This window comes from Pantoea sp. M_10, assembly GCF_008631515.1.
Taxonomy (GTDB): Bacteria; Pseudomonadota; Gammaproteobacteria; order Enterobacterales; family Enterobacteriaceae; genus Pantoea; species Pantoea anthophila.
This window is the reverse complement of sequence record NZ_VWUL01000001.1, coordinates 798431-852959: the sequence shown is the minus strand read 5'-3', so window position 1 is coordinate 852959 and position 54529 is coordinate 798431. Positions and strand designations below refer to the sequence as shown.

The window sequence follows — 54529 nt, the reverse complement described above, 5'->3', positions numbered from 1 at the left end:
CATCATATTAATAGCGGCGGGCATTGGCTTCGCGCGCAGCCTGCGCCTCTTCCACTGACACCACCCGGCGTCCAACCGGCCAGAGTGCTATCGCGGCGATCTTGAAGTTAGCCAGCCCGACCGGAATGCCGATGATGCTGATGCACTGAACAATCCCGACAGAGATATGGGAAAGGCAGAGCCACCAGCCGAAGAAAATCAGCCAGAAAATATTCAGAAAGGTTCCGCCGGTGTTCATGATGTGGCTTTTGTTTTCAGGGCGAAGCACATCCACATGCACCGCCTCGTTACCAAATGGCAGCAGCGAGAGTTTGGTAATTTCCCAGCAGGAGCGGGTCAGCGGCAGGGTAAAAATCAGTACGATGCTGATCAGGGTGGCAAACAGCCAGCTCAGGGTGGTGAAAAAACCGCCCAGGACAAAATTAAGAACGTTTAAGACGGTGCGCATGATCTTCTTTTCCTTTTGCATTCCGCAAGATGTGACGCCAAGTTTAGCCTGTTTTAAGGCTGGAGCGCCAAGGGTCTGACAGGTAAACTTCCCCGAATCCTATTCTCTGACGTGAGTGTCGGCGTGGAACTGAAAGCAACTTCGATGGGCAAACGACTTGCCCGGCATCCCTATAATCGTGTCCGTCTGATGGCAGCGGGCGTCGAAGTCAGTGGCGATAAGCATGAGTACCTGATCCCTTTTAATCAGTTGCTGGATATCGCCTGCAAGCGCGGCGTGGTGTGGGGCGAACTGGAATTTTTGCTGGCTGATGAAAAAGTGGTGCGGCTGCATGGCACGGAATGGCAGGAAACGCAGCGTTTTTATCACTACCTGCTGCAGGCCTGGCAGAGCTGGAGTCTGGAGATGAGTGCAGTGTGCCGCGACGTGCTGCAGACCCTGCGTGATGACATTGAGGCATTCAGTGCGCAGGATCGCTGGCTGAACCGGCATGAACTGCAGGCGCTGAAAAACACCATCATTCAGCAGTTCGATGCGTTGCCGCTGCCGTTCTCCCGCCTGAAGGATTTTGCTGACTGTCGTGAAAACCAGGCTTTCTGTCAGCGCTGGCTGGAGCAGGGCGAGGCGGCCCTGCGGCAGCGAAACCGTGACTGGACCGCCGCAATGCTGACCCGCTACCGGGCATTCTTCGACACGGTCGAGAGTACGCCTCTCAATCAATCGCAATGCGAGGCGGTAGTCAACGGCGAAAATTCACTGCTGGTGCTGGCGGGCGCCGGGAGCGGTAAAACCTCCGTGCTGGTGGCGCGTGCGGGCTGGTTAATGCAGCGCAATCTCGCCAGCGCCGATCAAATTCTGCTGCTGGCCTTTGGCCGACAGGCTGCAGAAGAGATGAACGCCCGTATCCAGTCGCGACTGTCAGCCAGTGATATTCAGGCGCGAACCTTCCATTCTCTGGCCCTGCATATTATTCGTGAAGGCAGCAACAAGCAGCCGGTCATCAGCAAGCTGGAGAGTGATGCCGATGCACGTCGTGCACTGCTGATTCAGGAATGGCGGCAGCAGTGTCATGAAAAAAAGGCCCAGGCCAACGGCTGGCGCCAATGGCTGCGTGACGAGCTGGAGTGGGAGGTGCCGGAGGGGCCATTCTGGGAGGATGACAAACTGGCTAAGCGCCTGGCGTCACGACTCGAACGCTGGCTGGGTCTGATGCGCATGCATGGCGGCGCGCAGGCCGCGATGATCGCAGAGGTGCCTGAAGAGGTGCGCGATCTGTTCAGCAAACGTATCAGGCTGATGGCTCCCCTGCTGAAAGCGTGGAAGAGTGCGTTAAAAGAGGAGGGCGCGGTCGATTTTTCGGGGCTGATTCATCAGGCAATTGCTCTGCTGGAAAAAGGGCGCTTTATCAGCCCCTGGAAACACATTCTCGTGGATGAGTTTCAGGATATCTCACCGCAGCGCGCCGTCTTGCTCAGCGCTTTACGCCAGCAGAACAGGCGCACCGCCCTCTTTGCCGTTGGCGATGACTGGCAGGCCATCTACCGCTTCAGCGGTGCAGAGATGACGCTGACGACGGCGTTTCATCACTACTTTGGTGAGGGTGACCGTTGTGTGCTGGATACCACTTACCGCTTTAACGATCGCATCGGCGACATCGCGAACCGTTTTATCCAGCAGAATCCGCAGCAGCTGGCGAAGCCGCTTAACAGCATCACCAAAGGGAATAAAAAGTCGATTTCACTGCTGGCGGACGATCAGCTGGAGCCGTTGCTGAATAAACTCAGCGGCTATGTAAAGCCTGATGAGCGCATCCTGCTGCTGGCGCGCTATCACTACCTGCGACCGGATGTGCTGGACAAAGCCAGAACCCGCTGGCCGAAACTCAATCTGGAATTTATGACCATCCATGCCAGTAAAGGCCAGCAGGCGGACTACGTCATTCTGCTGGGGTTGCAGCAGGGCAAAGAGGGCTTTCCGGCGAACGTGCGCGAATCGATTATCGAACAGGGTCTGTTACCGCAGCCGGAAGCGTTCCCGGATGCAGAAGAGCGCCGCCTGGCCTACGTCGCCCTGACACGGGCGCGCCAGCAGGTTTTTCTGCTGTTTGATAAAAGCGCGCCGTCACCTTTTGTCGGACACTTCCGTGAGCTGGGTGTGCCGGTGTTGCGTAAAGCCTGAGTTACTTCAGCCGTCCGGCCAGATAGTGCGCATAGTCAGGGATCATGATCTCGCTGCTTTGCGCAAACAGCGGCGACTGAATAATAAAATCTGCGGTGGAGCGATTGGTGGCGACCGGGATATTCCATACGGTTGCCAGACGCAGCAGCGCTTTGACATCGGGATCGTGGGGTACCGCATTGAGCGGGTCCCAGAAAAAGATCAGCGCATCTATCTTTCCTTCTGAAATCAGCGCGCCTACCTGCTGGTCGCCGCCCATCGGGCCGCTCAGCATGGCCGTGACATTCAGGCCGGTGTCACGGTTGATCAGATTCCCGGTGGTGCCGGTCGCATAGAGGATATGGGATTCCAGTGCAGGCTGATTCTGTTTAACCCACTCAAGCAGAGCGGCTTTGCAATGGTCATGGGCGACCAGTGCGATATGTTTTTGTTTGCCAAGGGTACGGGTAGTCTGCTCCACAAACGTCTCCATTCAGGGTCATGCGGAAAAAGCGATAGCGCGAGTTTACCTCTGTGCTTTCAGCGCTATCAACTGGTGCGCAGCATTTTGACCAGCGTCAGAAACTGCTGACGCGTCGCTTCGTCAAAGCGCTGAAACCAGCGGTGAAGTGAGGGATGCTCCGCCTCAATCGTCCAGTCGAGATCGGCGGTCAGACTGACCGCAGAAGGCGTCTCAGAGGCCGAATGGGCAAAACGAGGCACAGAGGCGATCTGACCGGTGCGATTGTAGTTCACCATCGCTTTTTCCATGTCGACTGCGGGCGCGGCAGGCAGACGATCGCGCAGGCTGGTGATTTCGTTCCCTTTCTCATCCACCAGCAGAAAATTCAGGCTGCGATCGAAGTGATAGCGCTCGCGTTTTGTCTCCAGCGCAGGCAGCCGGATGGTAATGGTTTTAGCCACGGCAGTGAAGGTGACGATCATCGGCACCGATTGATAGGCGAGGGTGCTCTCTTTCTGACCTTTTCGTTGCTGCTCTACCCGAAACAGAAACTGATGCTGACCCCGGTCCAGCTCTAAACTGTCTGCGCCCTTGAGGAGCGAGCCTGAAATCTTACGGCCATCCAGCACCAGCAGATCGATTTGCGGATCGAGCTTTAACGTGATGGCAGAACAGGACGCCGAAACGAGGAGAGCGACCCACCCCATTACAGCCAGCGACAGCTTCATTTCAACTCCGGTAACTGATGACACACAGGATTATGTGTAGCAAATTCTTACATTATGGCAGTGAGTTTACATTTAAACATATTTAATCGTGCGCTGGCTCAATTAATTACGTCACTGACTTAACCGTTCGGGGGTGTGCCCATCTACACTCAACTCTGGCCTGAAAGGAGATAACGATGAACGACCAGACAATTCGCGAGGTGCTGACCCGCACCCAACGCATCGCCTTAGTCGGGGCAAGCGATCGCCCTGAGCGTCCCAGCTACGGCGTGATGAAATATTTGCTTGATCAGGGGTATGACGTGATTCCGGTCAGCCCGAAGCTGGCGGGCAAGACGCTGCTGGGGCAGCAGGCGTATGCCAGCCTGGCAGATGTTCCGGGCCATATTGATATGGTGGATGTATTTCGCAATTCTGAAGCCGCGTGGGGCGTAGCCCAGGAGGCGATTGCAGTGGGCGCAAAAACCCTGTGGCTGCAGCTGGGTGTGATTAATGAGCAGGCGGCCGTGCTGGCACAGGATGCGGGTATGACGGTGATTATGGATCGCTGTCCGAAGATTGAAATTCCGCGGCTGGGGATCACGCGCTGAGAAGAGATGTGTGGCGGCAGAGGGTGCCGCCACAGATTAATGTCGCAGATGAGGCGCCTGAAGCTGCTGACGCACTGAGGCCGCCAGTTCATCCATTGAGGGCTGCTCAGGGTGTTCAACGCTGGTTTCGCCCGAAAGCTGAATCTCAGCAACATAGGTATGCACCTGATCGCCTTCTTCATCTTCCATCACGACATGATACCAGGGTGCCGAACGCATCTTCTCTTCCGCGCCAACCTCTTCAATTTTAGGCTCATCTAACGAGTACTCAGGATCGACATCGACAATAACGCCCAGTACGCCGGACAAACGATGACGAACCTGCTGACCAATACCAAATTTACTGGCAATCATAGTGACCTCCGAAAAAAAGCTCTCTTTCCAATATGGGGGCAGGAGCCAATTTTTCAAGTCACATGACGCGGCAGGCGAAACCTTTCAGGTAGAGTCCCTCCGGGTAACTGGCGATCACCGGATGATCCGCTGCCTGACGGAACTGTTCAATAAACTGCACCTCGCGGCCGGCATCCAGTGCGGCATCGGCAATGATCTTCTGGAACAGTTCGGTGGCCATCAGACCGGAACAGGAGAAGGTCAGCAGAACGCCACCGGGATTCAGCAACTGAATGGCGAGCATGTTGATATCTTTATAGCCGCGACAGGCGCCCATCAGCTGACTTTTGTTTTCGACGAACTTCGGCGGATCCATAATGATCAGATCAAATTTCTCCCCACTGTCACGATAGCGACGCAGCAGTTTGAAGACATCATCACGCTCAAAGCGCGCGCGGGAGAGGTCGAGTTCATTCAGTTCGACGTTCTGACGTGCCACATCCAGCGCTTCCTGCGAAGTATCAACGCTGATCACCTCTTTACAGCCGCCCATCAATGCCGAGACGGCGAATCCACCGGTATAGGAGAAGCAGTTAAGTACCCGGGCATCCTGAGCGTAACGGCGGGTGGCGAGACGGCTGTCTCGCTGATCGAGGTAGTAGCCGGTTTTATGGCCGCCCTGGATATCAACCAGCAGCTTCATGCCATGCTCAGTAATCGGCAGCAGAGGCGGCGGCAGTTCGCCGGTAATCGTGCCCTGCGTCAGTTCCAGACCCTCTTTCTTCCGCACGGCGACGTCGGAGCGGTCATAGACAGCACAGCCGGGGAAACATTGCTGCAGGGCAGTAATGATCGCCGCACGCTGGTATTCGGCTCCAGCGGAGAGCAGCTGCAGAACAAAAAAATTGCCAAAGCGGTCAATGGTGACGCCCGGTAAACCATCAGATTCACCGGCGATCAGACGATAGCTGTCCAGACCGTCGCGCGCTGCCAGCCATGTGCGCCACTGCTGCGCCTGCTCAAAACGGCGCACAAAGAAGGCGATATCGATGGATTCATCGGCCTGCCAGCTCCAGACACGGGCGCGAATCTGTGACTGAGGAGAATAGGCGGCGCGCGCCAGCCATTTGCCGTTACTGTCACACACGTCAATGGTTTCACCCAGTTGCGCTTTACCTTCCAGACGCGCGACAGCGCCTGAAAAGACCCAGGGATGGCGACGGAGCAGGGACTTTTCACGTCCCTTTGCGAGAATCAATCTGACTGTCATAGTTTGCTATGCTTACCTGAAAAAATGAGGTGCCATTGTCCGGTGGATAACGGGAAATTGCAACGAACAGCAGCAGGAGGGCAGTATGTCAGCAGCCTGTTTTAAAGCATGGGTTTATGGCCGCGTGCAGGGCGTCGGATTCCGTTACAGCACCCGGGCTGAAGCCCGCGCGCTGGATGTGCTGGGCTATGCGCGTAACCTGGAGGATGGCAGTGTCGAAGTGCTGGCCTGGGGCGAGGCGGAAAAGGTCGAGGCCCTCATCGCTTGGCTTAAAGCGGGCGGGCCACGCAGCGCGCGGGTGGACAGTGTACGGGTGGAGCCGCACCAGCCGTCATCGCCCCCACGCGGCTTTACGACCGGATAGTCAGAGACATTTGGCCGGTTTGGGCAGGCCTGCGATTTTCGTCGCCTGCTTAGCCGGCCCGTCAGGGAAAAGACGAAACAGATAGCGGCTGTTGCCTTTCTCTTCTCCATACTTCTTCGCCATCGCCTTCACCAGCATTCGTACGGCGGGGGAAGTGTTAAATTCCAGATAGAAGGCGCGTACAAAATGGACGACCTCCCAGTGGGCGTCGGTCAGCGTAAGGCCTTCCTGCGCGGCAATATGTTCAGCCAGCGCTGCACTCCAGTCGCTGGGATTTTTCAGATAGCCTTCGGCATCGACGGCGATTTCGTTACCGTTAAAATTCACGTGACTTCCTCTCTGTAAATGACGGCGCAGTGTAGCAAACTGGCGTAACAGTAAAAGCAAAAACCCCGCCGGAGCGGGGTTTTCAACGCTGATGCACGTGTCTATCAGTTGCTGCGGGCAAAACCGAGCAGGCTCAGCAGGCTGACAAAGATGTTATAGAGTGAAACATAGAGGCTGACCGTGGCCCGGATATAGTTTGTTTCTCCGCCGTGGATGATATTGCTGGTTTCCCACAAAATCGCGCCGGCTGAAAACAGAATGAACAGGGCGCTGATAGCCAGATGCAGAGCAGGTAACTGCAGGAAGAGATTGGCCACTACCGCGACCAGCAGCACCACAAAGCCTGCCATCATCATTCCGCCAAGGAAGGACATATCACGGCGGGTCGTCAGCACATACGCGGAACAGCAGAAGAAGACCAGCGCCGTTCCACCCAGCGCCAGTGCGATTACATCCCCCATCCCTGCGGTCAGGAAAGAGCTCAGGATCGGACCCAGGCAGTAACCCAGGAAGCCGGTGAAGGCAAAGGCGGCTAGGATGCCCATCGGGCTGTTAGCCAGACGGTAGGTTAAAAACATCAGACCATAGAAGCCGACCAGCATCAGGATCAGACCGGGAGCGGGTAACGCCAGCAGGGTGCTGGCCGTGGCCGTCACGGCTGAGAAAGCCAGGGTTAATCCCAGCAGAAAATAGGTATTGCGCAGAACTTTGTGCGTTGAGAGCAGTGAGGACTGCGATGAGGTGACAATTCTTTCCATGTTGCGCTCCTTTAAGCAGAACACTAAATATGAGCCGAGAATACGCAGGCCATTAAAGAGGGAAAAGCCGTTTTACCCTTCTTTACGCGCTAATCTGCTAATTGTTTGAGCAGAGTGGTGATTTTGACAGCGAAAAAACAGGAAATGGCTGTTTTTCATGCGAACAGTCAGGTACAGGCTTTACATCGATAATCGGGATGTTTATAGTGCGCGTCATTGCGGAGGGGTGGCCGAGCGGCTTAAGGCAGCGGTCTTGAAAACCGCCGATGGGAAACCATCCGAGAGTTCGAATCTCTCCTCCTCCGCCACTTTATCTGCCTCGGGCAATAAAGTGGCAAAATGTCAGCTGATTATTTTGCCAATGCAGTACTGTTTCAAAACGGAGGGGTGGCCGAGTGGCTTAAGGCAGCGGTCTTGAAAACCGCCGATGGGAAACCATCCGAGAGTTCGAATCTCTCCTCCTCCGCCAGATTTTACAGGCCAGCACTCAGTGCTGGCCTGTTTCGTTTCTGCCTTCCTCTGTTCTTCTGCCATGCCGAAAAGGCGCACTGAGCCGCATCCGGCTTTGCATTCATCTCTCTTTATCCTCTCTGCTATAGTCTACTCACCGTTTTTGCAAACATCTGGCGCTTTTCTGAGGCGAGCTGAGTTACACTAGGGATTACGTCGCTCTGAGGCGAGCTAATCGGTTGATAGCCAGAGTGTTTCTTTACTGAATGAATGGAATAGGCACAATGATCAAGAAACTGAGTCTTTGCGCATTGTCAGTGCTCGCAGCATTGCCGGTCGGAACCGTCGCGCTGGCGGCTGAAGGTGATATGCAGCTGCAGCAGGTCCTGATGCTAAGCCGTCACAATCTGCGTGCGCCGCTGGCCGATAACGGCAGCGTGCTGGAGCAGTCCACTAAAAAAAGCTGGCCGCAGTGGGACGTTCCTGGCGGTCAGCTGACCACCAAAGGTGGCGTGCTGGAAATCTACATGGGTAACTATACCCGTCAGTGGCTGGCCCAGCAGGGGCTGGCGAAGAACGGCAGCTGTCCTGACAGCCATAATGTCTTTGTCTATGCCAACAGCCTGCAGCGTACCGTTGCGACCGCCCAGTTCTTTGTCAATGGCGCCTTCCCGGGCTGTGACATCGCGGTCACGCATCAGGATGCGATGGGCACCATGGATCCTATCTTTAATCCGGTCATCACGGATGGCAGCGAAGCCTTCAACAAGAAAGCGCTGGCCGCGATGGCTGCCGAAAATGAAAAACTCTCGCTGAAGCCTGCTTTCCAGCGTCTTGAGAAGATTGTTGACTATAAATCTTCGCCTGCCTGTAACAATAAAAAGCAGTGCGATCTGAGCAGCGGTCAGAACACCTTCAGCGCGGAAAATGGCAAAGAGCCGAATGTCAGTGGCCCGCTGAAAGTGGGTAACTCGCTGATGGATGCGTTCACCCTGCAATATTATGAAGGTTTCCCGCTGGAGCAGGTGGCGTGGGGACAGATCAAGACGCCTGAACAGTGGAAAGAGCTGTCGGCCATTAAAAATGGCTATCAGGACGCGCTGTTTACCAGTCCGGATATCTCGCGCGAAGTGGCGGCCCCGCTGGTGGATTACATCCGCAGTCAGCTGGTGGATCAGGATAAAGCCAGCGCACCAGCTATTACGCTGATGGTGGGGCACGATTCCAACATTGCCTCGCTGCTGAGCGCGTTGCAGGTGAAGCCGTATGAGCTGCCTGATACCTGGGAAAAAACGCCGATTGGTGGTCAGGTTGTCTTTGAACGCTGGCACGACGCGAAAAATGACAAAGACCTGCTCAAAGTCGAATATGTCTATCAGAGCGCCGATCAGCTGCGCAATGCGGACGTGCTGAGTCTGAAAAACCCGCCAAAACGTGTGACGCTGCAACTGGCGGGCTGCCCGACGGATGCTAACGGCTATTGCAGCTGGGATCAGTTCTCTCAGGCGCTGAACGCGGCGCTGCAGGGCACGCCAATGCAGCCAGCCGCTGCACCACAGCCAGCCGCCGCGACGCCATCTGATGACGACAGTGCGAAAGCTGCTGCGACGCAGGATGCCGCCGCTGACAAAGCAGAAGCCGATAAGGCGACCGCAGACAAAGCGCAGTCGGATGCGGATAAGACTGCTGCAGATAAAGCCGCCGTCGACAAAGCCGCAGCGGAGAAGGCCAGAGCGGAGAAAGCTGCCGCCGATAAAGCCGCAGCAGAGAAGGCCCGAGCGGAGAAAGCTGCCGCTGACAAAGCCGCAGCGGAGAAGGCTAAAGCGGAAAAAGCTGCCGCTGATAAAGCGGCGGCTGAGAAGGCCAAAGCGGAGAACGCGGCTGCTGCCAAAGCGGATAACGCAGCGGCGAAATCAGCCAGTGACAACGCCCCGGCTGATAAGGCTGATACTGCAACACCGTCTGCCAGCGCGCAGAACGATAAAACAAAGTCAGCGGCTGAAGCGACACCGTAATTTCCCCATCCTGCTGACAATAAAAAACCCCGTCGAGACGGGGTTTTTTTATACCTGCGGCAGCCTATCCCGCCACAACAACCAGTTTCTGGTTAGCAAACTCTTTGATACCCAGATCGGAAAGTTCACGACCATAGCCGGAACGTTTCACGCCGCCAAAAGGCAGCTCGGCGGAGGTATCGCTCTGCGAGTTAATAAACACCATGCCGGTTTCAATGGCAGAAGCGAGCCTGCGACCACGGGCAATATCCCGCGTCCAGACGGAGCCGCCAAGACCATAGTGAGAGTCGTTGGCCAGCGCCACCGCGGCCTGATCGTCAGCCACCACATAGACCTGTGCCACCGGGCCAAAGAACTCCTGATAGTAAGCCGGATTATCGGGTGTGATGCCGGTCAGAATCGTGGGCTGGTAATAGCAGCCCACGCCGTCAACGGCTTTACCGCCGGTCAGCAGTTTTGCGCCGCTGGCGACAGCTTCATCAACCTGTTTAACCAGACGGTCGCGCGCATCTGCGGAGGAAAGCGGACCGAGCGTGGTCTTCTCATCCAGCGGATCGCCCAGCGTCGCCGCGCTCAGCGCCGCACTGAACTGGCTGATAAAGCGATCGGCAATTTTCTCATGCAGAATAAACCGTTTTGCCGCCGTACAGACCTGACCGCAGTTGCTCAGGCGCGCCTGCACACCCTGACGCACGGCCTCATCAAGATCGGCATCATCCAGTACGACAAAGACGTCGTTGCCGCCCAGCTCCAGCGTCGATTTCTTCAGGTGCTTACCGGCCTGTTCGGCCACGGCGCTACCGGCGCGCTCGGAACCGGTCAGGGCAACCCCCTGAACCCGGTCGTCAGCAATCAGATCCGCGACCTGCTCCGTAGAGATAAACAGATTCGTCCAGGCGCCTTCAGGCGCACCTGCTTCGCGAACCAGTTTTTCAAAGACATCGGCACAGTGCGGCACGATATTGGCATGTTTTGCCAGCACCGGGTTACCCAGCGCGAGGTTAGGCGCCAGCACGCGCATCAGCTGATAGTAGGGGAAGTTCCACGGCTCAACGGCCACCAGAACACCAATCGGGTGATACTCAACCCAGGCTTCGCCCAGCTCACTGGGGTAGGTGTGCGGCTGCAGGATGCGCTCAGCATTCTCCGCGTAGTAGCGGGCAATCTGCGAGCAGATTTTGACTTCGCCCCGGCTCTGACCAATCAGTTTACCCATCTCTTTACTGGCGATGGTGGCGAGTTCTTCCGCACGGCTATCAATCAGGTCAGCCAGCTTTTTCAGTACCTGCAGGCGTGGCTGAATCTCCCCTTTGCTCCAGGAGGAGTGGAACAGCTGGTCAGCGACCTCCAGGGCATGGCTGACGGCGGCATCATCATGGGATGGCCAGCTCTTCAGCAACTGGTTGTTGGCGGGATTAATGCTTTGATAGGAAGACATAGCGTTCTCCTTGGTGAGCGAAAAAATTGAGGGCGGGAAGATCCCGCCCCTGAATCAGACGTTTTTACGTTCTACGGGTTTGTCATCCCAGGTCAGGAGATCTTTATCGGTTTTTTCAAAGGCGCGAATCAGTACATCGTCACTGCCCTGCTGACGCCAGATCTCTTCTGCCAGTCTCTCATCGTAATCAGCCACTTCGAAAATGGCCTCAGCAATTTCAGGGGAGGTATGACGCAGACTGGCCCATTCGCCAACGTGATGTGCTTTTGATTGTTCAGTAGACATACTTTTCTCCTTTGATTAAATCAGTCCCGCAGTTTAGTGGTCAGGCTGGCAACATGTTCGCCCTGAAAACGGGCGATGTTCAGCTCCGCTTCCGTGGGCTGACGGGAGCCATCCCCGCCTGCCAGGGTTGTCGCACCATAAGGTGTTCCGCCGCGCACCTGAGAGATATCAAACAACTCTTTGGTGCCATAGCCGATGGGCACGATCACCATGCCGTGATGCGCCAGGGTGGTCCAGACCGAGGTAATCGTCTGTTCCTGACCGCCGCCGGTGCCGGTTGAGGTGAAGACGCTGGCGACCTTGCCAAACAGGGCACCTGATGCCCACAGGCCACCGGTGCGATCCCAGAAGGTGCGCATCTGACCGGACATGTTGCCGAAGCGGGTCGGGGTACCGACGATAATGGCGTCATACTGCGGCAGCACATCCGGTGTCGCCTCTGCCGCCAGCTGATCGGTTTTGCCGCCCACCTCCGCAAAGCGACTGGCCTCCATCGTTTCTGGCACCCGCAGGATATCCACTTCCGCGCCGGGAACCCGACGAGCGCCTTCAGCGACCGCGTTCGCCATCGTTTCGATATGTCCGTACATTGAGTAATAAAGCACCAGAATCTTAGCCATTGATCTCTCCAGGTGGTTTAGACGTCCAGAAAAAGTATAGAAGAGCTTTCGTTTTACGCAGGGGAGGGAAGGAATGGGCGGGTTTAGCTGTGTAATAATTCCGCAGCTAATCGGTTGTAAGCCAGAGGAATGTTCGTTATTTACTCAAATCGGTGGTGAATAGTCTGTTGCTAAATGTGACTGTGCGCGGGGTGAAAGCAGAATCTGGCTATTCTTTAACCATGGGTTGAATCCAGGCCCCGGGCCGTCAGCTCTCGACTTTCTCATTCTTATTTATCGCACTACGCGACAGGAGCACATCATGACAACACATCGTGGCGGTTCAGGTAATTTTGCTGAAAACCGTGAACGTGCCGCAGAAGCGGGACGCAAAGGGGGCAAAAACAGCGGCGGTAATTTTAAAAACGATCCGCAGCGTGCCGCGCGTGCCGGCGAAAAGGGCGGACGCAGCAGTCCGAAGAAAACGGACGCTTAACCCCTGATAGCCGCCGGTAAGATCCGGCGGTTAACGTCGTTGCTTTTCCCCCTCGCTCTCCTCCACAATGTTGTCCGAATCTCTTATCAGGTGAATTATGTCGGACACTCTCCGCGGCTTATCCCTGCGCCTGACGCGGCAGGAGCTGGTGTTAATCTTTATAACTATGATCTGGGGCGGGACCTTTCTGGTGGTGCATCGGGCGATGCAGCACTCGGGACCGTTCTTTTTCGTCGGTCTGCGTTTTGCCACCGCCGCACTGCTGCTGGCGCTCTTTTTCCGGCGCTATCTCAAAGGAATAACCTGGCTGGAAGTGAAAGCCGGGACGCTGATTGGCCTGTCGATTGCTGGCGGTTACGGTCTGCAGACCTGGGGAATGCAGACCATCTCCAGCAGTCAGTCCGCGTTTCTCACTGCGCTCTACGTGCCGGTGGTGCCGCTGCTGCAATGGCTGTTTTTACGACGTCCGCCGGGCATCATGTCATGGCTGGGGATTCTGCTGGCCTTTACCGGTCTGCTGCTGGTGGCGGGGCCGCAGGATGGCCGTATCAGCCTGAATGCCGGGGAGATAGCCACCCTGTTCAGTACGCTGGCGATTGCCGCTGAGATTATCTTAATCAGCCGCTTTGCCAGTCGGGTCGATGTGCGTCGCGTGACGATGATCCAGCTCGCGGTGGCGTCGCTGTGCGCCTTTGCGCTGATGATCCCCAATGGGGAGACGGTGCCCGTGATTTCCATGCCGTTGCTGTTCAGTGCGCTGGGACTGGGCGCCGCCAGCGCACTGATTCAGGTCACGATGAACTGGGCGCAGCGCAGCGTGTCACCCACGCGTGCCACGGTTATTTACGCCGGTGAGCCGGTCTGGGCGGGTGTGGTCGGACGTATCGCCGGTGAGCGACTGCCTGCACTGGCGCTGCTGGGTGGGGCGCTGATTGTCAGTGGCGTGATTGTCAGTGAACTGCGGCTGAAACGAAAGAAAGCGGTGCAGCCTGCTGCCACACCGCTGGAGTAGTTAACCCTGCTGACGCGCCAGCTTATCCTGCTGCATGGCGCGGTTACGGCGCAGAATGGCATTGAGGATAATCGCCCCAAAGGTCGCCGTGCCGATGCCGCCCAGCGTGAATGAACCGATTTTAAGCGCAAAGTCACCTGCGCCAAGGACCAGCGTCGTCGCCACCATGATCAGGTTACTGTTCTGGCCTAAATCGACCTGATTCTGAACCCAGATGCGTGCGCCCGCCACCGCAATCAGCCCGAAGACCACAATCGAAGCACCGCCGATCACCGGCGCCGGAATGGTGTGGATCAGCGCACCGAACTTCGGCGAGAAACCGGCCAGGATCGCGATGACCGCCGCAGCAACAAATGCCAGCGTCGAGTAGACCTTGGTCACCGCCATCACCCCGATGTTTTCCGCATAGGTGGTCACCCCGCTGCCGCCGATTGAACCGGAGAGCATCGTGGCAAGACCATCGCCCACAAAGGCGCGTCCCATATACGGGTCGAGGTTGCGTCCGGTCATGCCCGCTACCGCTTTCAGGTGGCCGAGGTTCTCCGCCACCAGGATAATGGCGACGGGGGCGATTAATACCATCGCATGCAGATCAAAGGTCGGCGAGGTGGTATGCGGCAGACCAAACCACGCCGCCTGTGACAGCGCCGTAAAATCCACCGGCTTGCCCAGTCCCAGAACGTTAGTCAGCAGGGCATAGATCGCCCACGCCAGAATCAGCCCCACCAGAATCAGCAGGCGCTGAACCATTCCGCGGGTAAAGACGGCCACCAGGCCAATACATAATACGGTCATCACCGCGATCCAGCTGTCGAAGGCGGAGGCGGAGACGCTGTGCACCGCAATCGGCGCCAGATTCAGCCCGATAGCCATCACCACGGCTCCGGTCACCACGGGCGGCATCAGATTCTCAATCCAGCGGGTGCCGGATTTCATTACCACCACGCCTATCAGCGTATAGAGCAGGCCGCAGGCGATGACGCCACCCAGCGCCACGCTGAGGTTGGGGTTCAGCCCCTGACCGCTGAAACCGGTCACCGCAATCACAACGCCCACAAACGCGGCGCTCGACCCGAGATAGCTGGGCACGCGACCGCCGGTAATAAAGAAGAACAGCAGGGTCCCTATCCCGGAGACCAGAATCGCCAGATTGGGATCCAGTCCCATCAGCAGCGGCATCAGCACCGTTGCGCCAAACATCGCCACCGCGTGTTGTAAACCCAGCACCAGCGTCTGCCCCGCAGGCAGTGTCTCATCCGGGGCGATAATACCGTTTTCTGTTAAAGCCGACTTCTTTTGCCATTGCGGAAACCAGGATCGTGCCATCGTCTACTCCAGAGCGTTATGAATGCCGGTGGGTTTCAGGGAAGGGTTATCAGGCTTCCTGCCGCATCAGGGGATGGTATCCCCGGTCAAACCAGGCCAGGCCGTGAGAATCGTCGTTGCGCACCACGGCCAGGACTTCACAGAACAGGGTGTCATGGGTGCCGACGCTGACAATCTGAGTGATCCGGCAGTCAAAGGAGGCGACCGCGCCGCTCAGCACCGGCGAGCCGGTAACGGCCGTCGACCACTCTGCAGCCACAAACCGCTCAGCCATCGGGGTTTTACCACCAAACAGCGTGGAGAGCGCTTCATGGCCCGCCGCCAGGGTGTTGACGCAGAGCTGCATGTTTTCGCGGAACACCGGATAAACCGAGGCCGAACGGTTCAGGCAGACCAGCAGTGTAGGGGGCGCATCCGTGACACTGCACACCGCAGAGGCGGTGAAGCCTGCGCGTCCGGCAGGGCCTTCCGTGGTAATGATGTTGACCGCCGCGCCCAGTCGCGACATCGCATGACGAAAGGCCGTTTTGTCAACGGCAGGGGTAAGGGTATCCAGGCTCATAATCTTCTCCGCAAAAGCTTAGACGACGCGCTGCAGGGGCTGCACGTCATCAGTCTGATCCAGCCACTGCAGCAGCCGGGCATTAAAGGTTTCGGCGTCGGTGACGCTCATGGCGTGTCCGCCCCAGGCCATTCTCTGCTCCGTGGCGTTGGGCAGTGCGTCAGCCAGCGCGGATGAGCAGCTCCACGGCACCAGCAGGTCATCTTCACTGGCGATCACCAGCACCGGTTGCGGGATCGCGGCTGCCCGGGCACTGAAATCCGCGCTCATCAGGGCGTGCAGCCGACGCATCAGGTTTTCCATTCCCTGAAAATGGGCGACATGATGACTGTCCTCCTGATCAAGCCGCGTCTGATGCTGCGCCATCCATTCTGCCGGATAGAGAAACAGCGGCTGGGCACGGACAAAGGCCTCCACGCCGACGTTCAGCAGCAGATCCTGGCGCACCTGAAAGCAGCGGCGGGTATGGGGATGCAGCGACAGCCAGCCGTTGATCACCACGATCCGCTCGATCCGCTCCGGGTAATCCAGCGCCAGCTGCATCCCCAGCAGGCCACCCAGCGCATGACCAATCAGGCTGAAGCGCAGGATGCCGTGCTGCGCCAGCGCATCGGCCAGCTCCGCCGCCATCATCGCCATGCTGTAGCCCTCCGGCAGCGTGTCAGCGCTGCGTCCGGTGCCGCGCTGGTCATAACAGACCACCCGATAACGTGTCGTCAGCGCCGCCAGCTGTGGCTGCCAGAAACCGGCTACGCCGCCCAGCCCGGAGGAGAGCACCAGCGTCGGTGCATCGGGATTTTGCAGGCCCAGAATATCCAGTTGCATCAGACCTCCGGCTTGCCAATGTGGGCCACGCTGGCGATCTCAATCAGCGCATCCGGTTTGACCAGCCCGCACTGAATACAGAATCGGGCCGGTTTGTCGCCGGGAAAGTAGTCGGCGTAGACCTGGTTCACCGCACCATAGTTTGCCCAGTCGGTGATAAAAATAGAGTTGAAGGTGACATCCGCCATCGTGCCACCCGCGGTTTCAATCACCTTTTTAATGGTTTCCAGTACGTGGCGGGTCTGCGCGGCGGCATCCCCGACGTGCACCACGTTGTTGTCAGCATCAAACGGCAGCGTGCCCGAAACATAGACCACGCCATCGGCCAGCGTGCCAGGGACAAACGGGGCGATGGGCGTCGTGGTGCCCGGTGGAACAATGATACTTTTTGGCATAGCGTCATCCTCGGTGATCAGGGGGCTTTCAGGCTTTCGCAGAAGGTATCGACATCCGATACCCAGCCAAAAAAGGTTTCGATATTGAACAGCGCCGCCTGCTGGGCAAATGGCGGGCCTGCCTGGTAGGTTGCGTCTTCCAGCACCACGCCGAAGTACTCCAGAAAGAAGCCGTCGCGCAGCGTCGATTCCACACAGACATTGGTGGCAATGCCGGTAAAGATCAGATGACGAATGCCGCGACTGCGCAGCATGCTGTCGAGCGGCGTGTTATAGAAGCCGCTGTAGCGCGATTTGGGCAGCACAATGTCCCCGGGCTGCGGCACCAGTTCATCCACCAGTGCGTAATCCCAGCCGCCTTTGGAAAGCAGCGTGCCCTGCAGTTCAGGTCGTTTGCGCATGGTTTTCAGCGCATTTGATTTGTGGAAGTTGGGCGAGCCGGCATCACCGGCTTCAACATAGTCACTGTCCCAGCCGTTCTGGAACCAGATAATCTGCACGCCTGCGGCACGCGCCGCCGTCACCGCCTGATGAATCTTCGCTATCACCGGTTGCGTGGCGGAAACATCAAAGCCCGCCAGGTCAAGATAACCCCCTTCAGTGGCGTAGGCGTTCTGCATATCGACCACGATCAGCGCACTCTGACCGGGGGGAAAAGCAATCGGCTCCGGCCGGGCTGGCAGTTCGACCTGAGTCACATCAGGCGTGTGAGCGCAGTAAACGGTATTCATCATGCCACCTCCTTCTGGGCATCCAGCAGGGCGCTGCGACAGCGCATCAGCGGCTGGATGTGTTGTCCGAAGTTCTCGATCCCTTCCAGGAAATCATCAAAGGTCAGCAGCACACCGTGGGTGCCTTCAACCTGAGCCACTTCATCCAGCATCCGCGCCACGCTGGCCCAGGAGCCGACCAGGGTACCCATATTGATGTTGACGGCAGAGGTGGGGTCGGCCATCTGGCGCACGTTGGTGTCGCTGCCCGATTTGGTATCCTGCTGACTCTGGGTGGTCAGCCAGGAGAGCGCCTCTTCATCGGCACCGGCTTTGTAGTGTTCCCACTTCGCCCGCGCTTCCTCATCGGTTTCCGCGGCAATGATCATGAACAGGACGTAGGAGCCGACGTCGCGACCGGCTTTCTCCGCCGCCTGTTTCATGCGAATCGAGGTTGAGCTGAACGCGGCAGGGGTGTTTACCCCTTTGCCAAAGCAGAAGTTGTAATCGGCATACTGTGCGGAGAAGGCCATACCGGCGTCGCTCTGACCGGCGCAGATGACCTTCATCGGGCGCTGCGGCTGCGGACTGACGCGACAGTCGTTCATGGTGAAGAATTCACCTTTAAAGTCCGATTTTCCGGTGCCCCACAGGTCGCGCAGCACGGTAACGTATTCGGTCAGATAGGCGTAGCGGCTGCTGAAGTACTCATCGCCAGGCCACATGCCCATCTGTTCATATTCCGGTTTCTGCCAGCCGGTGACCAGGTTGACGCCGAAACGGCCGCCAGAGATGGAGTCAATGGTGGACGCCATGCGCGCCACAATGGCGGGTGGTAGCGTCAGGGTGGCGGCAGTGGCATAAATTTCAATACGTGAGGTGACGGCCGCCAGACCAGCCATCAGGGTGAATGACTCCAGGTTATGATCCCAGAATTCTGTTTTTCCGCCGAAGCCGCGCAGTTTGATCATCGAAAGCGCAAAGTCGAAATGGTAATGCTCTGCTTTCAGTACGATTGCCTTGTTGAGTTCGAAGGTTGGCATGTACTGCGGTGCATTGGAGGAGATCAGCCAGCCATTGTTACCAATCGGAATAAAGACGCCTATCTTCATGTGAAACCTCGTTGCGATGGGGGAAAGGTGTTTCACGCGCGGCACTGCATCCTGCCTCATCCCTGTGGGCTGCGCTCAGTCACAATTCTGCAAACCCTGTGCCACAATTTTTAATTGTTTATATAACAATGGGTTAAAATGAAGAGCAAAAATAAAAGTGGAGTGGATGGTCCATTTCAGACCGTTTGGTCAAAATTCGCTGCACGTTTTCCATGCAGGCTGAGCAAAAAAGGTGCAGCACGCTGGTTAGGCAGCCAGAGATCCCTTTGCTATGATGCGATGACACCTGACGGATGAGGTAAGGCAGTGAAAACCGATGAAAAAAAGCCAACGCGTCGTTCACGCGCGGTGGCGGCAAAGCGAGCGGCGATACTGGATGCGGCGCTGACCCTGTTCTCGCAGTTTGGTATTCATGGCACCAGCCTCGATAAGGTGGCCGAGCTGGCAGACGTTTCCAAAACCAATCTGCTCTACTATTTTCCCTCGAAAGAGGCGCTCTATGTGGCGGTGCTGAAACAGATTCTGGATGTCTGGCTGGCGCCGCTGCGCGCGCTGGCGCACGATCAGGATCCACTGATGGCCATCCGACGCTATATCCGGCTGAAACTGGAGGTGTCGCGGGATCATCCTCAGGCCTCCCGGTTGTTCTGCCTGGAGATGCTGCAGGGCGCACCGCTGCTGAAAGGGGAGCTGGCGGGCGACCTCAAGCAACTGGTGGATGATAAGGCGGCGATAATTGAGCGCTGGATTGATGAAGGGCGTCTGGCTGGCGTCCAGCCGCAGCATCTGATCTTTATGCTCTGGGCCACAACGCAGCACTATGCCGATTTCGCCACGCAGGTGGAGGCGGTGACCGGACAGACCCTCAGCGACGCCGCGTTCTTTGAGCAGACGGTCGAGAACGTTCAGCGCATGATCATTGAAGGCATTCGCGTACGCTGATTCCGCCCAAGTTAACGGTTCGGTAACGGAGTTAATCTATGGATTCTGTTTCGCAGTGGGTACTGGGCGCCTCCGTCAGCGTCGCGGTGATGGGGCGTCGGGTTCCGGTCTGGCAGGCGGCACTGGTTGGGGGTGTCTGCGGCACCCTGCCCGATCTGGATGTCTTTATCGATCATGGCGATGCAATACGCAACATGACGCTGCATCGCACCGAAAGTCATGCGCTGCTCTGGCTCACGCTGATCTCTCCGCTGGTTGCCTGGCTGGTGGCGGGGCTGTGTCGTCAACGGGTGGCATGGCGGGCGTGGTGGCCTGCCATCTGGCTGGCACTGATCACGCACCCGCTGCTCGATCTGATGACGGTGTATGGCACCCAGCTTGGCCTGCCGCTCACCGACTTTCCCTATGCGATTGGCAGCATCTACATTATCGATCCCCTCTATACGCTGCCGCTGCTGGTGGGGCTGGCTGTGGCGCTCTGGCGTGGCGGCGAACGGGGACTGCGCGGCAACCGGCTGGGATTAACGCTGAGCTCGCTTTATCTGGTCTGGAGCGTGGTGATTCAGGGCATGGCAGGCTGGCAGATCCGGCAGTCGCTGACCGGGCAGGGGATTCCGACCGATAAGGTACTGGTGACGCCAACGGCGTTCAATACGCTGGTCTGGCGCAGCGTGATCCTGACCGGCGACCGTTATGGCGAAGCTTACTGGTCGTTACTGTCGCCTTCGCGTCCGCTACAGGTGACGTGGTATCCGCGTCATCCCGAACTTTACAAAGGGTTTCGTGGCAGCTGGTATGCAGAACGCGTCGCCTGGTTCAGCCACGGTTTTTATGCCCTGCGTGAGCAGGATGGGCAGACGACGATAGCTGACCTGCGTATGGGCGAAGGGGAAAAGTATACCTTTACCTTTGGTCTCGGCACGCCTCAGCAGCCCGATCCCCGGCCGCAGCGCTTACCTTCTGAACGGCCTTCGTTGTCCGCCAGCTTTTCTGCGCTGGGCGAACGCCTGTAAAAAAGCCCGGTCATCTGACCGGGCTTCCTCTCTGACAGGCTGAACTAGCGACTGCGTGAGCCGCGATGACGCAGCCACCAGCCCACACCCAGCAGGGCGAACCAGAGTGGCGTCACCATCAGCGCCTGACGCGTATCATCCTGCAAGGTCAGCAGCACCAGCACAAAGGCAAAGAAGGCCATGCAGACCCAGCACATCAGCTTGCCCAGCGGCATCTTAAAGCCGGATTCCGCATGACGCTGCGGATGCTTTTTGCGATAGGCCAGATAGCTGCACAGGATAATGGTCCAGACAAACATAAACAGAATTGCCGAGACGGTGGTTACCAGGGTGAAGACCGTCATCACATCCGGGATGAGGTAGATTAACGCCACGCCCGCCAGCAGGCAGAAGCAGGAGAAAAACAGACCGGTGGTCGGGACGGCGCGGGCTGAGAGACGGCCAAAGGCGCGGCTGGCAACCCCCTGCTGTGACAGACCATAGAGCATCCGGCTGGTGGAGAAGATGCCGCTGTTCGCAGAGGAGGCAGCTGAGGTCAGCACCACAAAGTTGACGATACTCGCGGCAGCGGGCAGGCCAATCAGGACAAACATCTCAACAAACGGGCTGCGATCGGCCATCACCTGGGTCCATGGCGTCACCGCCATAATGACCATCAGCGCCAGCACATAAAACATAATGACCCGCAGCGGGATGGCATTAATCGCGCGTGGCAGGACTTTATGCGGATCGTGAGTCTCTGCCGCCGCCGTGCCAACCAGTTCAATCCCGACAAAGGCGAACACCGCAATCTGGAATCCGGCAAAGAAGCCGCTGAGCCCTTTCGGGAACAGTCCGCCATGATCCCAGATGTTGCTCAGTGCCGCCGTACCGCCGCCCGGAGAGGGGTAGTGGATGGAGACCAGCACAATGCCCGTCACGATCAGCGCGACAATGGCGACGATTTTAATAATTGCAAACCAGAACTCCATCTCGCCGAACAGCTTGACGGTCGCAATGTTAAGCGCCAGAAAGACCACCACGCAGAGCAGGGCGCTCATCCAGATCGAGAAGCCCGGAAACCAGAGCTGGAAATAGGCGCTGATGGCCACCACGTCAGCGATGCCGGTGACCACCCAACAGAACCAGTAGGTCCAGCCGGTAAAGTAGCCTGCCCAGGGGCCGAGCAGATCCGCGGCAAAGTCGCTGAACGATTTATACTCCAGATTGGAGAGCAGCAGTTCTCCCATCGCGCGCATGACAAAGAACAGCATAAAGCCGATGATCATATAGACGAAAATGATCGAGGGGCCGGCCAGGCTGATGGTTTTACCTGAGCCCATAAACAGGCCGGTTCCGATCGCGCCGCCGATGGCGATCAGCTGAATGTGTCGGTTGTGCAGGTTGCGCCGTAGCTTGTCGGGGCCTTCCTGCGTCAAGGGGGCATCTTTAGATTGATCGACCATAGAATACTCTTTCCTGTCTTGATGTTGTGTCAGCTCTGCTGGCTGATAATGAATAGCCTTACCCGAAGGGCTGGTCGGCATAAGATAGAGGAAGTCACCCCAAAGCCGGTAACAGTTTTTTACCTGATGTGACACCGGCCATGGTCAGCCAGAGCAATCGTTGCGCATTCTGGTTAATCCTGCGTCAGCCAGGGTAAGGATTCATCACGTTATGTCAGTTGCACAGCGCAGCGTGAATCTGGCTTCTACACTTTTTGTTTGCTAATCATCATGCTGCGAGAGGGGTTATGCGCACGCTTATCCTGTTTTTGCTGTTAATCGCGCTGGGCTGGATGAGTCTGCCATGGCTGAAGCAGCATCTGCCACCGCAGTTTAATCCCTTTACCCCGCTCGCCGTTACCGATCCTCCGGGCTGGATGACGCAGCTTAAGATGAAACGGCTGGCCAGCGATCCTGACGCCTGCCTCGCCGTGATGCGCCGCGCTCAGCAGGCCGGGTGGGTGACGTTCAGCGAACGACCGGCAGTGACGGGCAACTGTCCCCTCAGCAACCCGCTGCGCATTCAGCGATTTGGTCCGGTGAGCCTCAGCAGCAGCTTTCTGGCGAGCTGTCCGATGGCGGTTGCCAGTACGATGTATGCCCTGCGCAGTCGCCAACAGACCGCCAGGGATATGCAGAGTCCACTGGTACGGATTACGCATGTTGGCAGCTACGCCTGCCGTAACATTTATCATCGCGCGCAGGGGCGATTGAGTGAACATGCCACCGCCGATGCCTGGGATGTGACCGGCTTCCACCTGGCGGATGGTCAGCGGCTTGAGGTCAGTCGTCACTGGCAGCAGCCCGGGCAAAAAGCGGCCATGCTGCATACCTTGTGGCGGGGGGGATGTGAGGTGTTTGGCAATGCGCTGGGCCCGGATTACAACACGGCACACGCTTCACATTTTCATCTGGGAATGCGGGGCGCGGGCTATTGCCGGTAAATCATCAGTCAGGACTAATACCATCTTTGATTAATAATTGATCAGTTATCTGTACAAATTCAGTCCAGTTATCTGCTGGAATCTGGCACCGGCCGGAAATCATTCATTCGCTGAGAGAACAACATTAAGGCATTTGATTTTAGTACCATCTATTTAAAGAGTAAAACTGTCCGTCGAATAAATGCGCTGTTCCCTTTTTTCTCCTCTCTCATCAAATTCTCGTCACTGAGCGGCAGAATGAAAATATTTCACCATACAGACAGCCGAATTAAGTGAAATGAGAAGGGAAAATTAACAAATGCGCTGGGGCGTTATCTCTGTTTTTTTACAGGCAGGATTATTTTTCAGATAGTTTAACCCGGTGACTACCTTTAATGTCATTCTGCTGACTAAACTACGATAAAGGGTGAGCCTGCTAACGAAACAGCCGCTTCGCTTTTAACGGGATCGAAATCAGGCTGAAGAGATAAGTAAGGCTTATCAGGAAGCGATTTTTTGCCTGACCTTTTCTTTTGCAGGCTGTCAGGATGATAAACAGCAAAAAGCCGCCGGATGGCAGAAGAAAATAGAGGGTGGTCAGGAGCCGCGGGTTAACTTAAGCAACAGAACTGGCGCAGGTCTGCAGAAAAACGCAGCACAACATTTGCGCTCCTGAGCCCGCAGCGGCAGGCCAGCGAGCCTCTCCGCCTGCCTCGCCGCGTTTCCCAGCGGCTGGATGATCCGGCAGCCAGCTGCATGCCGGAGAGGTTTAAAAACGAAGATCTTATTTCCTGATGAGAAATATGTTGGCGGTTCCTGGGGAGGCAGCGTTAATCGAATTGAATTAACGTCTTGTTTACTCATTATTTACTCAATAAGCAGTAGCGCTATTTATTATTTCCGCTCCATTTGCAAATTTGCGATAAAGTGTCACCAGGTGACAGGCATTGAAATCCTATAAGAAAAATCTTATTCTTAGGATGTGATTGAAAATGGCGTGACTGACCTCACATTGCCCGGACAGGGACACGTTTTCACTCCGCCATGACGATGAAAGGTAAAAGGCGCTTCATCAGGCAACGGATTCATCTCTGACGATATATTCATTTTTTCTGAAAAATTTAAACTCTCTGATGAGTCTGATTGAATAGCATCGGAAGGGCGGGTGAAAATAATGCTGAGGCAATATGAGTAGTGAAAATTATTTCGCCTGGCGAAGCAGTGTGAAAGAACAATTTCAGGCATTAACGACCTCATCTGAATTGAAGGCGTTATTGCAACATTTTACGGAATCATTAGGCTTCGATTATTTTGCTTTTTTGATTCAGCACCCGGTGCCATTTACCCGACCGCGCATTCATTTATACAGCACCTATCCCACATTATGGGTTAAACGCTATGAGAAGCAGAATTATTACGCGGTGGACCCGGTGCTCAGCTTGTGTCAGCGACCAGGGAGGGGGATGGCATGGACGGAGGCGCAGTTTGCTGACGCAGGCAACCTGTGGCGGGAGTCGCGGGAATATGGGCTTCAGAGCGGTTTTTCTTGCTCTGCAATGGCACCAAATCGCGTCATTGGTATATTATCTATATCGTCCCAACAGCCCATTTCTGTCCAGCTCTGCCATGCTGAGCTGGAGGTGAAACTCCACCTTTTAGCGGAACTAAGCCTGGATACGCTGGAACGCTTTAGCGATGATGCGATGATGGTACTGAAAAATGCGTTAAGTCAGCGCGAGCTGGAAATTCTGAAATGGACAGCCGAAGGAAAAACGGCGGTCGAGATTTCACTTATTTTATCCATCTCTGAACATACCGTTAACTTTCATCAAAAAAATATGCAAAAGCGTTTCAATGTTTCCAATAAAACGCAGATTGCCTGTTATGCAGCCGCAATCGGACTGATTTGAACATCAACAACTGCCACCTTTGGCAGTTTCTTTGTACGGGTCAGTTGTCTACCCTGCGCCGGAACTTTGCCAGGCTGGCGCAAAAAATCATTGCAACATGGGGATGTCAGAGGCGCATGATGAAAATAGTGCAAACGCAGTTAAAGGATATGCCATCCTCTTTGCTCGCTGAACTGGGCAGCTACCGTTACAGCGTCTTTGCGCGCGGCGAAGGGTGGTCTATTCCGCCGCGCCTGAGCACGCCAGGACAGGAGTATGATCGCTACGATCGTTCAGATGTGACCTGGCTGATCGCATGGAATGCCCGTGCAGGGATCTGCGGCTGTGCCCGCCTGATGCCCTGGTTTGAGCCTGAGCAGAGTGAAGGCATCGTGCTGCCCTTCAGCCATGAGAAAGTCTGGGAAATGTCGCGCTTCTCTGCACGCTTGGATGTGGATGCTGAACTGCCGCTGAACATACTCTGGCACGCGGTACAGCTGGCGGAACTGCACGGCATGGAGTACATCATCAGTTCGGCAACGCCAATGCTGGAGAAGATGTTTGAGCAGCATCAGGTGGTCTATGAGCCGCTCACACCCGGCCTGATTCTGTCAGAAGATAATCTGTTTGCGATCCGTATTCCGGTGACTCAGCCTGCGCTGGCAGAGAAGTATCGGGGCACCCGACGCTTCAGCCCGGAAGAGGTGCTGCCGACGCTGGGTGTGTCGGTCAACTGGCAGTCGCATAATTAGGTCAATTGCCCCCGTGGCTGGGGGCAACACAACACGCTTACTGACGGTAGGCGGTTTTAATCTGCTTGATGGTATTGCTGAACACTTCCGCCTGCGGTTTGTCGCCCAGCGTCTGTACATAGCGTTCCATGTTAATAATCACTTTTCCCGCATCAGCCTGACCCATCCCTTTCAGAATCAGGGTGATCATCATCTTCAGCCCCGCGATTTCATCCGCTAATTTCCGGGCTTCCTGGGAAGTTGCAAAATCTTCATCGCTCATGAGTTTCTCCTTGGTGAATGACAATGTGTCGGCAATCTGTCCGCACAGCAGTGCGTGAGTATACCACAGGGGAGGTAAGTTGCTGATGGTGCCGGTCCGCTTTGCCGCTAAAGGCCGTTTCGTCCAGCACAACTAATCAATCGCTGAAAGTAATCACACGATTGACTGGCCCGGAGCGGACAGCAATGCGTTGTAGACATGTTTACCGAACGCGGTTGTTAATCTTCTGAAATACAGAGAATTTAATCAATATGCAACGATGCTGATGATGAGCAGAAAAGTCTGATGCGACGCGCCACGCCCGGCTGAGGGTAATGATGCAATGCGTCCACTGTTTTGCTTTGTTGATGTGCTTTTGGGGCAAAAGCGGGTATGATTACCGCTCACATTACCTGATTGCTTCCTCTTTTTAGCCTCTGGAGTTTCCCCGTTGATCAGTGTGCTTCTTGTTGATGACCATGAACTTGTCCGTGCCGGGATCCGTCGTATCCTGGAGGATGTTAAAGGGCTGGCCGTGGTCGGAGAGGTTAACTGCGGCGAGGATGCGGCCAAATGGTGCCGGTCCAATCAGGTGGATGTCATTCTGATGGACATGAATATGCCGGGTATTGGCGGGCTGGAAGCGACGCGAAAAATCGTGCGCTACAACCCTGATATCAAAATTATCATGCTGACTATCCATACCGAAAATCCGCTGCCTGCCAAAGTCATGCAGGCGGGGGCCGCGGGTTACCTCAGTAAAGGGGCCGCGCCGCAGGAAGTTATCAACGCGATTCGTTCGGTCAATGCCGGCCAGCGCTACATCGCGTCAGACATCGCCCAGCAGATGGCTCTGAGCCAGATTGAACCACAAAAAGCGGAATCTCCCTTCAGCTGTTTGTCGGAAAGGGAATTGCAGATTATGCTGATGATCACCCGAGGACAAAAGGTGACGGAAATTTCCGAGCAGTTAAATCTCAGTCCTAAAACCGTTAACAGTTACCGCTATCGGATGTTCAGCAAACTGAATATCAGTGGCGACGTCGAGTTAACGCATCTGGCCATTCGACATGGCCTCTACAATGCGGAGCCGTTAATCAGTAGTGAATGACGTTTTTGATTCCAGAGCTTTTCTGAGTACGGTAACCAGCAAGCCCGGTGTTTACCGCATGTATGACGCCTCAGGCACCGTCATCTATGTGGGCAAAGCCAAAGACCTGAAGAAGCGTTTGACCAGCTACTTCCGCACGCAGGTCGGCAGCCGCAAAACCGAAGCGCTGGTCAGCAATATCCAGCACATCGATGTCACCGTAACCCATACCGAAACCGAAGCGCTGCTGCTTGAGCATAACTACATCAAGCTCTATCAGCCGCGCTATAACGTCCTGCTGCGCGATGATAAATCGTATCCCTACATATTCCTCAGCAGCGATACTCATCCACGTCTGGCGATGCACCGTGGCGCAAAACATGCCAAAGGCGAATACTTCGGCCCGTTTCCGAATGGCTACGCGGTGCGTGAAACCCTGGGCCTGCTGCAAAAAGTGTTCCCTATCCGCCAGTGCGAAAACAGCGTCTACCGCAATCGCTCCCGGCCCTGTCTGCAATATCAGATAGGCCGCTGCCTGGGTCCCTGTGTGGCCGGGCTGGTCAGTGAAGAGGAGTATGCGCAGCAGACCGACTATGTGCGCCTGTTCCTGGCCGGTAAAGACGATCAGGTGCTTAATCAGCTGGTCAGACGCATGGAAGAGGCGAGTACCGGGTTGCGTTTTGAAGAGGCTGCACGACTGCGCGACCAGATTCAGGCCGTGCGGCGGATCACTGAAAAGCAGTTTGTCTCGAATCAGGGTGATGACCTCGATGTCATGGGCGTAGCGTACGACGCCGGTATGGCCTGTCTTCACGTGCTCTTTATTCGTCAGGGTAAAGTGTTGGGTAGCCGCAGCTACTTCCCGAAAGTCCCGGTGGATACCGATCTGGCCGAGGTGGTGCAGACCTTTGTCGGGCAGTTCTATCTGCAGGGCAGCGAGGCTCGCACCCTGCCAGGTGACATCCTGCTGGACTTTACCCTGCCAGAGCGCGAGCTGCTGGCTGAGTCTCTGAGTGAACTGGCGGGACGCCGGGTTAACATTCAGAGCAAGCCGCGCGGCGATCGCGCCCGTTACCTGAAGCTGGCGCGCACCAATGCCGCGACCGCGTTAACCACGCGTCTCTCTCAGCACTCCACCATTCATCAACGCCTGATGGCACTGGCGGAGTTCCTTGAGCTTGACCGGATCACGCGCATGGAGTGTTTCGATATCAGTCACACCATGGGTGAGCAGACCATCGCTTCCTGCGTGGTCTTTGACCAGAACGGTCCGCTTCGGGCCGATTATCGCCGCTACAACATCAGTGGCATTACGCCGGGCGATGACTACGCCGCCATGAGCCAGGTGCTGCGTCGCCGCTATGGCAAAGCCATTGAAGAAGAGAAGATCCCGGATGTCATTCTGATTGATGGCGGTAAAGGGCAGCTGGCGCAGGCGATACAGGTCTTTGCGGAACTGGACGTGCCCTGGGATAAGACGCGGCCGATTCTGCTCGGCGTGGCTAAAGGCAGCGATCGTAAAGCCGGACTGGAGACGCTGTTCTTTGAAGCCGAAGGTGAGGGCGTTTCGCTGCCGCCTGATTCGCCCGCGCTGCATGTGATCCAGCACATTCGTGACGACGCTCACAATCATGCGATTTCGGGCCACCGTAAAAAACGGGCGAAAGTGAAGAACACCAGTGCACTGGAGAGCATCGAAGGGGTGGGGCCAAAACGACGTCAGCAACTGCTCAAGTACATGGGGGGCCTGCAACCGCTGATGAATGCGTCGGTGGAGGAGATCGCCAATGTGCCCGGTATCTCTCATGCGCTGGCAGAAAAAATATACTACTCACTGAAACACTAGCATTGAAACGGGGGGGGCAATGTAGGAACATAGGCTAAATTCTACCTATATCCAGACAGTTACCGGCATATGCAATTAAACATTCCGACGTGTCTCACCCTGTTTCGAGTCGTGCTCATCCCGTTCTTTGTGCTGGCTTTCTATCTGCCGTTCACCTGGGCACCGCTTGCTACCGCATTGATTTTTGTCTTTGCAGCCATCACCGACTGGTTTGATGGCTTCCTGGCGCGCCGCTGGAAGCAGACGACGCGTTTCGGGGCTTTTCTCGATCCGGTGGCGGACAAAGTCATGGTCGCGATTGCGCTGGTGCTGGTCGCAGAATATTTCCACGCCTGGTGGATTACTCTTCCTGCCGCAACCATGATTGCGCGCGAGATCATTATCTCTGCGCTGCGTGAGTGGATGGCGGAGATTGGCAAACGCAGCAGCGTATCGGTGTCCTGGATTGGTAAAGTCAAAACCACGGCTCAGATGTTCTCACTGTTTGCCTTGCTGTGGCGTCCGGATGCCACCATTGTGGCGGTGGGTGTCGTCGCGTTGTATGTGGCTGCGGTGCTGACTTTCTGGTCAATGTTCCAGTATTTAAGCGCGGCGCGCGGCGATCTGCTCGAACCGTGATCGATACGATTTAAAAAGCAGCAAACGGACAGGCGGTGAGGATAATTTTATTGACTCATCGCGTCAGGTCAGTAGAATGCAACGCATCGAAAGGCAGCGTGTCTGTCAGAAGATAAGTAAAATCAGCAGGTTCGACGAAATTGCTGAAAATTGCGGGAATAGCTCAGTTGGTAGAGCACGACCTTGCCAAGGTCGGGGTCGCGAGTTCGAGTCTCGTTTCCCGCTCCAGATTCGCAGGTCAGGTTAACCTGGCGGCACATCAGTTTAAGGCGCGTTGGCAGAGTGGCTATGCAGCGGATTGCAAATCCGTGTACCTCGGTTCGACTCCGGGACGCGCCTCCAGTTACACCCTGCCCGGGTGGTGAAATCGGTAGACACAAGGGATTTAAAATCCCTCGATCGTAAGGTCGTGCGGGTTCAAGTCCCGCCCCGGGCACCATATCGATTTACCAATAAAATCAATGATAAGCAGTGTCGTATGACCGCCTCATAAGGGCGGTTTTTTTGTGCATGAATTCAGCTTTCTGATATCCATTCCTGATATTATTTCCCTTTCACCTGTCCGCCAACGACGGGAACCGCTACTATTTTTCTGTCATAAGCCGCATTCTGCTCCACGTTTTTATGCCCTGTAATGGCTCTCTTCTCATACAAATCCCCCTCCAGATCAGAAACGCCTTTGGCCTTCAAATCATGGAATGTGAAATCAAACAGTAGCTCTGGAAATTTTAATTTTGCCGCCTCACGCGCAGCACTCCAGCGACTGTTAAATCCATCTCTGGTGTAGCCGGAACCGTTTGGCTGGTGGATGATGAATATACTGCTCATCCCTGGCTTTGGCGGCAATTCTGATGCCCTTTTGATCGCCCCTTCAAACCGTGGCGACCAGGCCGGATTGCATCAGAAGGCATCATGCTAAATACCACTAAAACATTTTTTGAATATTTGAGGTAGTCTCGTTGCGTATCTCGCGCCAATTCAAAAAAATCAGATGATTAAAAAATGTTCATTCAGTGAGGAGAGGAGTCGATCATCAGAGATTTCATGAATCAGAGCCTCATATGCTGCCCACACTGCCAACTGAGCCGCATCCAGCGCACAGGGGCGAGTAGCCTCCGGTTTTTGGAATGGAACTCATACGCAGACCTGCCACAATAAAAGCGTGGCAGTATCCATGTGTGAGCAGCGTTTTTACGAACGCGCGCCATAAATCAGGATCATTATCTACGCTACACCATCAGCTGGTGGAAACCTGTCACGCGCTGAACCGTGAATATCATGATCTGGTAGAGGGATTTAAACCCCTCCGCACATATTTTTACTTTACGGTTACGGTGCCTTATACGGATCTATGGGCATATAAGCCGGTTCAGTTTAGCCCTGTAAATATCTATGCGACAAGCCAGCAGACAGGCTGGGAAAAATCATCAAAGCCAGCAGCATACCAGGTAATATGGCCGCTGATTTATTCATGCGTTTAGGATCAACTATAAAGGCGGCAATAATTTCAGGACGTTTGGCAATTGGTATTGAGCTGGAGGATTGGCGATTACAACAACTGTTAGATACAGTTCAGTTAATCAATGCATAACTGGCTTATAAAAGCGGAATATCAAAATAACATGGTTGCCAATTAAGGATGTTAAAAATAAGTACGCAATTAACATTGACATCACAACATAAAAATTAATGTGTTCCATGTCACATTTTTTTGTAATCTTTTCCTTTTTCGAATGGATGTTTGTAAGTATGAGTGTTATTAAATTAACTGTTGTTTTGTATGTGACTGTTTATTTGCGTTGTTTATCAATCCCTGCATTTCTAAATGATATTTTTGGAGAGTCCGCATGCAAGTGATATAACAAATCAGCAGCGCTGTACATTGTTACTTCAGGACGAAAAACTTTAGGGAATCAAATATGGAAGAGTTAAAACAAGCTCAGTTAGATATGGTTTCTGGCGCAAACGGGCACAGTAACTATGAGGGCGGTGGTCGTAGTTACTCAGGTTATAATGGTGGTCATCCATCCTATGGCGGGCAGGGCAACGGATTTGTGGGTACTCAGGCAAACGGTCTGGATTTAGGGAGTGTTATCAGAGACAACCCATGCGCAGCAACAATTGTTACAGGTATTATATCAGGTTCAACATCATGGGGTGGCGTGGTAAGGGGTGTTGTCGCTGGGGCAATAGCTTGTGCTGCCACCGGTAACGGAAATGGCGGGGGGGCAGGGAATAACTATGGCGGACAGTGCACGTGGTAGGGAAAAGAGGATAAAGAATGCCTGTATTATGCCTGGCATATTATCAGCTACTGCTCTGTTAACCTCAGTAAATATTTTTCCAGATAATGGATGGATGGGTTTTCTGCCGTATGAAGTTGCAAAGTTTTTTGTAATTGTATTTTGTTCCTATGGTGGCGTATCCATTCTAAAAGACTTGACTTTTTACTTCATGAAGGGAAAAGGGTAGTAATTTATTCCCACTTGCATAAGCTCGCTTCGGCGGGCTTTTACGTCTGAATAATCCGATGCAAATACTGTCTCTATCATCCATATGCTCTGTAGGTGGCCGTTAGCGGAGGCAGTGCGTAAATACCTGCGCGTCCGCGCAGGTATAGGGTACTCGGTCAAATGGATCCCTGAATTAACGTCCTATATTATTGAGCCAAAGAACTGTCTGGCATCGCGAGAACATGACGCCGTGGTGTTTGTTGGTCCTGCGAGAACGCGCAAGACAATCTGCCTGATACAGGTATAAATAGTCTAAAACGTGGTTTGCGATCCATCCGACATGCTGATCGTTCAGATGACGGAGAAGAAAGCGCGGGAACATTTAGTAAAACGTTTAGCGCGCATTTTCCGTGTCAGCCCGGAAGTGGTAAAAATTAATGATAAGCAGTGTCGTATGACCGCCTCATAAGGGCGGTTTTTTTGTACCTGTGATACCGCACAAATTCTGTTTTCTGCCTGCATCCCCTCAGCCACGCGAGCTGAACACCAGTTCATCCGGCGTGTCACTGATCAGCACCATCCGTTGTGCCTCACCACTGGATGACACAAACGTCACTTCATGTCCGATGCTGAAAGTCGCAAAGGCGTCGGTGGGCTGAACCGACTTCTGGATCTCCAGCACCAGCCGTGAGGGAAAGGGTTGGTCATTGACCGTATCAAGATGATAATTCGCCGTAAAACTCAGCTCGGGTTGATCAACCACGTAGAATTGTCCTGAAGGCATAGTGTTGACCTCTGCATAATCTGACCATTACGTGCCGCCGGAACAGGCTGCCTGAAACTTAAGGGTAGCTGAATAACCCTGTCCCGAAAGTCCGGCTTAATGGTTTTTGCTCTCTGCGACCCTGGCGGACAGCAGGTAACGCTTTCGCTGCCGGATCAGCCGTCGGGTAATGAGCGTGAACAGGGGCAGGATGGGAGAATAGCGTCGTTGCCTGCCGGCAGAATGGGTAACGTCACGTGCGGGGGCAGCATCAGCCAGCCTGCGGGGCAGGCTGGCTGATTAATATCAGGCCTGAGGCTGACCTGCCGGACCGACGCCACCGGGTGCGCCCACCGGTGCCTGTCCACCCGGCGGCGGCGGTGGCGGGGCATCTTTGCCTGGCGGCGGCGGAGGCGGGGCATGTCTGGGAGGTGGGGTCGGTGCGCAGGCGGTCAGCGTAGCAAGGATGGTCAGCGTCGATAACAGATAAGCAGTACGTTTCATCGTAATTCCCTGATCGGTTAAGCGGAGCGTTAAGTATAGATAAGCGCCGTCAAAACGCCTGACGTAAAGCAGACGGCAATGTTATTGTCGATTATTTGAGATGCTTCGCAACTTGTGCACGGTAACCATGCGTTTCAGACCAGAGATCGCTAAGGTAGCGCATCAATTAAGAGGAGTGGTTATGAATGGCATAATGAAGTTCGTCCGCGGCTGGCTGGTCTTTTCTCTCTTGTGGGGCGTGTTCATGTGGTTTATGTCATGGCAGGAGCAGGGCAAAGCGCCGGGTCTGGCAATTCTGATGAGTCTCTATGCGGGATTAATCTATCAGGCTCTCATGACGATGGTCGGCCGCTACCGTTCGCGGCGTCAGCAGGCATAACAGGTTCTGCTGCCGCAGAGGCAGCAGAACCGCGCACCTTAACCGAAGTTACCGGTCAGACGTTGATGGAAGTCGGTACTGCGTGAATCCAGCCCCTCAATCGTCACTTCGGCACCATATCTTTGATAGCGATACTCAATGCCATCCAGCGCCGCGACGCTGGACGCATCCCAGATCTGCGCGTGGGTTAAATCGATCGTGACCTTTTTGGGATCGTGAGCGTAATCGAAATGCTCAAACAGGTCGTTGCTGCTGGCGAAGAAGAGCGGGCCGCGCACGACATAGCGCACCGACTGACCATCATCGCTCAGCTGACGCTCTGCATGGATAACATGCGCAATGCGGCGGGCAAAGAGCAGCATGGCAAGGATCACCCCCGCAAGCACACCCAGCGCCAGATTGCCCGTCCAGACCGTGACCGCCACCGTCAGCACCATAATCAGCGTTTCTGACCACGGCATACGCTTCAGGGTGGCGGGCTGCAGGCTGTGCCAGTTAACGGTTTTCACCGCGACGACCATCATGATGCCCGCCAGAACCACCATCGGGATCTGCGCCATAATCTGGCTCAGTCCGGTCACCAGTAACAGCAGCACCAGACCGGCCGCGACGGTAGAGACCCGGCTGCGTGCCCGACCCAGTTCCACATTGACGATGGTCTGACCGATCATCGCGCAGCCCGCAATACCGCCATAGAAGCCCGCCAGAATGTTCGCCACGCCCAGGCCCCAGGATTCACGGCGCTTACTGGAGGGGGTATCCGTCAAATCATCGACCAGTTTGGCGGTCAGCAGCGACTCCATCAGCCCGACAAACGCGATACTCAGTGCCGTGGGCCAGATAATCTGCAGCGTCTGCAGGTTCAGGGGCACCAGCAGCGTATTCAACCCGGGCAGGCCAGGGCTCATCGGCCCCTCGTCACCCACGTTCGGCATGCGATAGCCCATCAGCAGTGCCACCGCCGTCACCACCACGATGGCGACCAGCGGGGAGGGCACACTTTTTATCAGGCGCGGCAGCAGCAGCACAATAGCCAGGGTGACGGCAAAGAAGATCCACACCAGGGGTGACTGACCCCAGACGTGCGGCACCTGCGCAAAGAAAATCAGGACCCCAAGCGCATTCACGAACCCCAGCATTACCGAGCGGGGAATGTAACGCATCATGCGCGCCAGACCGGCCAGGCCAAACAGAATCTGGATGATGCCGCCCAGCACAACGGCGGGCAGAATATATTCCACGCCATGCAGATGCACCATCGGCCCGATGACCAGCGCCACGGAACCGGCGGCAGCTGTGACCATGGCCGGGCGACCGCCCAGAATCGACAGGGTCAGACAGAGTACCACCGAAGCCACCAGGCTGACTTTCGGGTCGACACCGGCTATCACGGAAAAGGAGATCACTTCGGGGATCAGGGCCAGCGCGGTAATCACACCGGCCAGGCATTCGCGGGTCAGCAGCGCAGGCGAACGCAGTACGCGCCCCGTGCTGATATCGCCCGCCACAACGTCAGTTGCGGTAACATCATTAGTCTGGGTCATAAAGGATTGCAGGCTCTTTAGTTATTTTGCTCCCGCGCGGAAGGCGGAAAGAATGGGATAAACAGTGAGAGGCAGATACTACCGGGGGATCGACGAAGATACCAGAAAAAGGCGGTGGATTCCCTCCCTGGAATCGCGACTACAGTTAAAAGTCATCCGGGGTTTTGTGGACCACCAGGTCAAGCAGCTGACGGTAGATATCCAGCGAATCCCTGTCGCTTTCCAGTTCCAGTCGGTGGATCAGCTTTGAAATAATGGCCTTATTACTGACAGGCATACCCGATTGCAGGATTTCTGCGATCAGGACACCTAGCATTTCCATCTCGCTGGCGGGTTTATTCGCTGCAGGATTGAAATAGTCGGCAATTTCCTGGTCAGTCCGGGGAAGTGTATTTTGCATGTGTAAGCCCTTCATAACAGCCCGATTCCGGTTCGGATGTCAGGACAAAATCAATCAAAAAAACCATCGCATGGACAGATGCGATGGTGCCAGCGTGAACATAACGCAGATAAAAAATAACCTCTGAAGGTGGAAATCCACTGACACCTTCAGAGGCGACGCAAGTGCATCATTCGTTACAGAGTCGCATGACAACTCGTGGCGATAAAGTTATACAATAAAGATCAACTTGTACAATGGTATTCTTTGATTAAACGTGCTATTTACGCCTTATCAAAGCGTTATAAGGATTATTCTGAACAAAAATCTGTACAAATAACCTGTACAACAAGTCGCTATTAAAGCGGGCCAGAAGACGCGCAACACCAAAATCTGCCTGTTACCGGATGATTAGCTGAATAACGCCAGCTTTGCCGTCAGCTTACGCAGCGCTTTTTTATCACCGACGATGGCGAGACCCAGCAGCCGCCACTGCCGCCGCGATTGCTGGCGCAGGGCGATGCTGAGCGCCTGATAATCGGTGGTGGTCTGTCCCTCTTCGGGAAACAGCACCCGATCGTATCCGGCCTCTTCGGCCTGCAGCAGGAGTGCCCGAAGCTGCTCATCGGTGGCCGCCAGCACGGGAATACCGGTGCTGATCAGACCGGGGGAGGGATGGCGCTCCGCATCTTCCAGCGCGTCGCCAACCAGCTCCGGATGACGCTGCCCCAGCGTTAATGCCAGCACGGCAGCGGCGTTGGTGGCTTTACCGGCTGGCAGCGCGGCATTCAGTATCATCACACATCGTAAGTCCTGCATTGCGTTTCTCCTCACTCAAAAAACGCATTGTGGCAACGGTGTCAGTTCGGGTCTGGAAGATTTGTGCAGGCGTGTTGATAGCGTGACGGCGTGAGCTGGCAGGCGCGTTTAAACCAGCGCCCCAGATGACTTTGATCGGCAAAACCCAGCGCGGCGGCCACGTCGGCAACCGGCTGGCCCTGCGCCAGCTGCCGGCGCGCCTGGCTCAGCCGCCACTGCACCAGCCAGGCGTGAGGCGGCAGGCCCCAGTGCGCCTGAAACAGGCGTGATAACCGGAAGCGGTCCACCTGCAGCTGCTGTGCCATCTGCGCCAGGCCAGGATTTTCCGCATGATGGGCGATCAGCCAGTCACGCGCCTGCAATGCCAGCACCGTATCTTTATCCGGGTGGCGATCGGGCAGGAAGATCTGCTGGTGCGGCGTAAGCTGAGAGAATAGCCGATCCAGAACCGCCTCTTTGATCAGGGCGGGATGGTTGTGCCACAGCGCCTCGAACGCATGCCAGACGGCATAGGCCAGCGACCGATCGTCGCGCAGCGTTGCAGCAAACTGTAATGCGGGGGAGGGCGGCGCGTCACGCCCGGCCGGGTTGAGGTGCTGTGCAATCTGTTGTGGAGAAAGGTAGAGCATACGGTAGGTGAAACCCTGTTCGTTGATGGCATCTCCATCATGCAGCTCTTCCGGTTCCAGCATAAACACCGTGCCGGGTCGGCTCCGGTGCTGTCTGCGCCGCGAGTGAAACTGCTGTACTCCCTGCTCAGTCACACCGATCAGATAGCTGTCATGCCAGTGCGGATCATAGGCGTGACCGGTAAAATGAGCGCGCAGCGCCTCAATACCGCTGATGGCGTCACGGCGGAGATCCACCCAGTTTGCTGCTGGCTGTTTCATATTATCGGGCTCCCGATAGCGGACTCTGGACATTCTGCCGCGATCCACTAGTTTTTAACAGAACGGGCGCTTTTCAATCCCGTTTTGCTTTGCGTATAATAACCCTTCTATTTAATCAGAATCCTAACCATTAGGCTGCTAACATTTGTCTCAGCATACCCGTACCTTCACCCATTTACTGCACCTGACCGCACATGCCTGGCGCCTGGCGGTAGATCGTCATCTCAGAGACAGCGGCTTAAGTATGAGCAGCTGGATGGCTATTGGCCTCATCGCCAGCGAACCGGAACGCATGACGCAAACCGAACTGGCGCAATTGCTGGGGCTGGAAGATGCCAGCATGGTTCCGCTGGTGGATCGGCTGGTCAAACAGTCACTGCTGACGCGGGTGCAGCCGCCGGAAGATCGCCGCAAGCGCCACCTGGTGCTGACCGAAAAAGGCAACGAGGCGTTTGCCCGCGTGAAAACCGAGGCCGATGCGTTGCGCACCGAGATGCTGGCTGACATCGACCCGCAGGATCTGGCCGTCACCGAACGTGTGCTGCAACAACTGTTGAGTCGTATGGGAAGTATGTAGCAGTGGCAAAGCGAAATCCCTACGCTGCACGCGAGTGGTTACCGCACGAAAAACCCATGCTGCCGGGCTCGCCCTCGACCCCGCTGCACCCGATGCCCAAACGCCTGGCGTTTGGCCTGATCGGTCTGCTGATTTCCCTGACCGGTGCGCTGAGTAACGCGCTGGTCACAGCAAATCTGGTCAATCTGCAGGGCACCTTTGGTGCCTGGTCGAATGAAATTGCCTGGCTGCCTGCGGTCTATGTGATGGGCAATATCTCGATCAACCTGCTGCTGGTGAAGTTCCGCCAGCAGTTTGGACTGCGGGTCTTTACCGAGGCGTTCCTGGTGCTCTATGTGCTGGTGGCGTTCTTTCATCTGTTTGCCAACGACCTCAGTTCCGCAATTATTGTGCGCACCGCGCACGGCATGGTGGCGGCCGCCCTCAGCTCACTCGGCATCTACTATCAGGTGCAGGCCTGGCCCGCAAAACATCGCCTGAAAGCGCTGGTTATCGGCCTGACGGTGTCGCAGCTCGCCATTCCGCTGGCCCGACTCTTCTCCTCTGAACTGCTGCAGCTCAACGAGTGGCGCGGTCTCTATCTGTTTGAACTCGGTCTGGCGATGATTGCGCTGGGCGGGGTGCTGATGGTGAAACTGCCGCCGGGTGACCGCATCAAAACTTTTGAGAAAATGGATTTCGTTACTTTCATTCTGTTGGCACCCGGCATGGCGCTGCTGTGCGGCGTGCTGTCGCTGGGGCGGATTGAGTGGTGGTTCACCACGCCCTGGCTCGGTATCTGTACCGCGATAGCGCTGACGCTGATTGTCGCGGCGATGGTGATCGAACATAACCGGCGCAATCCGCTGATCAATACCCGCTGGCTCAGCAGCGGCAACATGGTGCGGCTGGGCATCGTGATGATCATGATCCGTATCGTCCTGGCCGAACAGAACACCGGCGCGGTCGGCTTCTTACAGCAGCTTGGCCTTCAGAACGATCAGATGCGTGGTCTGGCGCTGGCCATTATCGCCGGGGTCATTGTCGGCATTGCTGCCAGCGCGCTGACCATTAAACCCACTCATCTGAACTGGCCTATTGTCGCCTCGCTGGTGGTGATGATTATCGCTTCACTGATGGATTCGCAATCCAGCCCGCTGACCCGGGGTCCCGAAATGTATTTCAGCCAGTTCCTGCTGGGTTTCAGCAGCGCTTTTTTTATGGCGCCCGCCATGCTGATGGGGATTGGCAGCGTCGTGACCCAGCCGAAGAATCTGGTCAGTTTTGTGGTGCTGTTTGGCATGAGCCAGAACCTCGGCGGTCTGATCGGTTCTGCCATTCTGGGCACCTTTCAGGTCTGGCGCGAAAAATATCACTCCAGCCTGCTGGGCGATCAGCTTTCCCTGCTCGATCCCAATGTCACCGAGCGGCTCAGCCAGTATAATGCGCTGTTTAACCCGCTGGTGGGTGACAGCGTGCTGCGCGGTGCGCAGAGCACCAGCCAGCTTCAGACGGTCGCCACACTGCAGGCGAACGTGCTCGCCTATAACGACACCTATCTGCTCACCGCCGCGCTGGCGCTGGCGACGCTGATGTGGGTAATCTGGCGTTTAACCCGTCGCCGTTATCTGGAGTGGCGTCAGGCGCGATTTAACCTGCGTGAGCAGCAACAGCTGGCCGCATTACAGGATTTAAGGGAGAAACAATGAGTCAGCAGGATGAGCTTCAGGCTGCAGAACGCGAACGTGTTAATCGCCGCCGTATTCTTTCTGTCGCCGTGGGTAGCGGCATTGTGGTGCTGGGCGTGCTGGTTATTCTCTACGCCTGGCAACTCTGGCCCTTTACCAGCGCGGTGCAGAGCACCGAAAATGCCTATGTGCGCGGTCAGGTGACCTTTATCAGCCCGCAGGTCAGTGGCTATCTCACCTCGGTGGAGGTGATCGATCTGCAGCCGGTGAAAAAAGGGCAGTTACTGATGACGATTGACGATCGGATCTATCGTCAGCGGGTGCATCAGGCGCAGGCGCAGCTGGAGATGAAGCAGGCGGCGCTGAACAATAACCTGCAGCAGCGTCGCAGCGCAGAAGCGACGATTCAGAGCAACAAAGCGGCACTGGAGAATGCCAAAGCCCAGGCGTTAAAAAGCGGCTTCGATCTGAAGCGGGTTGAGAACCTTGCGGCGGATGGATCGCTGTCGGTACGTGAGCGTGATGCCGCCCGCGCCGCCAGCGCCCAGGCGCAGGCGCAGGTGCGTCAGGCGGCGGCACAGATTGCCGTGGCACAGCAGAATCTGCAAACGGTCATTGTAAACCGTGATGCGCTGGAGGGGGATGTCGCCAGCGCGCGTGCCGCTCTGGAACTGGCGGAGATCGACCTGGCGAATACCCGGATTACCGCACCGGATGACGGCCAGCTCGGTCAGCTGTCGGTCCGCACCGGCGCCTATGTCACTGCCGGAACCCGCCTGACGTCGGTGGTGCCCAATCACAAATGGATTATCGCCAATCTGAAAGAGACCCAGCTGGCCCATATTCGTCCCGGCCTGCCGGTGACGATTCGGGTCGATGCGCTGGACGGCAAGCGCTTTAACGGCGAGGTGGAGTTTATCTCCCCGGCTGCAGGCTCAGAGTTCAGTGCCATTTCACCCGACAACGCCACCGGCAACTTTGTCAAAATCGCACAGCGCATTCCGGTTCGCATCCGCCTGAAGGAGCAGGATATGGCACAGCTGCGTCCCGGCATGTCCGTGGAGGTCAGCATCGATACGGCCGCCCGGCCCGCCGGTGAGGCTGCGCCATGAGGGGCCGCGTAGCGATCGCTGCCCTGTCACTGCTGCTGTCAGGCTGCGCCACACAGGTTGAAAAGGCACCGGCCTCGCTGCCGATCCCGGCGGCCTGGCGGGAGAGTGTCGGCCCCGGCGCCGCGCCGGAGGCCGAGTGGTGGCGTGCCTTTCATGATGAGTATCTCAACCGGCTGGTCAGCCAGGCGCTGCGCAACAATCCCGATATTCTTACGGCGCGATCCCGGGTCGATCAGTATCGCGCCCAGCTGCGCGCCACGCAGGGTGATAACTTCCCCACCGTCAGCGCCGGTGTGGCCGCGACCCGTGAACGCACGCTCTCGTCAGTGACGGGGCAGCCTTATGAGACCGATGTGTTTCAGGGACTGTTACAGGGCAGCTACGAGGTTGATCTGTGGGGCGCGCGCAGCAGCAGCATCACGGCAGCGCAGGCGACCTTAGCGGCGCAGCAGGCGGCGGCGTCTGCCGCTGAGCTGACCATCGCCAGCTCGGTCGCGTCGGGTTACCTCAACCTGTGTGCGCTGGATGAGCAACTGCGGGTCACCGAGGCGACGCTGGCCACCCGCAATAATTCGCTGAAGCTGGCCCGGCGTCAGTTTGAAACCGGCTACACCTCCCGGCTGGAGTGGATGCAGGCGGCCTCAGAATATCAGTCGGCCAAAGCGCAGATACCGCAGCTGCAGCATCAGATCGCCCGGCAGGAGAATGCGCTGAGCATTCTGGTGGGAATGAACCCGCGTACCCTTGCCCGGCGTCAGCAGTTTGACCAGATTCTGCCGCAGCAGATGCCGTCGCTGTTGCCTTCTGCGCTACTCAACCGCCGTCCCGACATCGTGCAGGCGCAGCGTCAGCTGCTGGCGGCCGATGCCAGCCTGGCGTCGTCACAGGCGAAGCTGCTGCCGTCGCTTAACCTCACCGCCAGCGGCACCCTGCAGAGTTCGGTGCTGCATCAGTTAGCGGATAATCCGTTCCGGCTCTGGAGCGTGGGCGGCAGCATTCTGGCGCCCTTGCTGAACCGTGAAGCGCTGACGGCGCAGGTCGATGTTTCAATGGCCACGCGGAACCAGGCGCTTTACAGCTATGAAAAAGTGGTGCGCAACGCCTTCTCGGAAGTCAACGATGCGGTTGACGCCATCAGGCAGCGAGAGGCCCAGCTTCAGGAACTGCAAAAGCAGGAGGCCTACGTGACCGAGGCGCTGCGCATTGCCCGCAACCGCTATCAGAACGGTTATGCCTCTTATCTGGATGAGCTGGATGCGCAGCGCACCCTGTTTTCCACCCAGCTTAATCGGGTCACCGTCAAAAATAACCTCCTGCTGGCGCAGATCGATCTCTATCGTGCGCTGGGGGGAGGCTGGACGCCCGCCGCAACGCCATAATCGTCCTGGCCGATCCAGCCGTCGCCAGAGTTTTACGGCGCGGATCGGCCCCCTGACGACAGCAGGAGAGCCTGTTTCCTCCGCCGCAATCCCCCGAATATCCGCTATAAAGCCATGCATACTTCTGCTTACCTGTCTTTACATTCGATGGTATCATGCGCGGGTTTTACACCAGCCAGACGGAAAAGCGCACGAAAAGCGCAGGCTGCGCACGGCGAATTATCCGTTTATATTACTGATAAATATCATAAAAGAAGGGATTCCTGATGAATAAGAAGACGATTTTCACGCTGGCCGTGGTTGCTGCGTTATTGACCGGTTGTGCCCGCACCGCACCGATTCACAATGTGAATCAGAGCCTGACGCAACGCTACAGCGATAACCAGATGAAAACGGCGATCATTGAAGCCGGCATTGGCCGTAAATGGGTGATGACCCCCGTTTCGCCAGGCGTGATCACTGGCCGCCTGGCCCAGCGTGGTTTCGCGGCGACCATTCGCATCACCTACACCAGCCAGAACTACCGCATTGATTATGTCAGCAGTGAAAACCTGAAAGCAGGGCAGGGGCAGATCCACAGTAACTACAACCGCTGGATCGCCAATCTGGATCAGGACATTCAGTTACGCCTGTCGGCGCTGGCGGCGCAATAAGGCGTCTCCCGTCGTAATAACGTCCCGTCAGAGGACCTGAGTATAAAGATTGGCTCCACCCGGCCGACAAATCAGATGAGCTGCTATTGCTGAACCTCAGCCTAAACCTCTACCGTGAACGCCCCTGGCGCGATCGGCAGAGGCGTTCAGCAATGCACTTTTCTGCACCGGGCAGGCGTAACGTCCTGATAATTGCTGACACCACACGTTTGACGAAAGAATGTTGAGATGAGACTCGCTTACTCACTGCTCGACTGGCAGGCCCTGGCTCCAGGATTACAGGGGCACGAGGCCTGGCAGAACTGGGCGCGACAGGGCACCGCTATCGATCCCGCAGGAGAGATGGCGAAACCGCAGTTTTTACCGATGATGACCGCGCGTCGTCTGAGCGGCGGCAGTCGTGCGGCGGTTGAGTGCGGGCTGGCACTGCTGGCCCGGCAGCGGGTGGACGCGATCGTCTTCACCAGCCGTCACGGCGAACTGGAGCGTAACCTGCGCATCCTCACCACGCTGGCCGATCAGCAGATGATGTCACCCACTGATTTTGCCATGTCGGTTCACAACTCGGCGGTGGGCAGCCTGACTATTGCGGCCAAAGCGCCGCTGGTCTCCACCTCCATCGCCGCCGGCATCGACTCTTTCCAGCAGGGATTGATTGAAGTCAGCGCCCTGCATCAGGCGGGTTATCAGCAGGTGCTGCTGGTCGATTTCGACGGCTGCGTGCCCGATTATTATCAACACTGGCTGCCGGAGCAGGGCATGAATGTGCCTTATGCGGTGGCGCTGCTGCTGGGTAAAGGCGAGGCATTGCGCTGCAGCGGTCGCCCTGAACCGGCGCAGACCCACGCGCCGCTGTGGCCGCAGAGCCTGCGTTTTCTGCAGCAGTGGCTGGCGGCGTCGCCCGCGTTCAGCCTGCCGGGTGAACGCCTGACATGGCACTGGGAGAGAGAACATGGCTGACTGTTCACAACCGGCACTCTGCGCGGGCAGCCGCCTGAACTACTGCTGGCGTCTGGTGATGACCGCGCTGAGTTTCACGCTGTTTGGCCTGGGTGGACTGCTGCTGTCGCTGGTGGGCTTTAATCTGCTGCTGCTGGTTCAGCGTGATTCGCTGCGCCGCCGTCTGCTGGCCCGACGCGCTATCGCGTTCAGCTTCCGCTGCTTTCTGCGGTTCTGCCGGCTGACCGGGGTCTACGACTACCGTATCGAAGGCGCTGAGCTGCTGCAGCAGGATCGCGGCTGCCTGATCGTGGCCAACCATCCCTCGCTGATCGATTACGTGATGATCGCCTCGGTGCTGCCGGAGATGGATTGTCTGGTGAAAGCCGATCTGCAGAAAAATCCTTTTATGCGTGGGGTGATCCGCGCGGCCGACTATCTGATCAACAGTGAAGCGGAGACGCTGCTGCCCGACAGTCAGCAGCGCCTGGCGCGCGGCGACAATATTCTGATCTTTCCGGAAGGCACCCGCACCCGCTACGGTCAGCCGCTCTCCCTGCAGCGGGGCGCCGCCAGTATCGCCGTGCGCGCCGGCTGCGATCTGCGCGTCGTCCACATCACCTGCAGCCAGCGCATGCTCGATAAGCAGAGCCGCTGGTATCAGATTCCGCCAGTTAAACCGCTGTTTACTGTGCGTGTACAACCGCGAATCGACAGTCAGTCGTTTTGTGAAAGTAATCCCGATGCGCAGCCGCTGGCCGCGCGTCGCCTGACCCGCCATTTACAACAGGCGCTGGTCCCCCAGAACAGGTAAGACGAAAACCGGTATGGATGTATTAATCAACGATATCAAACAGATGATTATCGACACGCTGAACCTTGAAGATCTCAGCCCCGAGGATATTGAGACCGAAGATGCGCTGTTTGGCGACGGCCTCGGCCTGGACTCAATTGACGCGCTGGAGCTTGGCCTGGCGGTGAAAAATCGCTACGGCGTGACGCTCTCTGCGGAGAGTGAAACCCTGCGTGCCCACTTCTTCTCTGTTGCGACGCTGGCAGCGTTCGTCAACCAACAGCGCAGCTGAACGCGGAGACCATTTTATGATGAATAAAGAAGAGATTTATCAGGAAGTGTCGGCCCTGCTGACCAGCCTGTTTGAAATTGCGCCGGAGGATATCCATCCTGAGGCCCGCCTGTATGAAGATCTCGAACTCGACAGCATCGATGCCGTCGATATGGTGGTTCACCTGCAGAAACGCACCGGTCGTAAAATCAAACCGGAAACCTTCCGCGCGGTGCGAACCGTGCAGGACGTGGTCGATGCGGTCGAACAACTGATGCGCGAAGGCGTCTGATCCCGCCGTGCCTGCTGCCACTCTTCGCCTGCTCAATCTGCTGACGCTGCTGGCCTGGCCGTTGCTGGTCTGGCTGGCGCTCACCCAGCCGCGCTGGCAGGGACTTTTCTGGCTGCTGGCGCTGCTGTTTGGGCTGCGCTGGCTCCAGCTGCGTCGTCAGCATACGGCCATGGGGGCTGTGATGGGCTGGCTGGCCCTGCTCGGCGCGCTGCTCTGTATCAGCAGCCAGCTGCTGCGCTCGCAGCATCTGCTGCTGTGGTATCCGGTGGCGGTCAATCTGGCGATGCTGCTGCTGTTTGGCGCCTCGCTCTGGAGCGCGATGCCGCTGGTGGAACGTATTGCCCGACTGCGTGAGCCCGTGCTTCCGCCTGCTGCGGTGCGCTACACCCGCCGCGTCACCCAAATCTGGTGCCTGTTCTTTATCGGCAATGGCAGCATGGCGCTCTTCACCTGCCTGCTGGGGAATCTGCGACTCTGGACATTGTGGAACGGCGCGATCAGCTATCTGCTTATCGCCGCGCTGATGGGCGCGGAGTGGTGCGTCCGTCAGCGCGTGAGGCGCAAAGCATGAGGGTGGCCGACTGGCTGACGGGCGCCGACCGGGAAGTCGCCTGGCGGGGCGATCAGACGCTGATGCTCAGCACCATGCGCCGTCAGGTGCTGGCGCTCAGCCAGCGCTTAGCGGCAGAGGCGGGCACACACTGGGCGCTCTGTTTTGACGACAGCTACCGCTTCTGCGTGGCGCTGCTGGCGAGCTGGTATGCCGGCAAAACGCCGGTGATGCCGGGTCATACCCGCGCCGCACTGCTCGATGAGATGCAGGATCGGCTGGATGGCGTGCTGTGCGACATGCCGCTGGCGGTCAGCCTGCCTCGGCTGGCGTGGGATGAGGCCGAAGCGCAGGGCGCGCTGCCGCCGCTGCCGGAGAGGGCTGAGCTGGTGCTGTTCACATCGGGTTCAACCGGCACGCCACGTCAGGTGGTAAAGTCCCTGGCGGTGATGGAGCAGGAGAGCCGCTGGCTCTGCGCCCTGTGGGGTGAACAGCTTCGGGCGTGCCGGGTGATTGCTTCGGTCAGCCATCAGCACCTGTACGGTTTATCGTTCCGGATCTTCCTGCCGATGACGCTGGCGCGCCCGTTCGCCGCCCAGCCGCTGTTTTACGGCGAACAGCTGGCTCAGCTTCCGCGCCACTGGCGCTATGCCTTTATCAGCAGTCCCGCTTTTTTATCGCGGCTTGACAGGTCGCTGCAGACGCCCGCCTGTGAACTGATTGTCTCCGCCGGTGGCGCGCTGCGCGCATCGGATGCTGAGCAGGTCTGGCAGCGCTTTGGCTGTCGGGTCAGTGAGATCTATGGCAGCACCGAAACCGGCACCCTGGCCTGGCGTCAGTGGGAGCGGCCCGGGGAGGCGTGGCGCTGTTTCCCCGGCGTCCGGCTGGAGGAGGTGAGGCCCGATCGCTGGCAGGTCTGGTCGCCGCTGATTGCCGCAGCGGACGGCATCCCGCTGGACGATCGCCTGCACAAACAGCCGGATGGCGGTTTTCAGCTGGCAGGCCGCCATGACCGCATTGTCAAAATCGCGGACAAGCGCATCTCTCTCAGTGAGATTGAGCGCCGTCTGCGGGATCTGCCGGAGATAGAGGATGCCGTGGCACTGGTGGTGACCCGCCATGAACGGCAGGCGATAGGCGTCGTGCTTTCGCCCACCCGACCGCTGGATGAGGCGGCGCTGCATCAGCGCCGTCAGCAGTGGAAACAGCAGCTGCAACGCTGGCTGGAGCCGCTGGCCATGCCACGCTACTGGCGGGTTGTGGCCACCATTCCGGTCACCGCCCAGAGCAAACGCGCCTGGCCGCAAATAGAGGAACTTTTTCATGTTGCCGATTGAACGCAGCCGAACGTTACAGGCGAACAGTGTCACGCTGACGTTAGAGGTAGAGCCGGAACTGTTCTGGTTTCAGGGTCACTTCCCGACCCTGCCCATTCTGCCCGGCGTGGCACAGCTGGATTGGGTGATGCACTATGGTCTGCTGCTGCTTGCTCCCGGCAGGCAGTTTGCGGCCATCGATAACATCAAATTCCAGCAGCCGGTGCCCCCCGGCGCGCTGTTGCAGCTGCACCTTGAGTGGCACGCCGAAAAATCGCGCCTGAGTTTTCGCTACAGCCTGCTGAGTGAAGCAGGCGAGCAGAGTGCCAGCAGCGGGAAGATCGCGCTGTGTTAACGACTGCGTTCTCACCCTGCGTGGTGATCCCCTGCTACAACCACGGCGCGATGATGGCGTCGGTGCTGGCGCGGCTGGCACCCTTTAACCTGCCGATCATCGTAGTGGATGATGGCAGCGATGCGGCGACCCAGCTGCAGCTGGCGACGCTGCACGCCCCGCAGCTCAGCCTGCTAAGGCTCGATACCAATCAGGGCAAAGGGGCGGCGGTGATCCACGGCCTGCGGGCCGCGGCGGCGCGCGGTTTCACCCACGCGGTTCAGCTCGACGCGGACGGTCAGCATCAGGCGGAAGATCTGCCGTTAATGCTGGCGGAAGCGGCGCGTTATCCCGATGCGCTGATCTCCGGTCAGCCGCTCTACGATGACTCCATCCCCAAATCGCGCCTGTATGGCCGCTACATTACCCATTTCTGGGTCTGGATTGAGACGCTGTCGCTGTCGATCCGCGACAGCATGTGCGGCTTCCGCGTCTATCCGCTGGCCGCCACGCTGGCACTGTGTGACCGCCGGCCTGTCGGACAGCGCATGGATTTCGACACTGAAATCATGGTGCGGCTCTACTGGCAGGGCACCCGCAGTCGCTTTATCCCGACCCGCGTCACCTATCCGGTCAGCGGGCTGTCGCACTTCGATGCCCTCTATGACAACCTGCGCATCTCCTGGATGCACACCCGGCTCTTTTTCGGCATGCTGCCGCGCATCCCCCGCCTGCTGGCGATGCGCAGACCGCAGACGCACTGGTCTGTGGAAACGGAACGGCGCGGGCAGTGGGGATTGCGCTTTATGCTGGCCGTCTATCGCTACGGTGGACGCCTGCCTTTTACCCTGCTGCTCTGGCCGGTGGTGGCGGTTTACTGGCTGAGTGGCCAGCGTGCGCGCAGCGCCTCCAGGCAGTGGCTGGCGCAGGTCAGCCACGCCGCGCAGCAGCGGCAGATTGCGCTGCCGGCCCGGCTTAACAGCTATCGCCATTTCCTGCGGTTTGGCGGCGCGATGCTGGATAAAGTGGCCAGCTGGCGTGGCGATCTGCGCTGGGGGCGTGATATCGATTTTGCCCCGGGTGCGGAAGCGGTGATCCGCACGCCCGCACCGCAGGGGAAGCTGATTCTGGCCTCCCACCTGGGGGATATCGAAGCCTGCCGCGCCATGGCGCAGCAGGTCAGCGGTCTGGTGATTAACGCGCTGGTCTTTACCGACAACGCCCGCCGTTTCCGCGCGGTGCTGGAGACCATTGCCCCGCAGGCCGGGGTGAATCTGATGCCGGTCAGCGACATCGGGCCGGAGACGGCGATCCTGCTGCAACAGAAACTGGATGCGGGCGAATGGGTCGCGATCGTCGGGGATCGCACAGCGGTCAATCCGCAGCGTGGCGGCGAGCGACGGGTGATCTGGAGCGACTTTCTCGGCCGTCCCGCCCCCTTTCCGCAGGGGCCCTTTGTGCTGGCGGCCGCGCTGCGCTGTCCGGTGCTGCTGATGTTTGCCCTGCAGCAACAGGGTAAACTGCGCATTCACTGTGAGCGCTTCGCCGATCCGCTGCTGTTGCCGCGTGCGCAACGTCAGCAGGCGCTGCAGGAGGCGGTGGATCGCTATGCGGCGCGGCTGGCCCATTACGCGCTGCTGGCACCGCTCGACTGGTTTAACTTTTTCGATTTCTGGACGCTGCCTGATCCGCAGGCGCACCACAAGGAGTCTGACCATGACTGAACATCAGGCTGACGTCGTCCTGACCGTCTCGTTTCACGACTGCGATCCCATGGGGGTGGTCTGGCACGGCAACTACTTCCGCTTCTTTGAAGTCGCGCGCGAAGCCCTGCTGCGCAGCATCAACTACAGCTATGCCGAAATGGCGGCCAGCGGCTACGTCTGGCCGGTGGTCGACACCCGGGTCAAATACCGTCATCCGCTGCGCTGTGAAGAGACGATTCGCGTCAGCGCCCGAATCACGGAGTTTGAGAACCGCCTGCGCATCGACTATGAGGTGCGAAACGCCGCCGGTCAGATCACCACTAAGGCACACACCCTGCAGGTGGCGGTGGAGCAGGAGAGTCAGGCCATGTGCTTTGTTTCACCCGATATCTTACTGGAACGTTTAGGAGTGAAAGGATGCTGAAAATCATGCTAACCGGCCTGCTGCTGTGGGCCAGTGCCGCCAGCGCGGTCACGCTGGATCAGCTGCAGCAGCGTTTTGCCAGCCAGCCGGTGATCCGGGCAGACTTTACCCAGACGCGCACCATTGCCGGGATGCGCCAGCCGCTGGTGTCACACGGGCAGATGCTGATCGCGCGTCAGCAGGGACTGTGGTGGCATCAGCAGACCCCCTTTGTGATGACGCTGCTGCTGGATGATAAGCGCATGGTGCAGAGCCTGAGCGGGCAGAAGCCGCAGGTGATCACTGCCGACAGTAACCCGCAGATGTTCCAGTTCAACCATCTGCTGCGGGCGCTGTTCCAGGCCGATCAGAAGGTGCTGAATCAGAACTTCACGGTGGCCTTCAGCGATCGCGGCAACGGTGCCTGGGCGCTGGAGCTGACCCCGAAAGCGGCGCCGCTTAACAAAATCTTTAACCGTATCTCGCTGGCGGGCAATGCGTTTCTGGACAGCATCCGGCTGGACGATAAGCCGGGTGATAAAACGCTGATTCAGCTCAGCAATACCCGTACTGAACCGCCGCAGCTGAGCGACGAGGAGCAGGCGCGTTTTGCCGGGCCGTAACGATCGACGGCTTGCCATCCTCTGGCTCGCCATCTGCCTGCTGCTGGCGGCGGCGCTCTCTTTTCTGCTGCCGCGCAGCCAGCTCAACAGCAGCGTACTGGCACTGCTGCCGCAGCAGAATCTGGGGGCTGCGCCGCCCGCGCTGCAGCAGGCCTTTATGCAGCGGCTGGATCGCCAGCTGGTGTGGCTGGTTTCACCCGGTGAAGAGGACGATCCTGGCATCGCGGCCTGGTGGCAGGCGCAGCTGCGCGCGCTGCCTGACCTCAGGCAGGTGCAGGGCGATCTCGATGCCGGTCAGCAGGAGGCGTGGGGCCGGTTTGCCTGGCAACACCGTAATGGCCTGATCGACGAGGCGACGCGCAGCCGCTTGCAGAACGGCGGCGGGGCGCAGGCGGAGTGGCTGCTGGCGCAGCTCTTCTCGGCATTTTCGGGTGTCAGCAGCAAAGAGCTGCAGGGCGATCCGCTGATGCTGGTGCGGGGAGCGCAGCTGGCGCTGGCGCAGAATGCCGGACGTCTGACGCTGCACAACGGCTGGCTGACGGTGCGCGATGCGCAGGGACGGCAGTGGTATTTCCTGCACGCTGAACTGGCCAGTAACGCTTTCAGTATGCAGCAAAGTCATGCGCTGGTGACGCGGCTCAGCGCGCTGGAGCAGCAGCTGAAAGCCCGCTGGCCGCAGGCGAAACTGCTGACGCGCGGCACGGTGCTGTTCAGCGACAACGCCAGCCAGCGGGCGCAGCATGATGTCAGAACGCTGGGCAGCGTGACGCTGGGGGGCGTTATCCTGCTGGTGCTGCTGGTTTTCCGCTCACTCCGACCACTGCTGCTCGCGGTGACCTCCGTAGCGGTGGGAGCCATGACCGGCACGGTGGTGACGCTGCTCTGCTTCGGGGAACTGCATCTGATGACGCTGGTGATGAGCCTGAGCATTGTCGGCATCTCCGCCGACTACACCCTCTATTATCTCACCGAGCGGATGGTTCACGGCGATCAGCAGACGCCGTGGGAGAGTCTGCGTAAAGTGCGCGGCACGCTGCTGCTGGCGCTGGGCACCACGGCGATCGCCTGGCTGCTGATGCTGCTGGCTCCGTTCCCCGGACTGCGTCAGCTGGCGGTGTTTGCCGCCAGCGGCTTAACGGCCTCCTGCCTGACGGTGATTCTGATCTATCCATGGCTGGTGCGCGGTCTGCCGGTGCGTCCGGTGCCGCTGATGGTGCCGCTGGCTCGCTGGCTCGCCGCCTGGCGACGGCAGCGCGGGCTGCGCGTCGGCTTACCGCTGGCGCTGGCGATGTTCGCCGCCACCGGTATCGCCCGGCTGAATGTGGATGATGATATCGCCCATCTGCAGAGTGCGCCGGCCTCGCTGCTGGCACAGGATCGCCAGCTGGCTGCCCTGACGGGGCAGCGAGCCGATCAGACCTGGTTTGTGGTCTGGGGCGATGACGCGCAGCAGACCCTGCAGCGGCTGGAAAAACTGGCACCGGATCTTCGCAGGGCAGAGCAGCAGGGCTGGCTGCAGGGCTATCGTTTGCTGCCGCTGCGATCGCTGGCGCAGCAGCAGCAGGATCGCCAGCTGTTGCAACAGGCCGTGCCCACCGTGACGAGCCGCCTGCAGCAGGCGGGGATTGCCCTGGCTGCGCCCGATCTCTCCCCGATGCCGGTGACGCCCGCGGCGTGGCTGGCCAGTCCGCTGAGTGAGGGGTGGCGACTGCTGTGGCTGACGCTGCCGGATGGCCGCAGCGGCGTGCTGATCCCCACCAGCGGCGTCAGAAACAGCGCCGCCCTTGCGGCGCTCGCGGCGCAGCATAGCGGCGTCAGCTGGATTGACCGCAAGGCGGGTTACGACAGGCTGTTCAGTTTCTGGCGCACCCTGCTGACCGGCCTGCTGGCGCTGGCGCTGCTGTTCATCACGCTAACGTTTGTGCTGCGTCTGGGCCTGCGCGCGGGCTTACGCAGCGCGCTGCCGTCGGCGCTGTCGATAGCGGTGGCGCTGGCCACGCTGGGCTGGATCGGCGCGTCACTGAATCTCTTTGCGCTGCTGGCGCTGATTCTGGTGCTGGGCATCGGGATTAACTACACGCTCTTTTTCAGCAATCCGCAGGGGACGCCCCTGACGTCGTTGCTGGCGGTGTCGCTGGCGATGATCACGACGTTACTGACGCTGGGCATGCTGGTCTTCAGCAGCACCAGCGCGATTGCCAGTTTTGGCACTGTTTTATGCAGCGGCATTTTCAGCGCTTTCCTGCTGTCGCCGCTGGCGATGCGACCCACCCGATCAAGGAGTAAACGATGATCCGCGCCGCCTCTCTTCTGCTGACGGCGCTGCTGCTCAGCGCCTGCGCCGGACCGGCACCTGACAGCAGCCGTCCCACCGCCTGGCTGAAACCGGGCGTAAAGGTTACGCTGCCGCCGCCGGGTATCCATCCCGCTTTTCAGCAGCAGCAATTACTGACCGGACAGGTCAAAGGTCAGAGTCAGTCGCTGCTGGTGCTGCTCAGCGCCGATGAGCAGCAGATCGATCTGGCCGGACTCTCCTCGGTCGGCATTCGCCTGTTCAGCCTGCGCTATAATGCCGGTGGCATTCACACCCAGCAGCTGATGCCGCTGCCGCAGATGCCGCCAGCCAGCCAGGTGCTGGCTGACATCATGCTCAGCTACTGGCCGCGGGAGGTGTGGCTGAAACAGCTGCCGTCCGGCTGGCGGCTGGAGGATCAGGGGTTAAAGCGCCAGCTGTTCGATGCCGATAACCAGCTGGTGACCGAAATTGATTACCTGCAACGCGGCTCTCTGCGCCAGCCGATCAGCATCCGCCAGCATGCGTTTGGCTATCAGATCCGCATTCAACATCTGGACGCCTCATGATTTACCTCTCCGCCTTCGGCATGCTGAATGCGCTGGGCAATACCAACCGGGAAATTGCCACCCATCTGCAACAGGGCATCGCGCCCGGCATGCAGCGCTGTGACGGCTGGCTGAGCGGTGAGCGTAGCTGCTGGCTTGGCCGCGTTGTGGGCGAGCTGCCGCCGGTTCCGGCTGCCTTACGCGCGCACAACACCCGCAATAATCAGCTGCTGCTGGCGGCGCTGGCGCAGATCCGCCCGGCACTCGACGCGGCCGTGGCGCGCTATGGGGCTGACCGGGTCGCGATCGTGCTGGGCACCAGTACCTCGGGTGTGGATGAGGGCGATCGCCAGATTGGTGCGCCTCAGCCTGACTATCACTATCAGATGCAGGAGCTGGGCGATCCTTCCCGATTTCTGGCGCACTACCTGCAACTGAATGGCCCGGCTTATACCATTTCGACCGCCTGCTCCTCCAGCGCCCGCGCCGTGATCAGCGGTGAGCGACTCATCGCAGCCGGTCTGGTGGATGTGGCGCTGGTGGGCGGGGCGGACTCGCTGAGCCGGATGCCGATTAACGGATTCGACAGCCTGGCCTCGCTCTCTGAACGTCGCTGCGCGCCTTTCAGCCGCGATCGTGACGGCATCTCTATCGGTGAAGGGGCGGCGCTGATGCTGCTGACGCGTGAACCGCAGCCGCTGGCGCTGCTGGGCGCAGGCGAGTCGTCTGACGCCTGGCACATGTCCGCGCCGCATCCGCAGGGCGAAGGCGCTGAACGGGCGATGCGTATGGCGCTGCAGCAGGCGGCGCTGTCGCCGCAGCAGGTCGGCTACATCAATCTGCATGGCACGGCGACGCCGCTCAACGACCAGATGGAAGCCGGTGTCATCGCGCGTCTGTTTGGTAACCGTGTGCCGTGCAGCTCGACCAAGCACCTGACCGGCCATACGCTCGGCGCGGCAGGTATCTGCGAAGCGGCGCTCAGCGCCCTGATCCTGCAGGAGAATCTGCCCCTGCCTGCCCAGGATTTCCGGGCGGCGGCACAGGATGAGACGCTGCCGGATTGTGGCCTGCTGTTACAGCCGCAGGCGCTGGAGCGGCCGATCATCGCCTCAAATTCATTCGCCTTTGGCGGCAATAACACCTGTCTGATACTGGGACGCCCCGATGACTTTTAATTCTCCCGCCGCGCACTGGCTGCCCCACGCCGCACCCATGCTGCTGCTCGATCAGCTGATTAGCGTTGACGATGATCAGGTTCACTGTCAGGTCTCGACCTGCACCGGTGGCGTCCTGACGCCCTTTCTGACGCCGCAGGGCGAACTGCCGGCCTGGTTTGGCGTTGAGATGATGGCGCAGACCGTGGGCGTCTGGTCAGGCTGGCATGCAAAGCAGGGCGGTGCCACCCTGATCCCCCCCGGTATGCTGCTCGGCGGACGCGGCTGGCGGGCGCATCAGCCCCATTTTCCCGCCCGCGCCACGCTGGATATCAGAATGACGCTGCTGATGCGCGACGACCGCATGGGCAGTTTTGAGGGCGACATTCGCCACGGCTCGCAGCTGCTGGCCAGCGGTCGTCTGAATACTTATCAACCCAATGAAGCAGAGTTACAGCAATTAATGTCACAAGGAAATCAACCATGACAGATTCGGTATTGGTGACGGGTGCCAGTAAAGGCATCGGCCGCGCAATTGCGCTGCGTCTCGCCCAGGATGGCTTTCAGGTTATCGTCCATTTCAACCGCGATCGGGCTGGCGCTGAGCAGTGCCTTGAGGCGATCGTCGCCGCAGGCGGCAGCGGTCGCGTTCTGGGATTTGATGTGGCCGATCGCGCCGCCACCCGCGCCGCGCTGGAGGCTGACATTGAGCAGCATGGTGCCT

The 54529-nt window shown here is 57.7% G+C and carries 62 protein-coding genes, 5 tRNA genes and 2 pseudogenes (2 of these 69 cut by a window edge); 43 read left to right on the top strand and 26 right to left on the bottom strand.

Features of this window, described 5'->3' with window-relative positions; translation table 11 throughout:
* Together yccS and F3I47_RS04135 are read right to left on the bottom strand one after the other, a co-directional pair.
* Window positions 1–6 carry the beginning of a YccS family putative transporter gene (gene yccS, locus F3I47_RS04140; protein WP_369750594.1) on the bottom strand. The gene continues 2136 nt to the left of window position 1, outside the view, so 6 of the gene's 2142 nt are visible here — the first part of the coding sequence; the start codon lies at window positions 4–6; its stop codon lies off the left edge, out of view.
* A gap of 1 nt (window position 7) precedes the next feature.
* Window positions 8–448 (bottom strand): YccF domain-containing protein, encoded by a 441-nt coding sequence (locus tag F3I47_RS04135; RefSeq protein ID WP_009091033.1) that lies wholly within the window; start codon window positions 446–448, stop codon window positions 8–10.
* A gap of 123 nt (window positions 449–571) precedes the next feature.
* Between F3I47_RS04135 and helD the strand changes: the two genes are divergently transcribed.
* Window positions 572–2626, top strand: a complete 2055-nt coding sequence (gene helD, locus F3I47_RS04130) for a DNA helicase IV (protein ID WP_150029707.1) — start codon at window positions 572–574, stop codon at window positions 2624–2626.
* A gap of 1 nt (window position 2627) precedes the next feature.
* Here the strand turns inward: helD and mgsA are convergent, their stop codons facing one another.
* Together mgsA and F3I47_RS04120 are read right to left on the bottom strand one after the other, a co-directional pair.
* Window positions 2628–3086, bottom strand: coding sequence for a methylglyoxal synthase (mgsA, locus tag F3I47_RS04125; protein WP_150029754.1), 459 nt, complete (start codon window positions 3084–3086; stop codon window positions 2628–2630).
* A 68-nt stretch (window positions 3087–3154) separates the two neighbouring features.
* Complete coding sequence (locus F3I47_RS04120; RefSeq protein WP_009091028.1) at window positions 3155–3796, bottom strand: DUF2057 family protein; 642 nt, start codon at window positions 3794–3796, stop codon at window positions 3155–3157.
* 176 nt (window positions 3797–3972) lie between these two features.
* Here F3I47_RS04120 and F3I47_RS04115 point away from each other — a divergent pair, with 176 nt between their 5' ends.
* On the top strand, window positions 3973–4386 hold the full coding sequence (locus F3I47_RS04115) for a CoA-binding protein (RefSeq protein ID WP_009091026.1): 414 nt from the start codon (window positions 3973–3975) through the stop codon (window positions 4384–4386).
* A gap of 36 nt (window positions 4387–4422) precedes the next feature.
* On the opposite strand, the gene hspQ is transcribed toward F3I47_RS04115, so the two are convergent.
* Window positions 4423–4740 carry a heat shock protein HspQ gene (hspQ, locus tag F3I47_RS04110; RefSeq protein ID WP_009091024.1) on the bottom strand — a complete coding sequence of 106 codons (318 nt, stop codon included), beginning with the start codon at window positions 4738–4740 and terminating at the stop codon, window positions 4423–4425.
* Window positions 4741–4798: 58 nt separating this feature from the next.
* Window positions 4799–5989: a 23S rRNA (cytosine(1962)-C(5))-methyltransferase RlmI gene (gene rlmI, locus F3I47_RS04105; RefSeq protein ID WP_009091023.1), complete on the bottom strand. Its 1191-nt coding sequence runs from the start codon at window positions 5987–5989 to the stop codon at window positions 4799–4801.
* 85 nt (window positions 5990–6074) lie between these two features.
* Here rlmI and yccX point away from each other — a divergent pair, with 85 nt between their 5' ends.
* A complete protein-coding gene (gene yccX, locus F3I47_RS04100) occupies window positions 6075–6353 on the top strand; it encodes an acylphosphatase (protein ID WP_150029706.1) in 279 nt (92 codons plus the stop codon).
* Here the strand turns inward: yccX and F3I47_RS04095 are convergent, their stop codons facing one another.
* A complete protein-coding gene (locus F3I47_RS04095) occupies window positions 6354–6680 on the bottom strand; it encodes a TusE/DsrC/DsvC family sulfur relay protein (RefSeq protein ID WP_009091019.1) in 327 nt (108 codons plus the stop codon).
* Window positions 6681–6784: 104 nt separating this feature from the next.
* Window positions 6785–7438, bottom strand: coding sequence for an FtsH protease modulator YccA (gene yccA / locus F3I47_RS04090; RefSeq protein ID WP_009091017.1), 654 nt, complete (start codon window positions 7436–7438; stop codon window positions 6785–6787).
* A 220-nt stretch (window positions 7439–7658) separates the two neighbouring features.
* On the opposite strand from yccA, the gene F3I47_RS04085 reads away from it, so the two are divergent.
* The 3 genes from F3I47_RS04085 to agp all read left to right on the top strand — a co-directional run bounded on the left by F3I47_RS04085 (window position 7659) and on the right by agp (window position 9903).
* Window positions 7659–7746, top strand: a tRNA-Ser gene (locus F3I47_RS04085).
* A 73-nt stretch (window positions 7747–7819) separates the two neighbouring features.
* Window positions 7820–7907, top strand: a tRNA-Ser gene (locus tag F3I47_RS04080).
* Window positions 7908–8172: 265 nt separating this feature from the next.
* Window positions 8173–9903, top strand: coding sequence for a bifunctional glucose-1-phosphatase/inositol phosphatase (gene agp / locus F3I47_RS04075; protein WP_150029705.1), 1731 nt, complete (start codon window positions 8173–8175; stop codon window positions 9901–9903).
* Between the two features lie 64 nt (window positions 9904–9967).
* Here agp and F3I47_RS04070 read toward each other — a convergent pair whose 3' ends face one another.
* The 3 genes from F3I47_RS04070 to wrbA are packed head-to-tail and all read right to left on the bottom strand — an operon-like array spanning window position 9968 to window position 12246.
* Entirely contained in the window at window positions 9968–11341 is a 1374-nt protein-coding gene (locus F3I47_RS04070; RefSeq protein WP_046101556.1) for an NAD-dependent succinate-semialdehyde dehydrogenase, read from the bottom strand.
* A 54-nt stretch (window positions 11342–11395) separates the two neighbouring features.
* Window positions 11396–11626: a YccJ family protein gene (locus F3I47_RS04065; protein ID WP_009091011.1), complete on the bottom strand. Its 231-nt coding sequence runs from the start codon at window positions 11624–11626 to the stop codon at window positions 11396–11398.
* 20 nt (window positions 11627–11646) lie between these two features.
* Window positions 11647–12246 carry an NAD(P)H:quinone oxidoreductase gene (gene wrbA / locus F3I47_RS04060; protein ID WP_150029704.1) on the bottom strand — a complete coding sequence of 200 codons (600 nt, stop codon included), beginning with the start codon at window positions 12244–12246 and terminating at the stop codon, window positions 11647–11649.
* A 301-nt stretch (window positions 12247–12547) separates the two neighbouring features.
* Here wrbA and F3I47_RS04055 point away from each other — a divergent pair, with 301 nt between their 5' ends.
* Together F3I47_RS04055 and F3I47_RS04050 are read left to right on the top strand one after the other, a co-directional pair.
* Complete coding sequence (locus tag F3I47_RS04055; protein WP_009091008.1) at window positions 12548–12721, top strand: general stress protein; 174 nt, start codon at window positions 12548–12550, stop codon at window positions 12719–12721.
* A gap of 97 nt (window positions 12722–12818) precedes the next feature.
* Complete coding sequence (locus tag F3I47_RS04050; protein WP_150029703.1) at window positions 12819–13733, top strand: DMT family transporter; 915 nt, start codon at window positions 12819–12821, stop codon at window positions 13731–13733.
* Here the strand turns inward: F3I47_RS04050 and rutG are convergent, their stop codons facing one another.
* From rutG to rutA, 6 genes are read right to left on the bottom strand one after another with little or no spacing between them, the layout of a single operon-like run.
* Window positions 13734–15059 carry a pyrimidine utilization transport protein G gene (rutG, locus tag F3I47_RS04045; protein WP_058958004.1) on the bottom strand — a complete coding sequence of 442 codons (1326 nt, stop codon included), beginning with the start codon at window positions 15057–15059 and terminating at the stop codon, window positions 13734–13736.
* A gap of 49 nt (window positions 15060–15108) precedes the next feature.
* Complete coding sequence (gene rutF / locus F3I47_RS04040) at window positions 15109–15621, bottom strand: NADH-dependent FMN reductase RutF (protein ID WP_033736345.1); 513 nt, start codon at window positions 15619–15621, stop codon at window positions 15109–15111.
* Window positions 15622–15639: 18 nt separating this feature from the next.
* Window positions 15640–16446 (bottom strand): pyrimidine utilization protein D, encoded by an 807-nt coding sequence (gene rutD / locus F3I47_RS04035; protein WP_150029702.1) that lies wholly within the window; start codon window positions 16444–16446, stop codon window positions 15640–15642.
* Window positions 16446–16841 carry a pyrimidine utilization protein C gene (gene rutC, locus F3I47_RS04030; RefSeq protein ID WP_009090999.1) on the bottom strand — a complete coding sequence of 132 codons (396 nt, stop codon included), beginning with the start codon at window positions 16839–16841 and terminating at the stop codon, window positions 16446–16448. Before rutC ends, rutD begins: the two co-directional genes overlap by 1 nt.
* A gap of 17 nt (window positions 16842–16858) precedes the next feature.
* The gene (gene rutB / locus F3I47_RS04025) at window positions 16859–17572 is read right to left on the bottom strand and encodes a pyrimidine utilization protein B (RefSeq protein WP_033736577.1); all 714 of its coding nucleotides are present in this window, start codon (window positions 17570–17572) and stop codon (window positions 16859–16861) included.
* A complete protein-coding gene (rutA, locus tag F3I47_RS04020; protein ID WP_009090995.1) occupies window positions 17572–18663 on the bottom strand; it encodes a pyrimidine utilization protein A in 1092 nt (363 codons plus the stop codon). The genes rutB and rutA overlap by 1 nt, the downstream gene beginning before the upstream one ends.
* A gap of 306 nt (window positions 18664–18969) precedes the next feature.
* Between rutA and rutR the strand changes: the two genes are divergently transcribed.
* Together rutR and F3I47_RS04010 are read left to right on the top strand one after the other, a co-directional pair.
* Entirely contained in the window at window positions 18970–19605 is a 636-nt protein-coding gene (rutR, locus tag F3I47_RS04015; RefSeq protein ID WP_009090993.1) for an HTH-type transcriptional regulator RutR, read from the top strand.
* A gap of 38 nt (window positions 19606–19643) precedes the next feature.
* Window positions 19644–20618 carry a metal-dependent hydrolase gene (locus F3I47_RS04010; RefSeq protein WP_150029701.1) on the top strand — a complete coding sequence of 325 codons (975 nt, stop codon included), beginning with the start codon at window positions 19644–19646 and terminating at the stop codon, window positions 20616–20618.
* Between the two features lie 44 nt (window positions 20619–20662).
* Here the strand turns inward: F3I47_RS04010 and cycA are convergent, their stop codons facing one another.
* The gene (gene cycA / locus F3I47_RS04005) at window positions 20663–22063 is read right to left on the bottom strand and encodes a D-serine/D-alanine/glycine transporter (protein ID WP_046101562.1); all 1401 of its coding nucleotides are present in this window, start codon (window positions 22061–22063) and stop codon (window positions 20663–20665) included.
* 287 nt (window positions 22064–22350) lie between these two features.
* Between cycA and F3I47_RS04000 the strand changes: the two genes are divergently transcribed.
* The 3 genes from F3I47_RS04000 to F3I47_RS03990 all read left to right on the top strand — a co-directional run bounded on the left by F3I47_RS04000 (window position 22351) and on the right by F3I47_RS03990 (window position 25666).
* Window positions 22351–23046 (top strand): extensin family protein, encoded by a 696-nt coding sequence (locus F3I47_RS04000; protein WP_150029700.1) that lies wholly within the window; start codon window positions 22351–22353, stop codon window positions 23044–23046.
* Between the two features lie 1166 nt (window positions 23047–24212).
* Window positions 24213–24935: a transcriptional regulator SdiA gene (gene sdiA / locus F3I47_RS03995; RefSeq protein WP_009090985.1), complete on the top strand. Its 723-nt coding sequence runs from the start codon at window positions 24213–24215 to the stop codon at window positions 24933–24935.
* Window positions 24936–25054: 119 nt separating this feature from the next.
* The gene (locus F3I47_RS03990; protein ID WP_033736343.1) at window positions 25055–25666 is read left to right on the top strand and encodes an acyl-homoserine-lactone synthase; all 612 of its coding nucleotides are present in this window, start codon (window positions 25055–25057) and stop codon (window positions 25664–25666) included.
* 37 nt (window positions 25667–25703) lie between these two features.
* On the opposite strand, the gene F3I47_RS03985 is transcribed toward F3I47_RS03990, so the two are convergent.
* A complete protein-coding gene (locus tag F3I47_RS03985; RefSeq protein WP_003849983.1) occupies window positions 25704–25928 on the bottom strand; it encodes a DUF2594 family protein in 225 nt (74 codons plus the stop codon).
* Between the two features lie 430 nt (window positions 25929–26358).
* Between F3I47_RS03985 and uvrY the strand changes: the two genes are divergently transcribed.
* The 6 genes from uvrY to F3I47_RS03955 all read left to right on the top strand — a co-directional run bounded on the left by uvrY (window position 26359) and on the right by F3I47_RS03955 (window position 29900).
* Window positions 26359–27018, top strand: a complete 660-nt coding sequence (gene uvrY, locus F3I47_RS03980; protein WP_009090981.1) for a UvrY/SirA/GacA family response regulator transcription factor — start codon at window positions 26359–26361, stop codon at window positions 27016–27018.
* The gene (uvrC, locus tag F3I47_RS03975) at window positions 27011–28843 is read left to right on the top strand and encodes an excinuclease ABC subunit UvrC (protein ID WP_150041067.1); all 1833 of its coding nucleotides are present in this window, start codon (window positions 27011–27013) and stop codon (window positions 28841–28843) included. Before uvrY ends, uvrC begins: the two co-directional genes overlap by 8 nt.
* Before the next feature lie 69 nt (window positions 28844–28912).
* A complete protein-coding gene (pgsA, locus tag F3I47_RS03970; protein ID WP_009090977.1) occupies window positions 28913–29461 on the top strand; it encodes a CDP-diacylglycerol--glycerol-3-phosphate 3-phosphatidyltransferase in 549 nt (182 codons plus the stop codon).
* 152 nt (window positions 29462–29613) lie between these two features.
* Window positions 29614–29689 (top strand) — tRNA-Gly (locus tag F3I47_RS03965).
* Window positions 29690–29729: 40 nt separating this feature from the next.
* Window positions 29730–29803 (top strand) — tRNA-Cys (locus F3I47_RS03960).
* 10 nt (window positions 29804–29813) lie between these two features.
* Window positions 29814–29900: transfer RNA gene (locus F3I47_RS03955), tRNA-Leu, on the top strand.
* 104 nt (window positions 29901–30004) lie between these two features.
* Here the strand turns inward: F3I47_RS03955 and F3I47_RS22685 are convergent.
* The gene (locus F3I47_RS22685; RefSeq protein WP_370462020.1) at window positions 30005–30289 is read right to left on the bottom strand and encodes a hypothetical protein; all 285 of its coding nucleotides are present in this window, start codon (window positions 30287–30289) and stop codon (window positions 30005–30007) included.
* Between the two features lie 574 nt (window positions 30290–30863).
* Here F3I47_RS22685 and F3I47_RS22450 point away from each other — a divergent pair.
* The 3 genes and pseudogenes from F3I47_RS22450 to F3I47_RS03935 all read left to right on the top strand — a co-directional run.
* Window positions 30864–31052, top strand: a pseudogene (locus F3I47_RS22450) (DNA methyltransferase); the annotation flags it as partial.
* A gap of 328 nt (window positions 31053–31380) precedes the next feature.
* Window positions 31381–31725: a hypothetical protein gene (locus tag F3I47_RS03940; RefSeq protein ID WP_150029698.1), complete on the top strand. Its 345-nt coding sequence runs from the start codon at window positions 31381–31383 to the stop codon at window positions 31723–31725.
* 292 nt (window positions 31726–32017) lie between these two features.
* Window positions 32018–32344: pseudogene (locus tag F3I47_RS03935) on the top strand (phage terminase large subunit family protein); the annotation flags it as partial.
* A gap of 96 nt (window positions 32345–32440) precedes the next feature.
* Here F3I47_RS03935 and F3I47_RS03930 read toward each other — a convergent pair.
* Window positions 32441–32677 (bottom strand): hypothetical protein, encoded by a 237-nt coding sequence (locus F3I47_RS03930; RefSeq protein WP_223812746.1) that lies wholly within the window; start codon window positions 32675–32677, stop codon window positions 32441–32443.
* A 306-nt stretch (window positions 32678–32983) separates the two neighbouring features.
* Window positions 32984–33181 (bottom strand): hypothetical protein, encoded by a 198-nt coding sequence (locus F3I47_RS03925; protein ID WP_009090971.1) that lies wholly within the window; start codon window positions 33179–33181, stop codon window positions 32984–32986.
* A gap of 181 nt (window positions 33182–33362) precedes the next feature.
* Between F3I47_RS03925 and F3I47_RS03920 the strand changes: the two genes are divergently transcribed.
* Window positions 33363–33560 (top strand): DUF6404 family protein, encoded by a 198-nt coding sequence (locus F3I47_RS03920; protein WP_150029696.1) that lies wholly within the window; start codon window positions 33363–33365, stop codon window positions 33558–33560.
* 38 nt (window positions 33561–33598) lie between these two features.
* Here F3I47_RS03920 and F3I47_RS03915 read toward each other — a convergent pair whose 3' ends face one another.
* The 4 genes from F3I47_RS03915 to F3I47_RS03900 all read right to left on the bottom strand — a co-directional run bounded on the left by F3I47_RS03915 (window position 33599) and on the right by F3I47_RS03900 (window position 37192).
* On the bottom strand, window positions 33599–35104 hold the full coding sequence (locus tag F3I47_RS03915) for a SulP family inorganic anion transporter (protein ID WP_140924367.1): 1506 nt from the start codon (window positions 35102–35104) through the stop codon (window positions 33599–33601).
* Window positions 35105–35249: 145 nt separating this feature from the next.
* On the bottom strand, window positions 35250–35504 hold the full coding sequence (locus tag F3I47_RS03910; protein WP_033736573.1) for a biofilm/acid-resistance regulator YmgB/AriR: 255 nt from the start codon (window positions 35502–35504) through the stop codon (window positions 35250–35252).
* 390 nt (window positions 35505–35894) lie between these two features.
* Window positions 35895–36302: a DUF2000 domain-containing protein gene (locus tag F3I47_RS03905; protein WP_150029695.1), complete on the bottom strand. Its 408-nt coding sequence runs from the start codon at window positions 36300–36302 to the stop codon at window positions 35895–35897.
* Window positions 36303–36343: 41 nt separating this feature from the next.
* The gene (locus F3I47_RS03900) at window positions 36344–37192 is read right to left on the bottom strand and encodes an AraC family transcriptional regulator (RefSeq protein ID WP_150029694.1); all 849 of its coding nucleotides are present in this window, start codon (window positions 37190–37192) and stop codon (window positions 36344–36346) included.
* Window positions 37193–37337: 145 nt separating this feature from the next.
* On the opposite strand from F3I47_RS03900, the gene F3I47_RS03895 reads away from it, so the two are divergent.
* The 20 genes from F3I47_RS03895 to F3I47_RS03800 all read left to right on the top strand — a co-directional run.
* Window positions 37338–37769 (top strand): MarR family winged helix-turn-helix transcriptional regulator, encoded by a 432-nt coding sequence (locus tag F3I47_RS03895; RefSeq protein WP_009090959.1) that lies wholly within the window; start codon window positions 37338–37340, stop codon window positions 37767–37769.
* A gap of 2 nt (window positions 37770–37771) precedes the next feature.
* Window positions 37772–39457 carry an MFS transporter gene (locus tag F3I47_RS03890; RefSeq protein WP_033736341.1) on the top strand — a complete coding sequence of 562 codons (1686 nt, stop codon included), beginning with the start codon at window positions 37772–37774 and terminating at the stop codon, window positions 39455–39457.
* Window positions 39454–40548 (top strand): HlyD family secretion protein, encoded by a 1095-nt coding sequence (locus tag F3I47_RS03885; protein WP_150029693.1) that lies wholly within the window; start codon window positions 39454–39456, stop codon window positions 40546–40548. Before F3I47_RS03890 ends, F3I47_RS03885 begins: the two co-directional genes overlap by 4 nt.
* Window positions 40545–41927 carry an efflux transporter outer membrane subunit gene (locus F3I47_RS03880; RefSeq protein ID WP_150029692.1) on the top strand — a complete coding sequence of 461 codons (1383 nt, stop codon included), beginning with the start codon at window positions 40545–40547 and terminating at the stop codon, window positions 41925–41927. Before F3I47_RS03885 ends, F3I47_RS03880 begins: the two co-directional genes overlap by 4 nt.
* A gap of 266 nt (window positions 41928–42193) precedes the next feature.
* Entirely contained in the window at window positions 42194–42580 is a 387-nt protein-coding gene (locus F3I47_RS03875) for a hypothetical protein (protein WP_009090952.1), read from the top strand.
* A gap of 228 nt (window positions 42581–42808) precedes the next feature.
* On the top strand, window positions 42809–43540 hold the full coding sequence (locus F3I47_RS03870) for a beta-ketoacyl synthase chain length factor (protein WP_150029691.1): 732 nt from the start codon (window positions 42809–42811) through the stop codon (window positions 43538–43540).
* On the top strand, window positions 43533–44333 hold the full coding sequence (locus F3I47_RS03865) for a 1-acyl-sn-glycerol-3-phosphate acyltransferase (RefSeq protein ID WP_150029690.1): 801 nt from the start codon (window positions 43533–43535) through the stop codon (window positions 44331–44333). The genes F3I47_RS03870 and F3I47_RS03865 overlap by 8 nt, the downstream gene beginning before the upstream one ends.
* A gap of 13 nt (window positions 44334–44346) precedes the next feature.
* Window positions 44347–44604: a phosphopantetheine-binding protein gene (locus F3I47_RS03860; RefSeq protein WP_009090946.1), complete on the top strand. Its 258-nt coding sequence runs from the start codon at window positions 44347–44349 to the stop codon at window positions 44602–44604.
* Between the two features lie 16 nt (window positions 44605–44620).
* Window positions 44621–44875: an acyl carrier protein gene (locus F3I47_RS03855; RefSeq protein ID WP_150029689.1), complete on the top strand. Its 255-nt coding sequence runs from the start codon at window positions 44621–44623 to the stop codon at window positions 44873–44875.
* Window positions 44876–44882: 7 nt separating this feature from the next.
* Complete coding sequence (locus F3I47_RS03850; protein ID WP_046101575.1) at window positions 44883–45446, top strand: hypothetical protein; 564 nt, start codon at window positions 44883–44885, stop codon at window positions 45444–45446.
* Window positions 45443–46762: an AMP-binding protein gene (locus F3I47_RS03845; protein WP_150029688.1), complete on the top strand. Its 1320-nt coding sequence runs from the start codon at window positions 45443–45445 to the stop codon at window positions 46760–46762. Before F3I47_RS03850 ends, F3I47_RS03845 begins: the two co-directional genes overlap by 4 nt.
* Window positions 46749–47096, top strand: coding sequence for a 3-hydroxyacyl-ACP dehydratase FabZ family protein (locus tag F3I47_RS03840; RefSeq protein WP_009090938.1), 348 nt, complete (start codon window positions 46749–46751; stop codon window positions 47094–47096). The genes F3I47_RS03845 and F3I47_RS03840 overlap by 14 nt, the downstream gene beginning before the upstream one ends.
* Entirely contained in the window at window positions 47090–48799 is a 1710-nt protein-coding gene (locus F3I47_RS03835; protein ID WP_058957990.1) for a glycosyltransferase, read from the top strand. Before F3I47_RS03840 ends, F3I47_RS03835 begins: the two co-directional genes overlap by 7 nt.
* Window positions 48792–49205, top strand: coding sequence for a thioesterase family protein (locus tag F3I47_RS03830; RefSeq protein ID WP_009090934.1), 414 nt, complete (start codon window positions 48792–48794; stop codon window positions 49203–49205). Before F3I47_RS03835 ends, F3I47_RS03830 begins: the two co-directional genes overlap by 8 nt.
* On the top strand, window positions 49199–49807 hold the full coding sequence (locus tag F3I47_RS03825) for an outer membrane lipoprotein carrier protein LolA (protein WP_150029687.1): 609 nt from the start codon (window positions 49199–49201) through the stop codon (window positions 49805–49807). The genes F3I47_RS03830 and F3I47_RS03825 overlap by 7 nt, the downstream gene beginning before the upstream one ends.
* Window positions 49794–52100 (top strand): MMPL family transporter, encoded by a 2307-nt coding sequence (locus F3I47_RS03820; RefSeq protein ID WP_150029686.1) that lies wholly within the window; start codon window positions 49794–49796, stop codon window positions 52098–52100. Before F3I47_RS03825 ends, F3I47_RS03820 begins: the two co-directional genes overlap by 14 nt.
* Complete coding sequence (locus tag F3I47_RS03815; protein ID WP_150029685.1) at window positions 52097–52669, top strand: DUF3261 domain-containing protein; 573 nt, start codon at window positions 52097–52099, stop codon at window positions 52667–52669. The genes F3I47_RS03820 and F3I47_RS03815 overlap by 4 nt, the downstream gene beginning before the upstream one ends.
* Window positions 52666–53826, top strand: coding sequence for a beta-ketoacyl-[acyl-carrier-protein] synthase family protein (locus F3I47_RS03810; RefSeq protein WP_150029684.1), 1161 nt, complete (start codon window positions 52666–52668; stop codon window positions 53824–53826). Before F3I47_RS03815 ends, F3I47_RS03810 begins: the two co-directional genes overlap by 4 nt.
* On the top strand, window positions 53816–54292 hold the full coding sequence (locus F3I47_RS03805; RefSeq protein ID WP_009090925.1) for a hotdog family protein: 477 nt from the start codon (window positions 53816–53818) through the stop codon (window positions 54290–54292). The genes F3I47_RS03810 and F3I47_RS03805 overlap by 11 nt, the downstream gene beginning before the upstream one ends.
* Window positions 54289–54529, top strand: the 5' end (the start) of a protein-coding gene (locus F3I47_RS03800; protein ID WP_111208049.1) for a 3-ketoacyl-ACP reductase FabG2. 491 nt of this gene lie beyond the right edge of the window; 241 of the gene's 732 nt are visible here — the first part of the coding sequence; the start codon lies at window positions 54289–54291; the stop codon falls past the right edge of the window. The genes F3I47_RS03805 and F3I47_RS03800 overlap by 4 nt, the downstream gene beginning before the upstream one ends.

Bases quoted from the DNA above. Each gene is read 5' to 3' on its own strand.
- F3I47_RS04135 (WP_009091033.1), bottom strand. From the start codon at position 448: ATGCGCACCGTCTTAAACGTTCTTAATTTTGTCCTGGGCGGTTTTTTC.
- F3I47_RS04120 (WP_009091028.1), bottom strand. From the start codon at position 3,796: ATGAAGCTGTCGCTGGCTGTAATGGGGTGGGTCGCTCTCCTCGTTTCG.
- F3I47_RS04115 (WP_009091026.1), top strand. From the start codon at position 3,973: ATGAACGACCAGACAATTCGCGAGGTGCTGACCCGCACCCAACGCATC.
- hspQ (WP_009091024.1), bottom strand. From the start codon at position 4,740: ATGATTGCCAGTAAATTTGGTATTGGTCAGCAGGTTCGTCATCGTTTG.
- rlmI (WP_009091023.1), bottom strand. From the start codon at position 5,989: ATGACAGTCAGATTGATTCTCGCAAAGGGACGTGAAAAGTCCCTGCTC.
- yccX (WP_150029706.1), top strand. From the start codon at position 6,075: ATGTCAGCAGCCTGTTTTAAAGCATGGGTTTATGGCCGCGTGCAGGGC.
- yccA (WP_009091017.1), bottom strand. From the start codon at position 7,438: ATGGAAAGAATTGTCACCTCATCGCAGTCCTCACTGCTCTCAACGCAC.
- agp (WP_150029705.1), top strand. From the start codon at position 8,173: ATGATCAAGAAACTGAGTCTTTGCGCATTGTCAGTGCTCGCAGCATTG.
- F3I47_RS04070 (WP_046101556.1), bottom strand. From the start codon at position 11,341: ATGTCTTCCTATCAAAGCATTAATCCCGCCAACAACCAGTTGCTGAAG.
- F3I47_RS04065 (WP_009091011.1), bottom strand. From the start codon at position 11,626: ATGTCTACTGAACAATCAAAAGCACATCACGTTGGCGAATGGGCCAGT.
- wrbA (WP_150029704.1), bottom strand. From the start codon at position 12,246: ATGGCTAAGATTCTGGTGCTTTATTACTCAATGTACGGACATATCGAA.
- F3I47_RS04055 (WP_009091008.1), top strand. From the start codon at position 12,548: ATGACAACACATCGTGGCGGTTCAGGTAATTTTGCTGAAAACCGTGAA.
- F3I47_RS04050 (WP_150029703.1), top strand. From the start codon at position 12,819: ATGTCGGACACTCTCCGCGGCTTATCCCTGCGCCTGACGCGGCAGGAG.
- rutG (WP_058958004.1), bottom strand. From the start codon at position 15,059: ATGGCACGATCCTGGTTTCCGCAATGGCAAAAGAAGTCGGCTTTAACA.
- rutF (WP_033736345.1), bottom strand. From the start codon at position 15,621: ATGAGCCTGGATACCCTTACCCCTGCCGTTGACAAAACGGCCTTTCGT.
- rutD (WP_150029702.1), bottom strand. From the start codon at position 16,446: ATGCAACTGGATATTCTGGGCCTGCAAAATCCCGATGCACCGACGCTG.
- rutC (WP_009090999.1), bottom strand. From the start codon at position 16,841: ATGCCAAAAAGTATCATTGTTCCACCGGGCACCACGACGCCCATCGCC.
- rutB (WP_033736577.1), bottom strand. From the start codon at position 17,572: ATGAATACCGTTTACTGCGCTCACACGCCTGATGTGACTCAGGTCGAA.
- rutA (WP_009090995.1), bottom strand. From the start codon at position 18,663: ATGAAGATAGGCGTCTTTATTCCGATTGGTAACAATGGCTGGCTGATC.
- F3I47_RS04010 (WP_150029701.1), top strand. From the start codon at position 19,644: ATGGATTCTGTTTCGCAGTGGGTACTGGGCGCCTCCGTCAGCGTCGCG.
- cycA (WP_046101562.1), bottom strand. From the start codon at position 22,063: ATGGTCGATCAATCTAAAGATGCCCCCTTGACGCAGGAAGGCCCCGAC.
- F3I47_RS04000 (WP_150029700.1), top strand. From the start codon at position 22,351: ATGCGCACGCTTATCCTGTTTTTGCTGTTAATCGCGCTGGGCTGGATG.
- sdiA (WP_009090985.1), top strand. From the start codon at position 24,213: ATGAGTAGTGAAAATTATTTCGCCTGGCGAAGCAGTGTGAAAGAACAA.
- F3I47_RS03990 (WP_033736343.1), top strand. From the start codon at position 25,055: ATGAAAATAGTGCAAACGCAGTTAAAGGATATGCCATCCTCTTTGCTC.
- F3I47_RS03985 (WP_003849983.1), bottom strand. From the start codon at position 25,928: ATGAGCGATGAAGATTTTGCAACTTCCCAGGAAGCCCGGAAATTAGCG.
- pgsA (WP_009090977.1), top strand. From the start codon at position 28,913: ATGCAATTAAACATTCCGACGTGTCTCACCCTGTTTCGAGTCGTGCTC.
- F3I47_RS22685 (WP_370462020.1), bottom strand. From the start codon at position 30,289: ATGAGCAGTATATTCATCATCCACCAGCCAAACGGTTCCGGCTACACC.
- F3I47_RS03940 (WP_150029698.1), top strand. From the start codon at position 31,381: ATGGAAGAGTTAAAACAAGCTCAGTTAGATATGGTTTCTGGCGCAAAC.
- F3I47_RS03925 (WP_009090971.1), bottom strand. From the start codon at position 33,181: ATGAAACGTACTGCTTATCTGTTATCGACGCTGACCATCCTTGCTACG.
- F3I47_RS03920 (WP_150029696.1), top strand. From the start codon at position 33,363: ATGAATGGCATAATGAAGTTCGTCCGCGGCTGGCTGGTCTTTTCTCTC.
- F3I47_RS03915 (WP_140924367.1), bottom strand. From the start codon at position 35,104: ATGACCCAGACTAATGATGTTACCGCAACTGACGTTGTGGCGGGCGAT.
- F3I47_RS03910 (WP_033736573.1), bottom strand. From the start codon at position 35,504: ATGCAAAATACACTTCCCCGGACTGACCAGGAAATTGCCGACTATTTC.
- F3I47_RS03905 (WP_150029695.1), bottom strand. From the start codon at position 36,302: ATGCAGGACTTACGATGTGTGATGATACTGAATGCCGCGCTGCCAGCC.
- F3I47_RS03900 (WP_150029694.1), bottom strand. From the start codon at position 37,192: ATGAAACAGCCAGCAGCAAACTGGGTGGATCTCCGCCGTGACGCCATC.
- F3I47_RS03885 (WP_150029693.1), top strand. From the start codon at position 39,454: ATGAGTCAGCAGGATGAGCTTCAGGCTGCAGAACGCGAACGTGTTAAT.
- F3I47_RS03880 (WP_150029692.1), top strand. From the start codon at position 40,545: ATGAGGGGCCGCGTAGCGATCGCTGCCCTGTCACTGCTGCTGTCAGGC.
- F3I47_RS03875 (WP_009090952.1), top strand. From the start codon at position 42,194: ATGAATAAGAAGACGATTTTCACGCTGGCCGTGGTTGCTGCGTTATTG.
- F3I47_RS03870 (WP_150029691.1), top strand. From the start codon at position 42,809: ATGAGACTCGCTTACTCACTGCTCGACTGGCAGGCCCTGGCTCCAGGA.
- F3I47_RS03865 (WP_150029690.1), top strand. From the start codon at position 43,533: ATGGCTGACTGTTCACAACCGGCACTCTGCGCGGGCAGCCGCCTGAAC.
- F3I47_RS03860 (WP_009090946.1), top strand. From the start codon at position 44,347: ATGGATGTATTAATCAACGATATCAAACAGATGATTATCGACACGCTG.
- F3I47_RS03855 (WP_150029689.1), top strand. From the start codon at position 44,621: ATGATGAATAAAGAAGAGATTTATCAGGAAGTGTCGGCCCTGCTGACC.
- F3I47_RS03845 (WP_150029688.1), top strand. From the start codon at position 45,443: ATGAGGGTGGCCGACTGGCTGACGGGCGCCGACCGGGAAGTCGCCTGG.
- F3I47_RS03840 (WP_009090938.1), top strand. From the start codon at position 46,749: ATGTTGCCGATTGAACGCAGCCGAACGTTACAGGCGAACAGTGTCACG.
- F3I47_RS03830 (WP_009090934.1), top strand. From the start codon at position 48,792: ATGACTGAACATCAGGCTGACGTCGTCCTGACCGTCTCGTTTCACGAC.
- F3I47_RS03825 (WP_150029687.1), top strand. From the start codon at position 49,199: ATGCTGAAAATCATGCTAACCGGCCTGCTGCTGTGGGCCAGTGCCGCC.
- F3I47_RS03815 (WP_150029685.1), top strand. From the start codon at position 52,097: ATGATCCGCGCCGCCTCTCTTCTGCTGACGGCGCTGCTGCTCAGCGCC.
- F3I47_RS03810 (WP_150029684.1), top strand. From the start codon at position 52,666: ATGATTTACCTCTCCGCCTTCGGCATGCTGAATGCGCTGGGCAATACC.
- F3I47_RS03805 (WP_009090925.1), top strand. From the start codon at position 53,816: ATGACTTTTAATTCTCCCGCCGCGCACTGGCTGCCCCACGCCGCACCC.